Annotated in this window: 49 protein-coding genes and 1 tRNA gene (1 of these 50 running past the window's edge); 21 read left to right on the top strand and 29 right to left on the bottom strand. The window is 70.1% G+C overall.

Annotated elements, in window-relative coordinates; genetic code table 11:
* The 5 genes from H4N64_RS17750 to H4N64_RS17730 form a co-directional block, all read right to left on the bottom strand.
* Window positions 1–78: the 5' portion of a helix-turn-helix transcriptional regulator gene (locus H4N64_RS17750; protein WP_186283318.1), read on the bottom strand. It extends 876 nt beyond the left edge of the window; 78 of the gene's 954 nt are visible here — the first part of the coding sequence; it begins with the start codon at window positions 76–78; its stop codon lies off the left edge, out of view.
* 144 nt (window positions 79–222) lie between these two features.
* Complete coding sequence (locus H4N64_RS17745; RefSeq protein ID WP_186283317.1) at window positions 223–594, bottom strand: FKBP-type peptidyl-prolyl cis-trans isomerase; 372 nt, start codon at window positions 592–594, stop codon at window positions 223–225.
* A gap of 61 nt (window positions 595–655) precedes the next feature.
* Window positions 656–1657 carry an FKBP-type peptidyl-prolyl cis-trans isomerase gene (locus H4N64_RS17740; protein ID WP_186283316.1) on the bottom strand — a complete coding sequence of 334 codons (1002 nt, stop codon included), beginning with the start codon at window positions 1655–1657 and terminating at the stop codon, window positions 656–658.
* 128 nt (window positions 1658–1785) lie between these two features.
* A complete protein-coding gene (gene pafA / locus H4N64_RS17735; protein ID WP_186283315.1) occupies window positions 1786–3147 on the bottom strand; it encodes a Pup--protein ligase in 1362 nt (453 codons plus the stop codon).
* A gap of 9 nt (window positions 3148–3156) precedes the next feature.
* On the bottom strand, window positions 3157–4416 hold the full coding sequence (locus H4N64_RS17730; protein ID WP_186283314.1) for an MFS transporter: 1260 nt from the start codon (window positions 4414–4416) through the stop codon (window positions 3157–3159).
* Between the two features lie 106 nt (window positions 4417–4522).
* Here H4N64_RS17730 and H4N64_RS17725 point away from each other — a divergent pair, with 106 nt between their 5' ends.
* Window positions 4523–5539 (top strand): substrate-binding domain-containing protein, encoded by a 1017-nt coding sequence (locus H4N64_RS17725; protein WP_186283313.1) that lies wholly within the window; start codon window positions 4523–4525, stop codon window positions 5537–5539.
* Between the two features lie 58 nt (window positions 5540–5597).
* Here H4N64_RS17725 and prcA read toward each other — a convergent pair whose 3' ends face one another.
* The 6 genes from prcA to arc form a co-directional block, all read right to left on the bottom strand.
* Window positions 5598–6353 carry a proteasome subunit alpha gene (prcA, locus tag H4N64_RS17720; RefSeq protein WP_186283312.1) on the bottom strand — a complete coding sequence of 252 codons (756 nt, stop codon included), beginning with the start codon at window positions 6351–6353 and terminating at the stop codon, window positions 5598–5600.
* A gap of 59 nt (window positions 6354–6412) precedes the next feature.
* Entirely contained in the window at window positions 6413–7258 is an 846-nt protein-coding gene (gene prcB / locus H4N64_RS17715; RefSeq protein WP_186283311.1) for a proteasome subunit beta, read from the bottom strand.
* Entirely contained in the window at window positions 7210–7815 is a 606-nt protein-coding gene (locus H4N64_RS17710) for an endonuclease domain-containing protein (RefSeq protein ID WP_186283310.1), read from the bottom strand. The genes prcB and H4N64_RS17710 overlap by 49 nt, the downstream gene beginning before the upstream one ends.
* Window positions 7816–7864: 49 nt before the next feature.
* Window positions 7865–8083: a ubiquitin-like protein Pup gene (locus tag H4N64_RS17705; protein ID WP_019757212.1), complete on the bottom strand. Its 219-nt coding sequence runs from the start codon at window positions 8081–8083 to the stop codon at window positions 7865–7867.
* A 189-nt stretch (window positions 8084–8272) separates the two neighbouring features.
* Window positions 8273–9784 carry a depupylase/deamidase Dop gene (dop, locus tag H4N64_RS17700; protein WP_418896272.1) on the bottom strand — a complete coding sequence of 504 codons (1512 nt, stop codon included), beginning with the start codon at window positions 9782–9784 and terminating at the stop codon, window positions 8273–8275.
* 234 nt (window positions 9785–10018) lie between these two features.
* The gene (arc, locus tag H4N64_RS17695) at window positions 10019–11785 is read right to left on the bottom strand and encodes a proteasome ATPase (RefSeq protein WP_186283309.1); all 1767 of its coding nucleotides are present in this window, start codon (window positions 11783–11785) and stop codon (window positions 10019–10021) included.
* Between the two features lie 443 nt (window positions 11786–12228).
* Here arc and H4N64_RS17690 point away from each other — a divergent pair, with 443 nt between their 5' ends.
* Window positions 12229–12531, top strand: a complete 303-nt coding sequence (locus H4N64_RS17690) for a ferredoxin (RefSeq protein WP_186283308.1) — start codon at window positions 12229–12231, stop codon at window positions 12529–12531.
* Between the two features lie 21 nt (window positions 12532–12552).
* On the opposite strand, the gene H4N64_RS17685 is transcribed toward H4N64_RS17690, so the two are convergent.
* The 3 genes from H4N64_RS17685 to H4N64_RS17675 all read right to left on the bottom strand — a co-directional run bounded on the left by H4N64_RS17685 (window position 12553) and on the right by H4N64_RS17675 (window position 15746).
* On the bottom strand, window positions 12553–13131 hold the full coding sequence (locus H4N64_RS17685; protein ID WP_186283307.1) for a hypothetical protein: 579 nt from the start codon (window positions 13129–13131) through the stop codon (window positions 12553–12555).
* A 210-nt stretch (window positions 13132–13341) separates the two neighbouring features.
* On the bottom strand, window positions 13342–14244 hold the full coding sequence (locus H4N64_RS17680) for a tRNA (adenine-N1)-methyltransferase (protein ID WP_186283306.1): 903 nt from the start codon (window positions 14242–14244) through the stop codon (window positions 13342–13344).
* A 38-nt stretch (window positions 14245–14282) separates the two neighbouring features.
* Window positions 14283–15746 carry a site-2 protease family protein gene (locus H4N64_RS17675; protein ID WP_186283305.1) on the bottom strand — a complete coding sequence of 488 codons (1464 nt, stop codon included), beginning with the start codon at window positions 15744–15746 and terminating at the stop codon, window positions 14283–14285.
* Window positions 15747–15900: 154 nt separating this feature from the next.
* Here H4N64_RS17675 and H4N64_RS17670 point away from each other — a divergent pair, with 154 nt between their 5' ends.
* Together H4N64_RS17670 and H4N64_RS17665 are read left to right on the top strand one after the other, a co-directional pair.
* Complete coding sequence (locus H4N64_RS17670; RefSeq protein ID WP_186283304.1) at window positions 15901–16854, top strand: RecB family exonuclease; 954 nt, start codon at window positions 15901–15903, stop codon at window positions 16852–16854.
* Between the two features lie 14 nt (window positions 16855–16868).
* A complete protein-coding gene (locus tag H4N64_RS17665) occupies window positions 16869–17540 on the top strand; it encodes a response regulator (RefSeq protein ID WP_004002520.1) in 672 nt (223 codons plus the stop codon).
* Between the two features lie 62 nt (window positions 17541–17602).
* Here H4N64_RS17665 and H4N64_RS17660 read toward each other — a convergent pair whose 3' ends face one another.
* The 4 genes from H4N64_RS17660 to metH form a co-directional block, all read right to left on the bottom strand.
* On the bottom strand, window positions 17603–19189 hold the full coding sequence (locus H4N64_RS17660) for an ABC transporter substrate-binding protein (RefSeq protein WP_186283303.1): 1587 nt from the start codon (window positions 19187–19189) through the stop codon (window positions 17603–17605).
* A gap of 71 nt (window positions 19190–19260) precedes the next feature.
* Complete coding sequence (locus tag H4N64_RS17655) at window positions 19261–20865, bottom strand: ABC transporter substrate-binding protein (RefSeq protein WP_186283302.1); 1605 nt, start codon at window positions 20863–20865, stop codon at window positions 19261–19263.
* Between the two features lie 444 nt (window positions 20866–21309).
* On the bottom strand, window positions 21310–22011 hold the full coding sequence (locus H4N64_RS17650) for an HAD family hydrolase (protein WP_186283301.1): 702 nt from the start codon (window positions 22009–22011) through the stop codon (window positions 21310–21312).
* Between the two features lie 182 nt (window positions 22012–22193).
* On the bottom strand, window positions 22194–25733 hold the full coding sequence (metH, locus tag H4N64_RS17645; RefSeq protein ID WP_186283300.1) for a methionine synthase: 3540 nt from the start codon (window positions 25731–25733) through the stop codon (window positions 22194–22196).
* Between the two features lie 285 nt (window positions 25734–26018).
* On the opposite strand from metH, the gene H4N64_RS17640 reads away from it, so the two are divergent.
* The 6 genes from H4N64_RS17640 (at window position 26019) to H4N64_RS17615 (ending at window position 33138) form a co-directional block, all read left to right on the top strand.
* Window positions 26019–26783, top strand: coding sequence for an IclR family transcriptional regulator (locus H4N64_RS17640; protein WP_186283299.1), 765 nt, complete (start codon window positions 26019–26021; stop codon window positions 26781–26783).
* Between the two features lie 335 nt (window positions 26784–27118).
* Window positions 27119–27913 carry an aquaporin gene (locus tag H4N64_RS17635; RefSeq protein WP_186283298.1) on the top strand — a complete coding sequence of 265 codons (795 nt, stop codon included), beginning with the start codon at window positions 27119–27121 and terminating at the stop codon, window positions 27911–27913.
* Window positions 27914–27986: 73 nt separating this feature from the next.
* Window positions 27987–29528 (top strand): glycerol kinase GlpK, encoded by a 1542-nt coding sequence (gene glpK / locus H4N64_RS17630; RefSeq protein WP_186283297.1) that lies wholly within the window; start codon window positions 27987–27989, stop codon window positions 29526–29528.
* 80 nt (window positions 29529–29608) lie between these two features.
* The gene (locus H4N64_RS17625; protein WP_186283296.1) at window positions 29609–31225 is read left to right on the top strand and encodes a glycerol-3-phosphate dehydrogenase/oxidase; all 1617 of its coding nucleotides are present in this window, start codon (window positions 29609–29611) and stop codon (window positions 31223–31225) included.
* Between the two features lie 127 nt (window positions 31226–31352).
* Window positions 31353–32024, top strand: coding sequence for a FadR/GntR family transcriptional regulator (locus tag H4N64_RS17620; RefSeq protein WP_186283295.1), 672 nt, complete (start codon window positions 31353–31355; stop codon window positions 32022–32024).
* 142 nt (window positions 32025–32166) lie between these two features.
* Window positions 32167–33138, top strand: a complete 972-nt coding sequence (locus tag H4N64_RS17615) for a PAC2 family protein (RefSeq protein WP_186283294.1) — start codon at window positions 32167–32169, stop codon at window positions 33136–33138.
* 57 nt (window positions 33139–33195) lie between these two features.
* Here H4N64_RS17615 and H4N64_RS17610 read toward each other — a convergent pair whose 3' ends face one another.
* Window positions 33196–34155, bottom strand: a complete 960-nt coding sequence (locus H4N64_RS17610; RefSeq protein ID WP_186283293.1) for an SMP-30/gluconolactonase/LRE family protein — start codon at window positions 34153–34155, stop codon at window positions 33196–33198.
* A gap of 292 nt (window positions 34156–34447) precedes the next feature.
* Here H4N64_RS17610 and H4N64_RS17605 point away from each other — a divergent pair, with 292 nt between their 5' ends.
* Window positions 34448–36169, top strand: a complete 1722-nt coding sequence (locus H4N64_RS17605) for a S8 family peptidase (protein WP_186283292.1) — start codon at window positions 34448–34450, stop codon at window positions 36167–36169.
* A 50-nt stretch (window positions 36170–36219) separates the two neighbouring features.
* The gene (locus H4N64_RS17600; protein ID WP_186283291.1) at window positions 36220–36741 is read left to right on the top strand and encodes a hypothetical protein; all 522 of its coding nucleotides are present in this window, start codon (window positions 36220–36222) and stop codon (window positions 36739–36741) included.
* A 60-nt stretch (window positions 36742–36801) separates the two neighbouring features.
* Here the strand turns inward: H4N64_RS17600 and mshC are convergent, their stop codons facing one another.
* The 4 genes from mshC to H4N64_RS17580 form a co-directional block, all read right to left on the bottom strand.
* A complete protein-coding gene (gene mshC / locus H4N64_RS17595; RefSeq protein WP_186283290.1) occupies window positions 36802–38031 on the bottom strand; it encodes a cysteine--1-D-myo-inosityl 2-amino-2-deoxy-alpha-D-glucopyranoside ligase in 1230 nt (409 codons plus the stop codon).
* Window positions 38032–38125: 94 nt separating this feature from the next.
* The gene (locus tag H4N64_RS17590) at window positions 38126–38944 is read right to left on the bottom strand and encodes an SCO1664 family protein (protein ID WP_186283289.1); all 819 of its coding nucleotides are present in this window, start codon (window positions 38942–38944) and stop codon (window positions 38126–38128) included.
* A complete protein-coding gene (locus H4N64_RS17585) occupies window positions 38908–39498 on the bottom strand; it encodes a DUF3090 domain-containing protein (protein WP_186283288.1) in 591 nt (196 codons plus the stop codon). The genes H4N64_RS17590 and H4N64_RS17585 overlap by 37 nt, the downstream gene beginning before the upstream one ends.
* Window positions 39499–39578: 80 nt before the next feature.
* Window positions 39579–40265 (bottom strand): histidine phosphatase family protein, encoded by a 687-nt coding sequence (locus tag H4N64_RS17580; RefSeq protein WP_186283287.1) that lies wholly within the window; start codon window positions 40263–40265, stop codon window positions 39579–39581.
* Between the two features lie 62 nt (window positions 40266–40327).
* Here H4N64_RS17580 and corA point away from each other — a divergent pair, with 62 nt between their 5' ends.
* On the top strand, window positions 40328–41326 hold the full coding sequence (gene corA, locus H4N64_RS17575) for a magnesium/cobalt transporter CorA (protein WP_186283286.1): 999 nt from the start codon (window positions 40328–40330) through the stop codon (window positions 41324–41326).
* Here corA and H4N64_RS17570 read toward each other — a convergent pair whose 3' ends face one another.
* On the bottom strand, window positions 41327–42115 hold the full coding sequence (locus H4N64_RS17570; protein ID WP_186283285.1) for a ferritin-like domain-containing protein: 789 nt from the start codon (window positions 42113–42115) through the stop codon (window positions 41327–41329).
* A gap of 226 nt (window positions 42116–42341) precedes the next feature.
* Entirely contained in the window at window positions 42342–43397 is a 1056-nt protein-coding gene (locus H4N64_RS17565; protein ID WP_186283284.1) for an LLM class F420-dependent oxidoreductase, read from the bottom strand.
* Between the two features lie 168 nt (window positions 43398–43565).
* Between H4N64_RS17565 and H4N64_RS17560 the strand changes: the two genes are divergently transcribed.
* The gene (locus tag H4N64_RS17560) at window positions 43566–44549 is read left to right on the top strand and encodes an aldo/keto reductase (protein WP_186283283.1); all 984 of its coding nucleotides are present in this window, start codon (window positions 43566–43568) and stop codon (window positions 44547–44549) included.
* Window positions 44546–46696 (top strand): helix-hairpin-helix domain-containing protein, encoded by a 2151-nt coding sequence (locus H4N64_RS17555; protein ID WP_186283282.1) that lies wholly within the window; start codon window positions 44546–44548, stop codon window positions 46694–46696. Before H4N64_RS17560 ends, H4N64_RS17555 begins: the two co-directional genes overlap by 4 nt.
* Before the next feature lie 63 nt (window positions 46697–46759).
* Here the strand turns inward: H4N64_RS17555 and H4N64_RS17550 are convergent, their stop codons facing one another.
* Entirely contained in the window at window positions 46760–47461 is a 702-nt protein-coding gene (locus tag H4N64_RS17550; RefSeq protein WP_186283281.1) for a hypothetical protein, read from the bottom strand.
* A gap of 47 nt (window positions 47462–47508) precedes the next feature.
* On the opposite strand from H4N64_RS17550, the gene H4N64_RS17545 reads away from it, so the two are divergent.
* Entirely contained in the window at window positions 47509–47697 is a 189-nt protein-coding gene (locus tag H4N64_RS17545) for a DUF5703 family protein (RefSeq protein ID WP_030053310.1), read from the top strand.
* A gap of 64 nt (window positions 47698–47761) precedes the next feature.
* Here the strand turns inward: H4N64_RS17545 and H4N64_RS17540 are convergent, their stop codons facing one another.
* The 3 genes from H4N64_RS17540 to H4N64_RS17530 form a co-directional block, all read right to left on the bottom strand.
* Entirely contained in the window at window positions 47762–48577 is an 816-nt protein-coding gene (locus H4N64_RS17540) for a chaplin (protein ID WP_186283280.1), read from the bottom strand.
* A 116-nt stretch (window positions 48578–48693) separates the two neighbouring features.
* The gene (gene chpH / locus H4N64_RS17535) at window positions 48694–48927 is read right to left on the bottom strand and encodes a chaplin ChpH (RefSeq protein ID WP_186283279.1); all 234 of its coding nucleotides are present in this window, start codon (window positions 48925–48927) and stop codon (window positions 48694–48696) included.
* Window positions 48928–49095: 168 nt separating this feature from the next.
* Entirely contained in the window at window positions 49096–50421 is a 1326-nt protein-coding gene (locus H4N64_RS17530; protein ID WP_186283278.1) for a M20/M25/M40 family metallo-hydrolase, read from the bottom strand.
* Window positions 50422–50607: 186 nt separating this feature from the next.
* Between H4N64_RS17530 and H4N64_RS17525 the strand changes: the two genes are divergently transcribed.
* The 5 genes from H4N64_RS17525 to H4N64_RS17505 all read left to right on the top strand — a co-directional run.
* A tRNA-Leu gene (locus H4N64_RS17525) sits at window positions 50608–50695 on the top strand.
* Window positions 50696–50882: 187 nt separating this feature from the next.
* Window positions 50883–51746 (top strand): alpha/beta hydrolase, encoded by an 864-nt coding sequence (locus H4N64_RS17520; protein ID WP_186283277.1) that lies wholly within the window; start codon window positions 50883–50885, stop codon window positions 51744–51746.
* Between the two features lie 250 nt (window positions 51747–51996).
* Window positions 51997–55857, top strand: coding sequence for a Pls/PosA family non-ribosomal peptide synthetase (locus tag H4N64_RS17515; RefSeq protein ID WP_186283276.1), 3861 nt, complete (start codon window positions 51997–51999; stop codon window positions 55855–55857).
* 68 nt (window positions 55858–55925) lie between these two features.
* Complete coding sequence (locus H4N64_RS17510; protein ID WP_186283275.1) at window positions 55926–57305, top strand: M1 family aminopeptidase; 1380 nt, start codon at window positions 55926–55928, stop codon at window positions 57303–57305.
* Window positions 57302–57671 (top strand): YchJ family protein (locus H4N64_RS17505; RefSeq protein ID WP_186283274.1); only part of this gene is annotated, 370 nt, incomplete at its 3' end. The genes H4N64_RS17510 and H4N64_RS17505, both read left to right, overlap by 4 nt.

Genomic DNA, 57671 nt, shown 5'->3' with positions numbered 1-57671 from the left:
GCGCTTGCTCAGCGGCCGCCGCGTCCCGAGCAGACACAGCGCCAGATTCATGAGCCGCTCGGCCTTGGCAATGGCCATCGATGCCCTTCGCCTTCCCTATGGTCCTTAGACCGATGACCGTACCGCTCCCAGGTGGCGCGGCAAAAGCCGAGGACCCATGCCCGGACAGGCATGGGCCCCAGGTGATCGGGTCCGGTCGTACGACGATCAGACCCCGGGTGATCAGACCCCGAGGAGGTCGACCACGAAGATCAGGGTCTCGCCCGGCTTGATCGCCGGCGTCGGGCTCTGGTTGCCGTAGGCGAGGTGCGCCGGGATGGTCAGCTGACGGCGGCCGCCGACCTTCATGCCCTGCACGCCCTGGTCCCAGCCCTTGATGACGCGGCCGGCGCCCAGCGGGAAGCGGAACGGAGTACCGCGGTTCCAGCTGGCGTCGAACTCCTCGCCGGTGCTGAAGGCGACACCGACGTAGTGCACGGTGACCGTCTGGCCCGCCTGGGCCACCTCGCCGTCGCCCTCCCAGATGTCCTTGATCTCCAGGTCCGTCGGCGGCTCGCCACCCGGGAAGTCGATCTCCGGCTTGTCGATGCTCACGTGTTCAGCTCCATGCTTGTTGTGTAAAGGCAACGGTCACAGTCTTACATCCCCGACGGGGTCACATCTTCGCCAGGATGTCGACCGAGAAGACCAGCGTGGAGTCCTTCTTGATGCCGCTGCCCTGCGGCGGGTTGTCGCCGTAACCGAGGTCCGGCGGGATGACGATGAGGACGCGGCTTCCGACCTTCTTGCCGGTCAGACCCTGCGCCCAGCCCTTGACGACCTGCTGGAGCGAGAACGAGGCGAGCTGCTTGTTGGTGTAGGTGGCGTCGAACTCCTTGCCGCCGTCCCACAGCACGCCCTTGTACTGCACCAGCACGCTGTCCTCGGCGCCGACCTCGTCGCCGTCGCCCTCCAGGACGTAGTTCGCCACCAGCTTGGTCGGCGCGTCGGAGTCCGGGATCTCGATGGAGGGCGCCTTGCCGTCGGTGTTGGTGCCGACCTTGGGCAGGTCCACATTGTCCTGGGCGACCTCGGTGCCCTTGGCGGAGCTCTTGGTGTTGAAGGTGCCCTGCACATCCACCACGAACACCAGAGTGTCGGTGCCCTTGATGCCCGCCTGGCTGTTGCCCTGCTTGCCGTAGCCCCAGGTCGGGGGGACGGCCATCTGGACACGGCTGCCGACCTTCTTGCCGGCCAGGGCGTAGCGCCAGCCGTCGATGATGCTGCCCTGGGCGAGCTGGATGACCAGCGGGGTCTTACGGTCGTAGGAGTTGTCGAACACCTTCGCCGTGGCCCAGACCTGGCCGAGATAGTGGGCCTGGACGTAGTCGTTCTCCGCGACGGTCTGGCCGTTGCCCGCGATCACCGTCTTCACGGCGAGGTCCTTCGACGGGTCGCCGCTGCCCTTGGCGACGGTCGGCTTCTCGTCGAACTCGGTCCCCGCGGTGATCGCCGGCAGCGGGCCGTCCACGATCTTCGGAGACGGCGCGGCCGAAGTCTCAGGGGCCGAGGGCGACGCGCTGTCGGTCGCCTCGCTCGATCCGGAATCCTCGTCCCCGCACGCGGCGAGCGTGACGAGTCCTGCGGGTACGGCAATGAGTAGTGAGCGTCGGCGCACGGTGGGGGCCTCGTTATCGGTCGATCTTGTAGATGGCGTGCGCGCAACTCTACGGCGTGAGAAGGGCGCCGTACGGGAAACGTACGGCGCCCGTGTTGCGTTCCGGCGCCTCGGCCGAAGCGCGTTGCTCACATACCGGCGATCAGTTTCTCCACCCGGTCGTCCACGGAACGGAACGGGTCCTTGCACAACACCGTACGCTGGGCTTGGTCGTTGAGCTTGAGGTGGACCCAGTCGACGGTGAAGTCCCGGCGCTGTTCCTGGGCCCTGCGGATGAAGTCGCCGCGCAGCCGGGCCCGAGTGGTCTGCGGCGGAACGGACTTGCCTTCGAAGATCTTCAAGTCGTTGCAGATCCGGGCTGCTTGACCCTTCTTCTCCAGCAGGTAGTACAGGCCACGACGACGGTGGATGTCGTGGTAGGCGAGGTCTATCTGCGCGACCCGCGGATGCGACATGGTCATGTTGTTCTTGGCGCGGTAGCGCTCGATGAGCTTGTACTTCATGACCCAGTCGATCTCGGTGCCGATGCGGTCGAGGTCCTCGGACTCGATCGCGTCCAGCGTGCGGCCCCACAGCTCCAGCACCTGCTCGACGGTGCCGGTGCGGATCCCGCGACGCTCGCAGAAGTCCACCGCCTTCTCGTAGTACTCCCGCTGCACCTCCAGCGCGGAGGCCTCCCGGCCACTGGCCAGACGCACCTTGCGCCGGCCCGTGATGTCATGGCTGACCTCGCGGATCGCCCGGATCGGGTTCTCCAGGGTCAGATCCCGCATCACCGTGCCCGCCTCGATCATGCGCAGCACCAGGTCGGTGGCGCCGACCTTGAGCAGCATGGTCGTCTCGGACATGTTCGAGTCGCCCACGATGACATGCAGCCGGCGGTAGCGCTCGGCGTCCGCGTGCGGTTCGTCGCGGGTGTTGATGATGGGCCGGGAGCGGGTCGTCGCCGAGGAGACGCCCTCCCAGATGTGCTCGGCGCGCTGGCTCACGCAGTAGACGGCCCCGCGCGGGGTCTGCAGCACCTTGCCCGCACCGCACAGCAGCTGGCGCGTGACCAGGAACGGAATGAGGATGTCCGCGAGCCGGGAGAACTCCCCGTGCCGGGCGACGAGATAGTTCTCGTGGCAGCCGTAGGAGTTGCCCGCCGAGTCGGTGTTGTTCTTGAAGAGGTAGACGTCGCCCGCGATTCCTTCCTCGTGCAGGCGTCGTTCGGCGTCTACCAGTAGCCCTTCCAGAATGCGTTCGCCGGCCTTGTCGTGGGTGACCAGTTCGATCACGTTGTCACATTCGGGTGTCGCGTATTCCGGATGTGAGCCCACGTCGAGATAGAGGCGGGCACCGTTCCGCAGAAAGACATTGCTGCTGCGGCCCCATGACACGACACGGCGGAAGAGGTACCGCGCCACCTCGTCAGGCGACAGACGGCGCTGTCCCCTGAACGTGCACGTGACGCCGTACTCGTTCTCCAGCCCGAAAATGCGGCGGTCCATGACTGAACATTACGCCCGATCCCCTGTGCTGAAACGAGGTTCGACGGCACGGTTTGGATCATTTTCCGATGAAGCCGCAACGACCGCTGTCTGCCCGGACGCTGCGAGGACCCGCCTCGTGGCCAGCAGAACCAGCAGCGAGACGCCTCCCGCGGCGCCCGGAACGGCGAAGCCCCACAGGGCCCCACCGGCCTCGACGACCGGGCCGGTCAGCCCCGTTCCGACCGACGCGCCGACGGTGAACGTCGTCACAAGCCAGGAGAAAGCCTCGGTGACCGTCCCGCGGGGAGCATGCCGGTCGACGAGCACAAACGCACAAGCGATACAGGGCGCCAGGAACACACCCGACAGCACCGTCAGCAGCACCATGGCGACCGCGCCCGGCATCAGCATCAGCGGCAGGTAACACACCGCCAGAAGGGCCACCAGAACCGTCAGTCGCCGCCCGGGCTCGCCCGCCCACTGCCGCGCCCCGTACACGGTGCCGCCGAGCAGCGCACCCAGACCGAGCGCCGCCATCAGCCAGCCGTACACCGCGTCACCGCCGTGGTCGTCCGCGTACGGCACGGAAGCGACCGTGATGGAGCCCAGCGCGATACCCACGAACAGGAACGCACCCAGCAGCGCCAGCAGTCCGGGCGAGCGCAGCGCGCCCAACCAGTGCGCCTCACGCGGCGCCGAACGCCACGCGCGCGAGGGCGGCGAGACGACCACGGACAGCGCGCCGAGGACACCTATGACGTTCAGCACGAGCAGCGCCGCCTGCGCCGACCACAGCGCGGTGCACAGCGTCACCAGCAACGGCCCGACGGTGAACATGACTTCCTGCGCCACGGCGTCCATGGCGTACGCCGTGTGCACCTGTTCCTCCTTGCGCAGGACCGAGGGCCACAGCGCCCGCAGACCGCCCTCCAAAGGCGGCGTGAACAGACCGGCGGCGGCGACGGCCGCATAAGCGAGCGGCAGCGTCCCGGTCCCCGCGAAGGCGAACACGGCCATCGCGAGCGCGGACACGATCGCCGACGGCAACTGCACCCGCGGCTGCCCGTGCAGATCGACCAGCCGGCCCAGCAGCGGCTGTCCTACGGCGTTCGCGACGCCGTAGACCGCCGCCAACGCCCCGGCGAGGCTGTACGTGCCGCCCTCGGCGCGGACGAACAGCACGATCGCGATGGCGGCGGTGGCGTTCGGCAGCCGGCCCACCAGCGTGCCGACGAGCAGCCGCGCGGCGTGCCTCGCCCTGAGGATCTCCAGGTATCCCGCGGCCATGTTCGCCCACTCCTCGCCGTGACGCATGAGGTTTTACGTATAACGCCCTCCGTCATACGTACCATGTGCGCTGTTCACACGTCCAGACGAAAGCGCAGGGCCCACGGTGGCACGAGGCAGCACTCGCCCAACGAGCCGTGACGTCGCCCAGGCCGCGGGCGTCTCCCAGGCCGCGGTCTCCCTCGTGCTCGGCGACAAATGGCGCGGCCGGGTCTCCGAGGCCACCGCCGAGCGAGTACGCGAGGCCGCCCGCGAACTCGGCTACCGGCCCAACCTCACCGCCCGCAACCTCCGGCTCGGCCGCACCCGCACCGTCCTGCTCGTCGTCCCCGCCCTCACCACCGAGTTCTTCGCCGGCGTCTACACCGGCGCCGCCCGCGTCGCCGCCACCCACGGCTTCGGCGTCGTCCTCTACCCCTCCCCCGAGGGCATCGGACCCGCCCGCGACCCCTTCGCCTCCGCCCAGGCCGCCCTCGACGGCGTCATCGCCTCCTCCATGGCCGCCGACGCCCTCACCGCCATCCGCGGCGACCAGCTGCCCCTGGTGATGCTCGACAGCGACCCGACCGGCAGCCTCGGCGCGGCAACCGTCAACCTCGACATCGCCGACGGCGTACGGCAGATCGCCGAGCACCTGCTGACCCTCGGACACCGCCGCTTCCTCCACCTGGCCGCAGACGTGGCCTCCTGGACCTTCGAGGTCCGCGCCCGCGAACTGCACGCACGCGTGGCCGCCGTCCCCGGCACCACACTCACCACCGCACGCGCACCGATCTCCATCGAAGTCGCCCAGCACGCCGCCGAAGCCGCCCTCTCCGCACCCGGCCCCCGCCCCACCGCCCTGATCTGCGACGACGACAAACTCGCCGCCGGCGCCTACAAGGCCGCCCGCCGCCTCGGCCTGCGCATCCCCGAGGACCTCTCCGTCACCGGCCTCGACGACCTCGCCCTCGCCACCGCCATCGACCCGGAGCTGACCACCGTCCGCCTGGACGCCGAGCTCTTCGGAGAACGCGGCATGCAAGCCCTGCTGGCCGTCCTGGAGGGCCGAACACCCGAAGCAGGCGATATCCCCGTCGAACTGGTCGTACGGGGCTCCACGGCGCCACCCAGCGCCTCCTGAACGCCCTGTGCCCCGGCCGAAACATCGGCCGGGGCACAGCAGGGTGAGGTGGGTCGGACTACTCCTCGTCGGCGCCCTCGGCGCCCTCCGCGCTCTCGGCCTCGGTGGCCGCGCCATCGGCCTCCAGCAGCCGGGCGAGCTGACGGCCGACAATGCGCTTGAACTTGCGCTGCTGCGGACGCGTACGGTCCAGCACCGCGACCTCCAGACGCTCGGCGGGGATCTCCCGCTGCGAGCCGTTGGACTCACGGGACAGAGCCTGCACGGCCAGCTTCAGCGCCTCGGCCAGCGTCATGCCGTCCCGGTGGCGCTGATCCAGATAGTTGCTGATCAGCTCGGCGTTGCCGCCGACCGCCACCGAGCCGTGCTCATCGACGATCGAACCGTCGTGCGGCAACCGGTAGATCTGGTCGCCCTCCGGCGTCTCACCGACCTCGGCGACCACCAGCTCCACCTCGTACGGCTTCTCCGCCGCACTGGAGAAAATCGTGCCCAGCGTCTGGGCGTAGACGTTGGCCAGACCGCGAGCGGTCACATCGTCCCGGTCATAGGTGTAACCGCGCAGGTCGGCGTAGCGCACACCGCCGATACGGAGGTTCTCGTACTCGTTGTACTTACCGGCGGCCGCGAAACCGATCCGGTCATAGATCTCGCTGAACTTGTGCAGCGCGCGGGACGGGTTCTCGCCGACGAACACGATGCCGTCGGCGTACTGCAGCACGACCAGGCTGCGACCGCGGGCAATGCCCTTGCGGGCGTACTCCGCCCGGTCGGCCATGGCCTGCTGGGGGGAGACATAGAACGGCGTCGACACCGGTTATCCGTCCCTTTCTGTGGAAGTCACTGGATCACCTTGCAAGAGGGGGACGCCGACTACAGCAGCGCGGCCCGCGGGCCGTCGGGCTGCTCCAGCCGCCGCTCCAGGATCGAACGGGCGACCTCGGAGGACTCCTCCTCGGTGAGCCGGCGGAAGCCGTCCTCGGTGATCACGGTGACGATCGGGTAGATCCGGCGGGCGACATCGGGACCACCGGTCGCCGAGTCGTCGTCTGCCGCGTCGTACAGCGCCTGCACCACCAGCGTCGTGGCCTCGGCCTCGCTCAGGTCACCACGGAAAAGCTTCTTCATGGCACCGCGCGCGAAGATCGAACCGGAGCCGGTGGCGGCGTAGCCCTGCTCCTCGGAACGGCCGCCGGTGACGTCGTAGGAGAAGATGCGGCCCTTGTCGCGGTCCACGTCGAAGCCGGCGAAGAGCGGCACGACGGCCAAGCCCTGCATCGCCATGCCCAGGTTGGACCGGATCATGGTCGACAGCCGGTTCGCCTTGCCCTCCAGGGAGAGCTGAGCGCCCTCGACCTTCTCGAAATGCTCCAGCTCAAGCTGGAACAGCTTCACCATCTCCACGGCGAGACCAGCCGTACCGGCGATACCCACGGCCGAGTACTCGTCGGCGGGGAAGACCTTCTCGATGTCACGCTGCGCGATGACATTCCCCATGGTCGCCCGCCGGTCACCGGCCAGCACGACACCACCGGGAAACGTCACGGCGACGATCGTGGTCCCATGCGGAGCCTCGATCACCCCCTGCACGGGCGGCAGTTGACGCTTCCCGGGCAGCAGCTCCGGCTGATGCTCGGAGAGAAAGTCCATGAAGGAGGAGGACCCAGGCGTCAGGAAGGCAGCTGGTAGACGCCCGGTGCTACGAGTGTTGGCTTCCACGCGATTCCTTCCACGTAAGCAGCAGCCCGCCTTATGACGTCGGGCCGATCCTTGAACTGCCCCAGTGCGGCATTGCAGCTGAAGCACAGTACGCCACGGACCCTACCCGTCTCATGGCAGTGATCCACATGCTCGGGCACAGACGCCAAACATATGCAGCAGACGCCTCCTTGGGAGGCAACCAACTCGTCGCGCTCGGCTTCGGTGATGCCGTATTGGCGCTTCAGGTGGCCTTGCCGACCCTGGATCGCCCGGCACGCCTTGCAGCGTGTGGACAGACCGTCGGACGCGGTTGCATTGCGATGCCACTCGCTGTGCGGCTTGACCTCACCACATGTCCGACAGAGCTTGTGCCCGGCCGGGACCTCTGCTTTCTCCCGAACCGACTTGCCCATAGCCTCCCGGCGCCGCCGGTAGTGCGCAGCGCTGTACTCCGCCACGCACTCCCGGCAGTGCACCTGGAGGCCATCTCGCCGATTCTTGTCCCGCGCGAATGCAGCAAGCGGCAGATCTCGCTGACACTTTCTGCACTGCTTCGCGTTCGCTTCGTCAACCACCTCGAACCCCCGCCACTTTCAATTCGAAGGCAAAGTGGCCAAACGACCTCTACTGTCCGCCTTTTTGCACGAAGCTCCGCACGAAATCCTCGGCATTTTCCTCTAGTACGTCATCGATCTCATCCAGCACCGAGTCCACGTCGTCGCTCAGCTTCTCCTGTCGCTCCTTGAGGTCCTCGGAAGCCTGCGTCTCCGCCGCCTGCTCCTCGACCTCCTCGGTGGAGCGTGTGGCCTTCTGCTGTCCGCCGCCGGTGTCCTTGGTTGCCATAACCCTCACCCCGCTCAGTTCGCCCGACATGGTCGCCAGGTCGGCATTCCTGCCGATCGGTGATGATCAGACCCTACAAGCCCGGTCTGACATCGGCCCCGCACTTTCCTCAACGTGCGGGGGCCACCTCGATGATTCCCGGACAGTGGGTTTTCCACCCTGTCCGGCCCCCTGGTCCCGGGTACCCGCTCAGCCGCCGGACAGGACCCTGACCAGGTCCTCCGCCGTGCGACAGCGGTCCAGGAGCTCCTTGACGTGATTACGCGTTCCGCGAAGCGGTTCGAGGGTTGGAACGCGCTGGAGGGAGTCCCGGCCCGGCAGATCGAAGATCACCGAGTCCCAGGAGGCCGCCGCGACATCGTCGGCGTACTGCTCCAGGCACCGGCCGCGGAAGTACGCGCGTGTGTCCTCCGGCGGCTTCGTACGCGCCCTGTCGACGTCGGCCTCGTCCAGAAGCCGCCTGATCCGCCCGCGGGCCACGAGACGGTTGTACAGGCCCTTCTCGGCGCGTACGTCGGCGTACTGGAGGTCGAGGAGGTGGAGCTTCGCGGCGTCCCATTCGAGGCTGTCGCGGCGCCGGTAGCCCTCCATGAGCTCGCGCTTGGCGACCCAGTCCAGTTCGCCGGCCAGGCTCATGGGGTCGTTCTCCAGGCGGTTGAGGGTGTCCTCCCACCTGGTCAGGATGTCCTTGGTCTGTTCGTCGGCGTCGGCGCCGAAGCGTTCCTCGACGTACTTGCGGGACAGCTCGTAGTACTCCATCTGGAGCTGGACCGCGGTGAGTGTCCGGCCGCTGCGGAGCGTGACCAGGCGCTTGAGGGTCGGGTCGTGGGAGACCTGGTGCAAGGTCCGTACGGGCTGGTCGACTGCCAGGTCCACCGCGATGAAGCCGTCCTCGATCATGGACAGCACCAGGGCTGTGGTGCCGAGCTTCAGATAGGTGGAGATCTCGGAGAGGTTCGCGTCCCCGATGATCACGTGGAGTCGGCGGTACTTCTCGGCGTCGGCGTGCGGCTCGTCGCGGGTGTTGATGATGGGGCGCTTGAGGGTGGTCTCCAGGCCTACCTCGACCTCGAAGTAGTCCGCGCGCTGGCTGAGCTGGAAGCCGTGTTCGTGTCCGTCCTGGCCGATGCCGACGCGGCCCGCTCCGGCGAAGACCTGGCGGGAGACGAAGAAGGGCGTGAGGTGGCGCACGATGTCCGAGAAGGGGGTCTCCCGCTTCATCAGGTAGTTCTCGTGCGTGCCGTAGGAGGCGCCCTTGTTGTCGGTGTTGTTCTTGTAGAGGTGGATCGGCTGGGCGCCGGGGAGCTGGGCGGCGCGTTCGGCGGCCTCGGCCATGATCCGCTCGCCGGCCTTGTCCCAGAGCACGGCGTCGCGCGGGTTGGTGACCTCGGGGGCGCTGTATTCGGGGTGGGCGTGGTCGACGTAGAGTCGCGCGCCGTTGGTGAGGATGACGTTGGCCAGGCCGATGTCCTCGTCGGTGAGCTGGCTGGCGTCGGCGGCCTCGCGTGCGAGGTCGAAGCCTCGCGCGTCGCGCAGCGGGTTCTCCTCCTCGAAGTCCCAGCGGGCCCGGCGGGCCCGGTGCATCGCCGCCGCGTAGGCGTTGACGATCTGGGATGAGGTGAGCATGGCATTGGCGTTGGGGTGACCGGGGACGGAGATCCCGTACTCCGTCTCGATGCCCATTACTCGCCGTACGGTCATGCGGCCCTCCTTGCCCGGCGGCGCCCTCGGTCGGGGGCGCTGCTCAAGTACCGCTGGCGCTCCGGTGCGTGTGCGGTGCCCGTCCCCGCACTGCGCGACTCGGCGGTACGGAAGAGCCTAGAACGCCTTTGCGCTGGTGGGGAGATCATTTGCGTCATTGCCTCGCTCCGGTCATCGCCGCAAAAACAGTCGGCTGCGGGTACCCGCCGAAGGCACCCGCAGCCGCCCTGTCTTTTACAGGTACTGACCGGTGTTCGCCACGGTGTCGATGGAGCGTCCGGTGTCCGCGCCCTGCTTTCCGGTGATCAGGGTGCGGATGTAGACGATCCGCTCGCCCTTCTTTCCGGAGATCCGGGCCCAGTCGTCCGGGTTGGTGGTGTTGGGCAGGTCCTCGTTCTCCTTGAACTCGTCCACGCATGCCTGGAGGAGGTGGGAGACGCGCAGGCCCTTCTGGTTGTGCTCCAGGAAGTCCTTGATCGCCATTTTCTTGGCGCGCCCGACGATGTTCTCGATCATGGCGCCTGAGTTGAAGTCCTTGAAATAGAGGACTTCCTTGTCTCCGTTGGCGTAGGTGACTTCCAGGAAGCGGTTTTCCTCGGATTCGGCGTACATCTGTTCCACGGCGGTCTGGATCATGCCCTGGACCGTGGAGCCCTTGTCGCCGCCGTGTTCCCCGACGTCCTCGGGGTGCAGCGGCAGGCGCTCGGTGAGGTACTTGCCGAAGATGTCCTTGGCGGCCTCGGCGTCGGGACGCTCGATCTTGATCTTCACGTCGAGACGGCCGGGGCGCAGGATGGCGGGGTCGATCATGTCCTCGCGGTTGGAGGCGCCGATCACGACCACGTTCTGCAGGCCTTCCACGCCGTCGATCTCGGCGAGGAGCTGGGGGACGATGGTGTTCTCCACGTCCGAGCTGACGCCGGAGCCGCGGGTGCGGAAGAGGGATTCCATCTCGTCGAAGAAGACGATGACGGGGGTGCCCTCGCTGGCCTTCTCACGGGCACGCTGGAAGACGAGGCGGATCTGCCGCTCGGTCTCGCCGACGTACTTGTTGAGCAGCTCGGGGCCCTTGATGTTGAGGAAGAAGCTCTTGCCGGCGGCTTGGCCGGTGACTTCGGCGACCTTTTTGGCCAGCGAGTTGGCGACGGCCTTGGCGATGAGCGTCTTGCCGCATCCGGGAGGTCCGTAGAGCAGGACGCCCTTGGGCGGGCGCAGTTCGTGCTCCTTGAACAGGTCCGGGTAGAGGTACGGCAGCTCGACCGCGTCGCGGATCATCTCGATCTGGTTGCCCAGACCGCCGATCTGCTCGTAGCCGATGTCGGGGACCTCTTCGAGGACGAGTTCCTCTACTTCGCTCTTGGGGACGATCTCGTAGACGTAGCCGGAGCGGGGTTCGAGCAGGAGGGCGTCGCCGGGGCGGATGGTGACGTCCAGCAGCGGCTCGGCGAGCCGCACCACCCGCTCCTCGTCGGTGTGCCCGAGCACCAGGGCGCGCTCGCCGTCCTCAAGGATCTCCTTGAGGGTGACGATGTCCCCGACGCGCTCGAACTCCATGGCCTCGACCACGTTGAGCGCTTCGTTGAGCATGACTTCCTGGCCGCGGCGCAGGTCGTCGAGTTCGACGCTTGGGCTGACGTTCACCCGGAGTTTGCGTCCTCCGGTGAAGATGTCGGCGGTGCCGTCCTCGTTCGCCTGCAGGAAGACACCGAAGCCGGCCGGTGGCTGTGCGAGCCGGTCGACCTCTTCCTTGAGGGCCACGATCTGGTCGCGGGCCTCACGGAGCGTGTTGGCGAGTCGCTCGTTCTGGGCGGACACGCCGGCCAGGTTGGTCTGCAGCTCGACGATCCGCTCTTCGAGAATCCTCGTGTGTCGCGGAGAGTCGGCGAGCTTACGTCGCAGGACGGCGATCTCCTGCTCAAGGTAGGCGATCTGCCCGGCAGGGTCTTCGGACCCTCGTCCCGGGCGGATGCCGCGGTTCATGTCGTCGTCGTGGGCTGCCACGGTCCTCACCTCCTCCAAGGGGAGCTGGACGCTTCCAGACCCTACCTGGGTGGGTGTCGATTGAAACCCCTAGATCACAAAGACTGTCAAGGTGTGTCGTCGGCCACACCCGGACCCGTTCTTACGCCGTGTTGGTACCCACTCAACGTCTCTCGGAAGCGGCCTGTTCCAGGCCGGAGTGGTCAAACACCGTCATGTTTGGCCGGAGTTGCGGCCTGCGGGGCACGGCGGAGTGGCTGCCGAACCAGTCGCAGCAGCATATGCCGGGGTCGAATCCGGGTGATGTGTGCCGTGACACACCGTGTCCGTGCGGGCGGGCTGGGTCACCGTCGGGCCGGAGTCGCCGGGGGCGGGCCGGAGGTAGGGTCGAGGCGTTCAACAGCCGTCGGGGCAGGCCCGTCTCGTAGGAGGCCGGGACGGTCGGCGCGGAAACGGTAGGAGAGATGGACGTGGAGCAGGAGGCCGGGGTCGGTGGGGCGCTGGAGGTCTGGATCGATCAGGATCTCTGTACCGGCGACGGCATCTGTGCCCAGTACGCGCCCGAGGTGTTCGAGTTGGACATCGACGGGCTCGCCTATGTGAAGAGCCCGGACGACGAGCTTCTCCAGGACAAGGGCGCCACGACACCCGTACCGCTGACGCTGCTCACGGATGTCGTGGACTCGGCCAAGGAGTGTCCCGGTGAGTGCATCCATGTGCGCCGGGTCGCGGACCGGGTCGAGGTGTACGGGCCCGACGCGCAGTGACGCCCCGCGCGCGGAGCGTCGTCAGACGCTCTGGGCGCCGGCGGGTGTGGAGCGCAGGAATGCTCCGTCCTTCCACTGCCACTTCGCGTGGTCGGTGACGTCGGGGCAGCAACTGGGTACGTCGGCCTTCGAGTAGCCGAGCAGGGTCGCCACGACCGCTCCGTCCTGTACGGCGAACTCGCTGACGGTCTGGCGGTCCTTGGGGTCGACGAGGGTCGCCACGACGCGGGGTTGTTCGGTGTCGGCGCCGCGGGTGAGGACGTACACGCCGTCCGGTGGGGTGCCCATGGGGGCGTCGCAGTGCACGACGGCGACCGTCTCGGGGCGGCCGTCGCCGTCGAGGTCCCCTGACGCCTTCTTGACCACGATCGCCTTCACCGGGCCGCATTCGAGCGGGAAGTCGACGCCTTCGGGCTCGGGTGCCGCGACGACTGCCGGTGCGGTCTTGGATTCGGGTCCCGAGCCCTGGGCGGCGTTGGCCGCGTCCGGCTGGAGGACCGAGGAGAGCGCCACGACGCCGGCCACGGCGGTGGCGGTCGCGACCCAGTGGATGGGACGGGTGTGCGTGTGTGCCAGTTCCGGGACGGCGGAGTGCTGCACTAGGAGTGTCTCCCGTGAGGGCTGTGCCGGTGGGGGTGCCAGGCATGGTGCCACACGTCACACCCTGGGGGAACGGCGGGGTGTGCAGTTCCGGTGTCGAAGTGATTGTCAGGTGGCGTGCCGTCAGCACAACGGCGTCGCGGTCGAGTTCCCGGTGGTCCAGGGGAACTCGACCGCGACGCCGTTACGTTGTACGCGGCAGGGGCCGCCTCAGCGGGCGGAGCCTCCGTCGGCGTTGGGTCCCGCGTAGTCCTCGCCGTAGGCGCCCTTGGCGGGGCGGCGGCGGCGCATGGGCGGCTCGACGCCGTCCGCGAGGCGGCGGGCGGTGAGGAGGAAGCCGGTGTGGCCGATCATCCGGTGGTCCGGGCGGACTGCGAGGCCCTCGATGTGCCAGTTCCGGATCATCGTCTCCCAGGCGGTCGGCTCGTTGAAGCAGCCGATCTCGCGGATGGACTCGACGGTCCGGGCGAGCTGGGTGGTGGTGGCGACGTAGCAGCACAGGATGCCGCCGGGGACGAGCGCCTTGGAGACGGCCTCCAGGCACTCCCAGGGGGCGAGCATGTCGAGGATGACGCGGTCGACGTCGGTGTCGGACAGGTTGTCCTGGAGGTCGCCGACGGTGAGCTGCCAGGCGGGGTGGGGGCCGCCGAAGTAGCGCTCGACGTTCTGCTGGGCGATCTCCGCGAAGTCCTCGCGGCGCTCGTAGGAGTGCAGCATGCCCTGGTCGCCGATGGCGCGCAGCAGGAAGCTGCTGAGCGAGCCGGAGCCGACGCCGGCCTCGACGACGCGGGCGCCGGGGAAGATGTCGGCGAAGGCGAGGATCTGCCCCGCGTCCTTCGGGTAGACGACGGCTGCCCCGCGGGGCATGGACAGGACGTAGTCGGGGAGCAGGGGGCGCAGCGCGAGGTAGGCGACGTTCCCGGTGGTGCGGACAACGCTGCCCTCGGGAGCGCCGATCAGTTCGTCGTGCGGGAAGGAACCCTTGTGGGTGTGGAAGTTCTTCCCCGCTTCGAGCGTGAACGTGTAGTGGCGGCCCTTGGGGTCGGTCAGCTGAACCTGGTCCCCGACCTTGAAGGGCCCGCGCCTGCGGGCGGCACCGGTCGGTTCGGACATGTGAACAGACTACCGGGGATTACGGGGGCCGCCGACCACTAGGAGGGCCTGGCCATGGCCTTCACGAAGGCGCGTTCCACGTCCGCGGCGGACAGGACGCCGTAGATCTCGCCGGTCTCCTCGACCACCAGGTACTCGGTGGCCGGGGTGGCGCGCAGGGCGTCCAGGAGGTCCTCTCCGGCCAGTTCCGCCGAGACGCGCATGCCGTCGGTGAGTTCCTGGGCGAGGCCGCTGACGGCGACCCAGGGGCGGCGGTGTTCGGGTACGCCGACGATGGCGGCCTCGCGGACGAGGGAGAGGGGGGTGCCGTCGGCGTCGACGACGACCAGGGCGCGGGCGCCGGCGGCGTTGGCGCGGCGCAGGGCCTCCGAGAGCGGGGTGTCCGTCTCGACCGGGACCGCGCGGCGGGTGAGGGTGCGGGCGCGCAGCTCGGGCAGGTGTTCGCGCAGGCGGGCCATGCGGAGGCTGTTTCCGGCGCCGGTCCAGATGATCGCGGCGAGGATCGCGGCCAGCAGGGCGTCCATGACGGTGTCCATGCCGACGTTGTCCTCGGCGTTGGAACCGAGGGCTCCGGACTGGGTGAGCAGCGGGAGCCCGATGAGCACGGAGACGGCGAGCGCGCGGCCGACCCAGGCGGCGGCGATGGTGCCGCTCATCGGCTTGCCGGTGATCTTCCAGACGACGGCGCGGAGCATCCGGCCGCCGTCGAGGGGGAGGCCGGGCAGGAGGTTGAAGGCGGCGACGATGAGGTTGGAGATCATCAGGCCCGCGAGCAGGACGCCGGGGACGGTGCCGGGCTCGACGGCCTGCATGGCGCCGTAGAACACGCCCGCGAGGATGAGGGAGAGCAGGGGGCCGACGAAGGCCAGGACGAACTCGCGGCCCGGGGTGTCGGATTCCTTCTCGATCTCGGAGACGCCGCCGAAGAACTGGAGCTGGATGCGGCGGACGGGGAGTTTGAAGCGGAGTGCGGCGACGGTGTGGGCGAGTTCGTGCACGAGCACGGAGGCGTAGAAGGCGACCGCGAAGAAGAGGGAGACGAGGTAGCGGGCGGCGCCGAGTTCGGGCAGGACGCGGTCGAGCTGGCCGCCGAACACCCAGGTGATCAGGGCAGCGACGAGGAACCAGCTGGGCGCGACGTACACGGGCACGCCGAAGGGGCGGCCCATGAGGAGTCCGCCGCGGGGCTCGGGGGGCTTCGGGGGTTTGCCGACTCCGGAGTGGGCGAGGGTGCGGTCGCCCGAGGTGGGGCTGTCGGCGTCCGGGTAGGTGGGGGTGGGGCGGGTGGAGTCGTCGGGGCCGGGTGCCGGGGTGTCGGAGGCGGTTTCGTCCGCGCGGTCCTGCTCGTCCTCGGTGGCCGCGCTCTCGTCCGTGCCCTGAGCGGCCTTCTTCGAGGGCTCAGGGGGTGTCGGGTCCGCGGGCGGGGTCGGTCGTGCTGCGTGGTGGGTGGTCGGCTCCTCGGTGCCGGACCGCGGCTGCCCGCTCCCGCCGCTCTCGTCCACGGTGTCCCCTCGTTCGAAGCGTCTTCCGCGCCTGCCGGGCGGAAGGGTCTCGGGTCGATGGTATGCGTCCGTCGCGATGCGTTCCGCCTCGGCACCCCTGTGTTTGCCCGACGTGGCGGGGTGACTGTCAGTGGCGGGCCGTAAGGTCTGGGGCATGGAGACGAGCACGGAGGACGTGGAGCCGTCGGTGGCGGACGAGGTCGTGGCGACGGCGCGGGCGCAGGGCGTGGCGGATGCGGAGCGGGCCGTGCTCACCGCCATACCGCCCGCCTCGCTGTCGCCGTCGCGTGCCGGGGACTTCATGCAGTGCCCGTTGTTGTACCGGTTCCGGGTGATCGACCGGCTGCCGGAGAAGCCCAGCGAGGCGGCGACCCGGGGCACTTTGGTGCACGCCGTGCTGGAGCGGCTCTTCGACGCCCCGGCCGCCGAGCGGACCGCGCCGCGCGCCAAGTCGCTGATCCCGGGCCAGTGGGACCGGCTGCGCGAGTCCCGGCCGGAGATCGAGGAGCTGTTCGCGGAGGATCCGGAGGGCGAGCGGCTCGCGCGATGGCTCGGTGAGGCCGAGCAACTGGTCGAGCGGTGGTTCACGCTGGAGGATCCGACCCGTCTGGAGCCGGCCGAGCGTGAGCTGTTCGTCGAGGCCGAGCTGGAGTCCGGGCTGCGGCTGCGCGGGATCATCGACCGGGTGGATGTCGCGCCGACCGGGGAGGTGCGGATCGTCGACTACAAGACGGGCAAGGCGCCCCGGCCCGAGTACGCCGAGGGCGCGCTGTTCCAGATGAAGTTCTACGCCCTGGTGGTGTGGCGGCTGAAGAACGTCGTGCCGCGCCGGCTGCAGCTCGTGTATCTCGGCAGTGGCGACGTCCTGACGTACGACCCCGTGCTCGCCGATCTGGAGCGGGTCGAGCGCAAGTTGCTGGCGCTGTGGGAGGCGATCCGCACGGCGACCGAGACGGGCGACTGGCGGCCGAGGCCGACCAAGCTGTGCGGCTGGTGCGACCACCAGGAGCACTGCCCGGAATTCGGCGGCACTCCCCCGCCCTATCCGCTGCCGGTCAGGGCGGCCGAGTCGGTCGAGGGTGCGCAGGGCAGAATGGGGCCGGACTAGCGAAGGAGACTTACGTGGCCATCCGCGTCCTACTGGTCGACGACCAGCCGCTGCTGCGTACCGGCTTCCGGATGATCCTGGAGGCGGAGCAGGACATCGCGGTCGTGGGCGAGGCCGGAGACGGCCTCCAGGCACTCGACCAGGTGCGGGCCCTGCAGCCCGATGTGGTTCTGATGGACATCCGCATGCCGCGGATGGACGGGGTGGAGGCGACCCGGCAGATCACCGGGCCCGGGCGGGACGGCCCGGCGAAGGTGCTCGTGCTGACCACCTTCGACCTCGACGAGTATGTGGTGGAGGCGCTGAAGGCGGGTGCCAGCGGCTTCCTGCTGAAGGACGCCCCCGCCAATGAGCTGGTTCAGGCCATTCGTGTGGTGGCCGCGGGCGAGGCGATGCTGGCGCCGAGCATCACGCGTCGGCTGCTCGACAAGTACGCCACGCATCTGCCGTCCGGCGAGGAGCCCGTCCCGGACACCCTGCACACCCTCACCGACCGCGAGGTGGAGGTGCTGAAGCTGGTGGCGCGCGGGCTGTCCAACGCCGAGATCGCCGCCGACCTGTTCGTCAGCGAGACCACGGTCAAGACGCACGTGGGGCACGTTCTCACCAAGCTGGGGCTGCGCGACCGGGTGCAGGCCGCGGTGTACGCGTACGAGAGCGGGCTGGTGCGCCCCGGAGCACAGTAGGGACAAGCGAGAGGGCGCCCGCTTCCACCGAAGGAAGCGGGCGCCCTTTCGTGTGCGCGGGCTCAGCCCTTGCTGAGCTCCCAGAACCGGAACACCGTGGAGGCGTCGAGGCAGTACTCCAGGCCGTAGACGTCGTCCCGGACGACCGCGTACTGCTTGGCCTGCCAGATCGGCAGGACGGGGAGTTCCTCGGCCACGATGTCCTGGAGCCGGCCGTAGTCGTCGTCCGTCGCGGTGCGGTCGCTCTGGGCGGCCGTGCGCGGGATCAGCGTGCCGGTGATGGAGTCGTTGCCGTAGTTGTTGTCCAGCACGTTGCCCTCGCCGAAGAACGGCGAGGTGAAGTTGTCGGCGTCCGGGTAGTCCGGGATCCAGCCCTTGACGTAGACGCCGTACTTGCCGGCGGCGATGTCCTTCTCGTACTGGTCGTACTCGACGGACTTCACGTCGGCGTCGAACAGGCCGCTGGCGTTGAGCTGCCCGGCGATCGCCTTCAGCTCCTGGTCGGTGGCGGGGCCGTAGCGCGACGGGGTCGACCAGAGCGTCAGCTTCACCTTGCCGGTGATGCCGTCGGCCTGCAGGGCCGCCTCGGCCTCGGCCTTGGAGGGGCGGGCGCCGTAGGTGTCGAAGAAGGCGGTGTTGTGGCCGCCGATGCCGGCCGGGATGATCGAGTAGAGCGGGGTCGCGGTGCCCTGGTAGACGTCCTCGATGAGGGCCTCGCGGTCGAGCAGATAGGCCATGGCCTTGCGGACGCCGAGCTTTCCGGCCACCGGGTCGTCCATGTTGAAGACCAGGTGCTGGACCTCCGCGCCGGTGCCGTCGACGATCTCGACGCCGGTGCTGGAGCTGTCGTCGGCCTTCTCGATCTCGGCGATGTCGGCGGCGCTGAGACCTCGGTAGGCGATGTCGATCTGCTCGTCGGTCAGCGCGCCCTTCAGGGCGGTCCGGTCGCCGTGGAAGAACTTCATGGTCACGCCGGAGTTCTTGGCCTCGGCGTTGCCCTCGTAGTGCTCGTTGACGGAGAAGACGGCCTCGTCGTCGCCGAAGGAGTCCAGCTTGTAGGGGCCGGAGCCGACGGCCTCGCCGTCCTCGCGCAGTCCGTCCGCGTCGTACTGGCGGTGGTCGACGATGGAACCGGCACCCGAGGCGATCTTGCTCGGGAAGGTGGCGTCCGGGGTGTTCAGCCGGAAGACGACCGTCTTCTCGTCCGGGGTCTCGACCTTGTCGAGCATCGGGAACATGATCGCCGGACCGGCGTCGTCGTTGATCTTCAGCATCCGGTCGAAGGAGAACTTGACGTCCTCCGCGGTGAGCGAGTCACCGTTGCTGAACTTCAGACCGTCCTTCAGCGTGCACTTGTAGACCTTGGTCTGCGTGTCGGTGAAGGCGCAGGACTCGGCGGCGTCCGGCTCGGGGTCGGTGCCGCCCTTGGGGAAACTGAGCAGGGACTGGAAGACGTTGTTGAACAGCAGCCACGAGCCGGGGTCGTAGCCGGACGCCGGGTCGGTGGCGAGGACGTCGTCGGACATCCCTATCACCACGGAGGAGCTGCCGCTCGCGGAGTCACCGGCCTCCGCGCCGCAGCCGGTCAGCAGGCCGGAGGCCAGCCCCGCCATCACAGGCAGGACCGGCCACTGGTTGCGCATGTTCACGTGCAGGTGCCTTGTCGTCGGTTTCGGAAAATCGCGGGGCCGCCGTCCCGGCGCCCCGGGCACGGGAGACGTCAGCCGCTCACGCCGCGGCCGAGCTCCCACAACTGAAGGGTGGAGGACGAGTTGAGCGCGTACGCGGTGCCCGTGACGTCGTCGCGCGCGGCGACGTACTGCTTGCCCTGCCACAGCGGGATCACTGGGACGTCCTCGGCGACGATATCCTGAATGTCCGTCAGGCTGCCGACCGCGGACTGCCGGTCGGCCTCGCGACGGGACTCCGGGATCAGGGAGTTGCGGATCTCGCTGTTGGTGTACGGCGAGCCGAGGAAGTTGTCCTTGTCGAGGAACGGCGCGATGTAGTTGTCGGCGTCGGGGAAGTCCGGGAACCAGCCCATGCCGTAGACCTCGTACTCGCCCTTCTGCTCGGCGGGGCGGAAGGTCTCCCAGGGGGTGCCCTTGATCTTGACGTCGAACAGGCCGCTGGAGTTGAGCTGCTCCTTCAGCAGCTCGAACTCCTTCTCGGTGGCCGTGCCGTAGTGGTCGGTGGTGTAGTGCAGGGTCAGCGACACCGGGGTGCTGACGTTCGCCTTGGCCAGCAGGGCCTTGGCCTTGGTGACGCTGGGCTCGCCGTACTTGTTGAAGAACGCGTTGGAGTGGCCGGTGAGGCTGGCCGGGACCAGCGAGTACAGCGGCTCGGCCTGGGTGCCGTAGACCTTGCTGACCAGTTCGCCGCGGTTGATGACCTGGGCCATCGCCTGGCGGACGGCCTTGCTCTCGACGGCCGGGGCGTCGGTGTTGAAGGCGAGGTAGCGGATCTCGAGGCCGGACATCTCGACCAGGTCGACGGCGCTGTCGGATGCCGTGGACAGCCGCTGGATCTGCTCGGGCGACATGGTGCGCGACATCAGGTCGATGTCGCCCTTCTCGACTGCGCTGCTCATGGCGTCGGCGTCGGCGAAGGAGCGCAGCTCGACTTCGTCGTTGTTCACCTTCAGGGAGCCCTTGTACGAGGGGTTCTTGGTGAACACGGCCTTGACCAGCTTGCCGTCCTGCTCCTCGGCCTCGAAGGTGTACGGGCCGGAGCCGTCGACCTGGAAGCCGTCGCGCAGCTTGCCCTCGGCGTAGTCGTCCGGGTCGACGATGCCCGCGACCGGCGTGGACAACTTGTACGGGAAGGTGGCGTCGGCGGTCTTCAGATGGAAGATGACCTCACGGTCGCCCTGGGTCTCGACGGTGTCGACGGTGGACAGCAGGCCGAACACACCGCTGTCCGCCTTGAGCTTGAGGGCCCGGTCGATGGAGTACTTCACATCGGCCGCGGTGATCGTGTCGCCGCCCGCGAACTTCAGGCCCTCGCGCAGGGTGCAGGCGTAGCGCTCGTTGCCGGTGTCGGTGAATCCGCAGCGCTCGGCCGCCTCGGGCACCGGCTCGCCCTCGCCGCGCGGCTGGATCATCAGCGTCTGCACGGTCTGGCGAAGGATGTTCCAGGTGCCGACGTCGTAGGCGTACGCCGGGTCAAGCGGCGCGGGAGCCTCACTCGTGGCGGTGAACTCGTCCGTGGTACCGACGACGATCGCGTCCCCACCGTCGCTGCCGCTGTCCGATCCGCCGCAGGCGGCAAGGACCGGGGCGAGCAGACCTATGACGGCCGGCAGCACCAAAGTCTTGCGGTTCATGCTCGAGTTTCTCCAGAGCTGTCACGTCCGTGTACCCGGCATGCAGGGGTGTCGCGGCGGATCACGGCGATAAGGGGTGATGTTCTCGCGATGAGATTAGTCGGCGTCCCGAGGAGGCCCCGCGGCCACCGGAGTTGAGCCCCCATCACGCAGCGAAACCGGGTGCGGACGCACCGAAAACCCGACAGCGGAAGGATTGGTGCAGCGTCCCCCCAATCGGGACACAAGGGCACGCAGATGATGCCCGAAAGGGGGTGAACAGCACATGGCGTGCGGCCTGTCGAGGCCACCCTGGGTGGGGAACGTCACACCCGTAAGGAGGTAGGGCGTTGACGCAATTCGGCCATCCGGCGGGTTCGAATTCCTTGATCCGCAGGGCTGTTCTCGCTGCGCGCCGAGCCCATTGGAATTTCCTTGTATCGCGGTTGCACGCTCGGTGAACGGCTAGCGCATTTCCGTCATCAAACCCCGCAGAAATGCCAGGTCCACCTCTTCGAGCGAGCCGACGACGGTACGCCGCCGGTCCGGGGTGATGGGGGCGACCGAGGGCACCGCCACCACGTGGCAGCCGGCCGCCTCCGCCGCCGCGACACCGGTCGCGGTGTCCTCGACGACCGCGCATCTGGCCGGATCCACACCGAGACCGGCCGCGGCGGCCAGATACGGGTCGGGGTGCGGCTTGGTGCGCGGCACCTCGTCACCGGCCACCGTCAGCGCGAAGTACTGGGGGCCGAGCGAGGTGAGGACGCGGTCGATGATGCGCCGGTGCGAGGCCGAGACCAGGGCCGTGGGGATCTCGTGCGCGGCCAGTTCGGCCAGCAGCCGGCCGGCACCCGGCATCAGCGGCAAGGCGCGTGCGATGCGCTCCTCGAAGCCCTGGTTGAGGAGCACCGTGAGTTCGGCGAGGGTGATGTCGGCACCGGTGGCCTCGATCAGGAACCCCGCGCTGCGGCTCATGGGACCGCCGACCACGACATGGCGCCAGGAGTCGTCGAGGACATGGCCGAGGCCCGCGAAGATCTCGACCTCGACGTCCCACCAGAACCCCTCGGTGTCCACGAGGGTGCCGTCCATGTCGAGGAGTACGGCCTGGAGTGCTGAGCCTTCCGCCGTACGGGTTACTGGCGCGGGGACCGTGCTGGTCATCCGGGCGCACCTCCTTGAGGGACGATCAGGCCGGTTCCCACATGGGGAACCGGCCTGCAGTGGACCGACCAGTGTACGTCGTGCGTCGCTGTGATGCCTTGTTTAACCGACGTGGCCCGGGGCACACCGGAGTCACGGTCGAGGGGCGCTTCGGCGTGCCTCAAGGGGCGTGCCTCAAAGCCTCATCGTGCGTTGAAGTACTTCGCCTCCGGGTGGTGGATCACGATGGCGTCCGTGGACTGCTCGGGGTGCAGTTGGAACTCCTCGGACAGCTGGACGCCGATGCGCTCCGGCCGGAGCAGTTCGGCGATCTTGGCGCGGTCCTCCAGGTCGGGGCAGGCGCCGTAGCCGAGCGAGAAGCGGGCGCCCCGGTACTTCAGGGCGAACATGTCCTCGATGTCGCTGGGGTCCTCACCGGCGAAGCCCAGCTCCGAACGGACGCGCGCGTGCCAGTACTCGGCGAGCGCCTCGGCCAACTGCACGGACAGGCCGTGCAGTTCGAGGTAGTCGCGGTAGGAGTTGGACGCGAAGAGCTTGGCCGTCTCCTCGCCGATGCGGGAGCCGACGGTGACGACCTGGAGGCCGACGACGTCGGTCTCCCCCGACTCCTCCGGGCGGAAGAAGTCGGCCAGGCACAACCGGCGGCCGCGGCGCTGGCGGGGGAAGGTGAAGCGGGTGCGCTCGTTGCCCTGGTCGTCAAGGATGATCAGGTCGTCGTCCTTGGACACACAAGGGAAGTAGCCGTAGACGACGGCCGCTTCGAGGAGGTTCTCGGTCTGGAGCCTGTCCAGCAGGCCGCGCAGCCGGGGGCGGCCCTCGGTGTCGACGAGCTCCTCGTAGGTCGGACCCTCGCCGGTGCGGGCCTGCTTGAGGCCCCACTGGCCCTTGAACAGGGCGCCCTCGTCCAGCCAGGACGCGTACTCCTTGAGCTGGATGCCCTTGATGACGCGGGTGTCCCAGAAGGGCGGGGTGGGCACGGGGTTGTCGGTGGCGACGTCGGAGCGGACGTGCCCCTCCGAGCCCGCGGCGCCGGCCGCTGATGCCAGAGCCTCCTCGACCGCCGCCTGGGCGGTGGCCCTGACCCTGCGCTGCTTGAGCTCGGGCAGCTGCGCGCCCGGCACGCCCCGCTTGACGCCGATGAGGGCGTCCATGAGGCGCAGGCCCTCGAACGCGTCGCGGGCGTAACGGACTTCGCCCTCGTACAGCTCGTGCAGGTCCTGCTCGACGTACGCCCTTGTGAGGGCGGCGCCGCCGAGGATGACGGGGTAATCCGCCGCCATGCCGCGCTGGTTGAGCTCCTCCAGGTTCTCCTTCATGATCACCGTGGACTTGACCAGGAGCCCGGACATGCCGATGACATCGGCCTTGTGCTCCTCGGCGGCGTCCAGGATCGCGGAGACCGGCTGCTTGATGCCGAGGTTGACGACGTGGTAGCCGTTGTTGGACAGGATGATGTCGACGAGGTTCTTGCCGATGTCGTGCACGTCGCCGCGGACGGTGGCCAGCACGATGGTGCCCTTGCCCTCGGCGTCGGACTTCTCCATGTGCGGTTCGAGATGGGCGACGGCGGCCTTCATGACCTCGGCGGACTGGAGCACGAACGGCAGCTGCATCTGACCGGAGCCGAAGAGCTCACCGACGACCTTCATGCCGTCGAGCAGGGTCTCGTTGACGATGTCGAGGGCCTTGCGGGTCTGCAGGGCCTCGTCGAGGTCGGCCTCCAGGCCGTTGCGCTCGCCGTCGATGATGCGGCGCTTGAGGCGCTCCTCCAGCGGCAGCGCGGCCAGTTCCTCGGCCTTGCCGGCCTTCAGGGACTTGGCGGTGGCGCCCTCGAACAGGGCCATCAGCTTCTGGAGCGGGTCGTAGCCCTCGGCGCGACGGTCGTAGATGAGGTCGAGAGCCGTCTGCACCTCCTCCTCGGTGAAGCGGGCGATCGGCAGGATCTTCGAGGCGTGCACGATCGCCGAGTCCAGGCCCGCCTTGACGCACTCGTCGAGGAAGACGGAGTTGAGCAGGATGCGGGCGGCCGGGTTCAGGCCGAAGGAGATGTTCGACAGGCCGAGGGTGGTCTGTACGTCCGGGTGGCGGCGCTTGAGCTCGCGGATCGCCTCGATGGTGGCGATGCCGTCCTTGCGGGACTCCTCCTGCCCCGTACAGATGGTGAAGGTCAGGGCGTCGATGAGGATGTCCGACTCGTGGACGCCCCAGTTGGTCGTCAGGTCCTCGATCAGCCGCTCGGCGATCTCGACCTTCTTCTCGGGGGTGCGGGCCTGGCCCTCTTCGTCGATGGTCAGCGCGATCAGCGCGGCGCCGTGCTCGCGGGCGAGCTGGGTGACCTTCGCGAAGCGGGACTCGGGGCCGTCGCCGTCCTCGTAGTTGACGGAGTTGATGACCGCGCGGCCGCCCAGCTTCTCCAGGCCTGCCTTGATGACGTCGACCTCGGTGGAGTCCAGGACGATCGGCAGGGTGGAGGCGGTGGCGAAGCGGCCGGCCAGTTCCTCCATGTCGGCGACGCCGTCCCGGCCGACGTAGTCGACGCACAGGTCGAGCATGTGCGCGCCCTCGCGGATCTGCTCGCGGACCATCTCCACACAGTCGTCCCAGCGGGCCTCCAGCATGGCCTCGCGGAACTTCTTGGAGCCGTTGGCGTTCGTCCGCTCGCCGATCGCGAGGTAGGAGGTGTCCTGACGGAACGGGACCGTCTGGTAGAGCGAGGCGGCGCCCGGCTCGGGGCGCGGATCGCGCTCGCCGGGGGTGAGGGCGCGGGCTCGCTCGACGACCTGGCGCAGATGCTCGGGCGTGGTGCCGCAGCAGCCGCCGATGAGGCTGAGGCCGTAGTCCAGGACAAAGTTCTCCTGGGCGTCGGCCAGGCCCTCGGGGCCGAGCGGGAAGTGGGCGCCGTCCTTGGTGAGGATCGGCAGTCCCGCGTTCGGCATGCACAGCAGCGGGATGCGGGAGTGCCGGGTGAGGTAGCGCAGGTGCTCGCTCATCTCGGCGGGGCCGGTGGAGCAGTTCAGGCCGATCATGTCGATGCCGAGCGGCTCAAGCGCGGTGAGCGCGGCGCCGATCTCGGAGCCGAGCAGCATGGTGCCGGTGGTCTCGAAGGCCATGGAGACCAGCAGGGGCACCTCGACGCCGGACGCCTCCATGGCGCGGCGGGCGCCCAGCACGGAGGCCTTGGTCTGCAGGAGGTCCTGGGTGGTCTCGACGATCAGGGCGTCGGCGCCGCCGGCCAGCAGGCCCTCAGCGTTGGCCTGGTAGCCGTCGCGGATCGTGGTGTAGCCGACGTGGCCGAGGGTGGGCAGCTTGGTGCCGGGGCCGACCGAGCCGAGCACCCAGCGGGTACGGCCGTCCCGGGCGGCGTACTCGTCGGCGACCTCGCGGGCGAGCCGGGCGCCGGCCTCGGACAGCTCGTGCACGCGGTCGGCGATCTCGTACTCCGCCGCGGCCGTGTGGTTGGCTCCGAAGGTGTTGGTCTCGACGCAGTCGACGCCCACCGCGAAGTACGCGTCGTGGACGGAGCGGACGATGTCGGGCCGGGTCAGGTTCAGGATCTCGTTGCAGCCCTCGAGGTTCTCGAAGTCCTCAAGGGTGGGGTCCTGGGCCTGGAGCATGGTGCCCATGGCTCCGTCGGCCACCACCACCCGGGTGGCGAGTGCCTCGCGGAGCGCGGACACACGGGTCCGGCTGTCGGCGGAAGGGGTCTGTGGCAACGAGGCCATGTAAGGGCTCCCTGAGGTGCGACGGCTGTCGGCTTTGCGCCCTTGCGGTCTGCTCCGCGGTGGGCGCACGCCGCCAGCGTAGCCGGGACCGGGACCTGATGGTCAGAGCGTCCACGGGACGGACGAGGATGACGGGCAGGTCACCTACGGGAGACGAGTGACGCAACAGATCGCTGCCGACCATTGGCTATTGGTCGGCATGGACCGGTAGTGTTCGACATTGCCGAACAACGGCAGCGACATCGTCGAGTTCGACGGTCGATGGGGACGGAGGGCAGGACGGCGATGGCACGGAACATCCAGTCGCTCGAACGGGCGGCCGCGATGCTGCGGCTTCTCGCGGGGGGCGAGCGTCGGCTCGGCCTGTCGGACATCGCCTCCTCGCTGGGGCTCGCCAAGGGCACCGCGCACGGCATCCTGCGCACTCTCCAACAGGAGGGGTTCGTCGAGCAGGACGACGCCTCCGGTCGCTACCAGCTGGGCGCGGAGCTGCTGCGCCTGGGCACGACCTATCTGGACGTGCACGAGCTGCGGGCGCGCGCCCTGGTATGGACCGACGATCTGGCCCGCTCCAGCGGCGAGAGCGTCTATCTGGGCGTCCTGCACCAGCAGGGCGTGCTGATCGTCCACCACGTCTTCCGGCCCGACGACAGCCGGCAGGTGCTGGAGATCGGGGCCATGCAGCCGCTGCACTCCACGGCCCTGGGCAAGGTGCTGTCGGCGTACGACCCGGTGGCGCACAGCGAGGCCATGGAGGCCGACCGCAAGGCCTTCACCGACCGGACCGTGTCCGAGCTGGAGAGCTTCGAGCACATCCTCGACATCACGCGCGCGCGTGGCTACGCGGCCGACGTGGAGGAGACCTGGGAAGGCGTCGCCTCGCTCGCCGCCCCCATCCATGACCGACGGCGGATGCCGGTCGGCGCGGTAGGGGTCGCGGGCGCCGTGGAACGGCTGTGCCAGGACGGCGAGGTACGCCCCGAAGTCATCGCGGCGGTACGGGACTGTGCCCGCGCGGTGTCGCGGGATCTGGGCGCCGGGCGCTTCTGACAAGCAGCGGATGATCACCGGAACGCCGGACGGCGTTCCGGGCTTCGCCATACCCTGATACGGACAAACAGGGATGATCCGGTACGCATCTCTGCCGCAGATCTATAACACACGTCGATCAATAACGATCGCGCTTTCGATAACAGAACCCTTGACGCACACGTAACGCGGAAGCAAGACTCCCGTCCATCGGTCGGCATTGTCGAACACCTACCGGCAATACGCGCTAGAGTGTGGCAACGCCAAGGGCCGGTACAGCTCTCACCCCGAGGGCGCGAACCACCGGTGGGACCCGGGGTTCGGCTTCCCCTGGACGAAGGACAAAGGAGTCGCGGGTGTCCAGCTCCGACATCTTCATCGGCGAGACCATCGGTACCGCCATACTCATCCTGCTCGGCGGCGGCGTGGTCGCGGCCGTCGTACTCAAGGCCTCCAAGGCCCGCAACGCCGGATGGCTCGCCATCACGTTCGGATGGGGCTTCGCCGTTCTCACGGCGGTCTACACCTCGGCCCCTCTCTCGGGCGCCCATCTGAACCCGGCCGTGACCCTTTCGCTCGCCCTCAAGAAGAACGGCATCGACTGGAGCGATGTCCCGATCTACTGGGGCGGACAGGTGCTCGGCGCCATGATCGGTGCCGCACTGGTCTGGGTCGCCTACTACGGCCAGTTCCACGCCCACCTCACCGACAAGGAGATTGTCGGCGGTCCGGGTGCGGAGGCCACCAAGGCCGTGGAGGCCCGTGAGGCCGCCGCCGGCCCCGTGCTCGGCGTCTTCTCCACCGGCCCCGAGATCAGAAACGCCGTCCAGAACCTGGCCACGGAGATCATCGGCACCTTCGTGCTGGTCATCGCGGTGCTCACCCAGGGCCTGAACGACGGCGGCAAGGGGCTCGGCACCCTCGGCGCCATGATCACCGCGCTCGTCGTCGTCGGCATCGGCCTCTCGCTCGGCGGCCCGACGGGCTACGCGATCAACCCGGCCCGTGACCTCGGTCCGCGTATCGTGCACGCCCTTCTCCCCCTGCCCAACAAGGGCGGCTCCGACTGGGGCTACGCCTGGGTCCCGGTGGTCGGTCCGCTGATCGGCGCGGCCATCGCCGCCGGCGTCTACAACGTCGCTTTCGTTTAGTCAGCACCGTGTCGAGCCGCATGGCGCGCGCCGTACGTACAGCCCCATAACCACGGACCTCCAGGAGCACACAGTGACCGACGCCCACACCGCCGGCCCCTTCATCGCCGCGATCGACCAGGGCACCACCTCGTCCCGCTGCATCGTCTTCGACCGCGACGGCCGTATCGTCTCCGTCGACCAGAAGGAGCACGAGCAGATCTTCCCCAAGCCGGGCTGGGTCGAGCACAACGCCACCGAGATCTGGACCAACGTCCAGGAGGTCGTCGCCGGAGCCATCCAGAAGGCCGGCATCACCCGTGACGACATCAAGGCCATCGGCATCACCAACCAGCGCGAGACCACCGTGCTGTGGGACAAGAACACCGGTGAGCCCGTCCACAACGCCCTTGTCTGGCAGGACACCCGCACCGACTCGCTCTGCAAGGAGCTCGGCCGCAACGTCGGCCAGGACCGCTTCCGCCGCGAGACGGGCCTGCCGCTCGCGTCCTACTTCTCCGGTCCGAAGGCCCGCTGGCTGCTCGACAACGTCGAGGGCCTGCGGGAGCGCGCCGAGGCCGGCGACATCCTCTTCGGCACCATGGACACCTGGGTCATCTGGAACCTGACCGGCGGTGTCAACGGCGGCAAGCACGTCACCGATGTCACCAACGCCTCCCGCACCATGCTGATGAACCTCCACACCATGGAGTGGGACGAGAAGATCGCCGAGTCCATCGGCGTCCCGCTGACGATCCTGCCGGAGATCCGCTCCTCCGCCGAGGTCTACGGCGAGGTCACCGGCGGCAAGCTGGGCGACCTGCTCGGCGGCATCCCGGTCGCCTCCGCGCTCGGTGACCAGCAGGCGGCCCTGTTCGGCCAGACCTGCTTCTCCGAGGGCGAGACCAAGTCCACCTACGGCACCGGCACCTTCATGGTGATGAACACCGGTGACAAGATCATCAACTCCTACGCGGGCCTGCTGACCACGGTCGGCTACAAGATCGGCGACCAGCCGACGGTCTACGCGCTGGAGGGCTCGATCGCCGTCACCGGCTCCCTGGTGCAGTGGATGCGCGACCAGATGGGCCTGATCTCCACCGCGGCCGAGATCGAGACGCTCGCGCTCTCGGTCGAGGACAACGGCGGCGCCTACTTCGTGCCGGCCTTCTCCGGCCTGTTCGCCCCGCACTGGCGCTCCGACGCCCGTGGTGTGATCGCCGGCCTGACCCGGTACGTCACCAAGGCGCACCTCGCGCGCGCCGTCCTGGAGGCGACCGCCTGGCAGACCCGGGAGATCGCCGACGCCATGGTGAAGGACTCCGGCGACGAGCTGGTGGCCCTGAAGGTCGACGGCGGCATGACCTCCAACAACCTGCTGATGCAGACGCTCTCGGACGTCCTGGACGCACCGGTGGTGCGCCCGATGGTCGCCGAGACCACCTGCCTCGGCGCCGCCTACGCCGCCGGCCTCGCCGTCGGCTTCTGGTCCAGCACCGACGAACTGCGCGCCAACTGGCGCCGGGCCGCCGAGTGGACCCCCCACATGGACGCGGACACCCGCGACCGCGAGTACAAGAACTGGCTCAAGGCCGTCGACCGGACCATGGGCTGGATCGACGACGACGAAAGCTGACCAGAGCGCGCGGGGGAGTTCGGCAGCGAGCTCCCCGGCGAGCTCAGCCACATCGCTCTGATGAGGAGTAACAACCCGAAATGACCAGTCAGTCCACCCTGCAGTCCGTGCCTGCCCTCGGGACGCGCCCGGCCTCCGGCTCCAACCCGAGCCGCGCCGAGACCCGGGAGCAGCTCTCCAAGGCGTCGTTCGACCTTCTCGTGATCGGCGGCGGCATCCTGGGCATCTCCACCGCCTGGCACGCCGCGCAGTCCGGCCTCAGGGTGGCACTGGTCGACGCCGGCGACTTCGCCGGCGCCACCTCCTCCGCCTCCTCCAAGCTGCTCCACGGCGGTCTGCGCTACCTGCAGACCGGCGCGGTGAAGCTGGTGGCGGAGAACCACTTCGAGCGCCGTGCGGTCTCCCGCCAGGTGGCCCCCCACCTGGCGAACCCGCTCACCTTCTACCTCCCCGTGTACAAGGGCGGGCCGCACGGCGCGGCGAAGCTCGGCGCGGGTGTCTTCGCCTACTCCGCGCTCTCCGCGTTCGGTGACGGCGTCGGCCACCTGCTGTCCCCCGCCAAGGCGGCGCAGGACGTGCCCGAGCTGCGCACCGAGAACCTCAAGGCCGTGGCCGTGTACGGCGACGACCAGATGAACGACGCCCGGATGGCGCTGATGACGGTCCGCGCGGCCGTCGAGGCGGGCGCGGCCGTCCTCAACCACGCCGAGGTCACCGGGCTGCGCTTCACCAAGGGCCGGGTCACCGGCGCCGAGCTGCGCGACCGTGTGTCGGGCGACGAGTTCGGCGTCACCGCCCGCCTGGTGCTGAACGCGACCGGCCCCTGGGTGGACCACCTGCGCAAGATGGAGGACCCCAATGCCGCGCCGTCGATCCGGCTGTCGAAGGGCGCGCATCTGGTCCTGAAGCGGACCTCGCCCTGGAAGGCGGCGCTCGCCACCCCGATCGACAAGTACCGCATCACCTTCGCCCTGCCGTGGGAGGACATGCTCCTGCTCGGCACCACGGACGAGGAGTTCGAGGGCGACCCGGCGGATGTGTCCGTCAACGACAAGGACATAACCCAGATCCTGGACGAGGCCGCGTTCTCCATCCGCGACCAGCAGCTGTCCCGGGATCTGATCACGTACTCCTTCGCCGGTCTGCGCGTGCTGCCGGGCGGTCCCGGCGACACCGCGAAGGCCAAGCGCGAGACGGTCGTCACCGAAGGCAGCGGCGGCATGCTGTCGGTCGCGGGCGGCAAGTGGACGACCTTCCGGCACATCGGCCGTACGATCATGAAGAAGCTCGAGGCCCTGCCGGGCCACCCGCTGGGCGAGGACTTCGAGCCGATCAGCTCGCTGCCGAAGAAGCTCCCGCTGCCGGGTGTCGCCAACCCGCGCGCGGTCGCCCACCGCCTCCTGGTGGACCGTCCGGCGCCGGGCCCGCGCATGGGCGCCGACACCGCCAGGCACCTGGCCACGCACTACGGTTCGCTGGCCTTCGACATCGCCCGGCTGGCCAACGACAACCCCGAGCTCGCCGAGCGCGTCCACCCCGACGCCCCGGAGATCTGGGCCCAGGTCGTCTACGCCCGCGACAACGAGTGGGCTGAGACGGCGGACGACGTCCTGCGCCGCCGTACGACGCTGACGATCCGCGGCCTGGCCACGGACGACGTGCGGGCCAAGGTCCAGGACCTGCTCGACAAGAAGTAGGTCCCGGTCCCGACAGGAAGGGGCGGCTCCCCGCCGACGGAGCCGCCCCTTTCCGTGCGTGCCCCCGTCCTGCGTGCCCCCATAATGTGGCTGAGACATCGGATGTCTGAGCGCACTGGAGGCCGGTATGGCAGTCACCGACGAGGCGATCGAGAAGATCAAGGGCATGATCGTCTCCGGTGCGCTGCGCCCCGGCGACCGGCTCCCCAAGGAGAGCGAACTCGCCGCCGAACTGGGCCTTTCCCGCAACTCCCTGCGCGAGGCGGTCCGCGCCCTGTCGCTGATCCGGATCCTGGACGTACGGCAGGGCGACGGCACCTATGTGACCAGCCTCGATCCCCAACTGCTGCTGGAGGCCATGAGCTTCGTGGTCGACTTCCACCGCGACGACACCGTGCTGGAGTTCCTGGCCGTACGGCGCATCCTGGAGCCGGCCGCGACCGCGATGGCGACGGCCCACATCAGCGGGCGGCAACTGGACGAGCTGGCCGGACAGTTGGACAAGCTCGGCGCGTCACCCTCGGTGGAGGAACTCGTCGCCTGCGATCTGGAGTTCCATCGGGCCATCGTGCGCGCCTCCGGCAACTCGGTGCTGTGCTCCCTGCTCGACGGCCTGTCGGGGCCCACCACCCGGGCCCGGATCTGGCGCGGTCTCACCCAGGAGGACGCGGTCAGCCGCACCCTGCACGAGCACCGCGCGATCCTCGGCGCCCTGCGCGACCGGGACGCGGAGGCGGCCCGCTCCTGGGCGACGGTGCACATCGCGAGCGTGGAGCAGTGGCTGCGCTCCACGCTGTGAGGACCACCGAACCGGGGGTGTTCCGAGGTGGCGATCGGGGCAGTGATCCGTTCACTCCCCCGTGCAAGGGGGCTGCGGGCGCCCCCGCCGCACGCCGTAAGGTTGGTTCGTCAGGCGAGGGCACGTCGGAAGGAGGCGCTGGGTGATCGAGCTGGAGGGAGTTCCCGAGCTGATCGACCCAGTCATGGTGGCCGCGTTCGAGGGCTGGAACGATGCCGGCGACGCCGCCTCCACCGCGGTCGCGCATCTGGACAGGGAGTGGAAGGGCGAGGTGTTCGCGGCGCTGGACGCCGAGGACTACTACGACTTCCAGGTCAACCGCCCCACGGTGTGGATGGACGCGGGAGTGCGGAAGATCACCTGGCCGACGACCAGGCTTTCCGTGGTCCGGGTCGGCGGCGAGAAGCCGCGTGATCTCGTGCTCGTCCGGGGTATCGAGCCGTCCATGCGCTGGCGCTCGTTCTGCAACGAGCTGCTGGGCTTCGCGCACGAACTGGGCGTGGAGCTGGTGGTCGTCCTGGGCGCCCTGCTCGGTGACACCCCGCACACGCGTCCGGTCCCGATCAGCGGGACCACGTCGGACCCGGATCTGGCCCGCCGGATGGACCTGGAGGAGACCAAGTACGAGGGCCCCACGGGCATCGTCGGCGTCCTTCAGGAGGCGTGCACGCACGCGGGCGTGCCGGCCGTCAGCCTCTGGGCGGCCGTACCGCACTATGTGTCGCAGCCGCCCAACCCGAAGGCGACGCTGGCGCTGCTGAACCGTCTTGAGGACCTGATCGACGTGCGCATCCCGCTGGGCGAGCTGCCCGAGGACGCGCGCGCCTGGCAGGTGGGGGTGGACCAGCTGGCCGCCGAGGACAGCGAGGTCGCCGAGTACGTGCAGACGCTGGAGGAGGCCCGGGACACCGCGGAGCTGCCGGAGGCGTCGGGCGAGGCCATCGCCCGCGAGTTCGAACGGTATCTGCGGCGCCGCGACGGCGGCCCGTCGGCCGGCGGGCATGCGACGGACGGCGGCGACGGCACCTATCTGCGGGACAACCCCAGCGGTCGTACCCGCCCGCCGAAGCCGCCCAAGGCGGGTCCCGAGGACGACGAGTCGTCGGAGGACTGAGGTCGTGAGCAAGGGGCGGTGCGCGGTCGCGCACCGCCCCTTGCCGTCACTTCTGCGTCAGTTCGGCACGGAGACGACGGCGTACGTCGTCTCGGGCGTCGGCGTGGTGGTGAACCGCGCGTTGGGCAGGTAGAGCCTGCCCTGGTACGCGGCCACCGTCGTCGGCACATCGAAGGCGGGGTCGGTGATCCGGCGCCTGAGGACTCCGCTGCGGCCGTCGGCGGCCAGCGAGAAGACGTCGATGGCGTTCTGCCGGTTCTGTACGACGTACAGCGTCCGCCCGCTCAGCAGCAGACCGTCGCCGTTGGTGAGGGGTGCCGCGTCGCCGAGGTCGACGAGTTCGGTGACGCCGGTGCGCGGATTCACCCGGTGCAGGGCGCCGACCCCGGACTGCACGACGAGCAGGGCCGAGCCGTCGGGGGTGCGGGTGATGCCGTTGGCGTTCACGACCTCGCCGGGCACCTGGCTCCAGGCGCCGCCGAGGGGGATCCGTACGACCTCGTCCGCTCCCGGCAGTCGGCCGTGCCGGCCGAGCGGGAGGACGTAGAGGACCGGCTGGTAGGAGTCGGTGAACCAGGCCGCGCGCGGGGTCAGGAACACATCGTTGGCGAAGGTGGGGGTGGTGGTGCTGAGGACGTACGAGGCGAGGATCTCGCCGCTGTGGGCGTCCACGACCCGGGCGCCCTGGCCGCGCCCGGCGACGAACAGCCGTCCCCGGTCGTCGAGTTTGAGCCCGACCGAGGGCGTGCCGGGTCCGGCCGAGACGATGGAGCCCGATCCGGTGCGCAGGTCGACGCGGTAGATGGAGCCGTCACCGAGGGAGCCGAGGTAGGCGTACGGGCCGCCGCCGATCGTGATGCCCTCCGGACGGAAGCCGTTCGGCAGGGGGATGACGGTGAGCCCGGCGGCGGCCTGTGCGGGCGCGCCGACGAGCGCGGCACCGGTCGCCACCGCGCCGACGGTCAGCAGTCCGCGGCGGGTGAGATGAGGTGCGAAGGAACCGTGAGTGGGAGCCACGGGGAGCCCTTCCGCGAGGGGGACCGGCAGTTGGCCGGTCCAGCGGTCAACTACCGCTCCACCCCATCACAAGGGCTGCGCGCATCACAGCACCCAACAGTCGTTCGACAGCGTCTCGACAGTATCTGGCCGGTTTATGACGTGACATCGGTTTCAAGACGGATTGCACAGGTTTCCCAATTCAACTTGTTTTCAAACCAAGTTGACGAAAACAGTCTGGACGGGCCGCCGCCCGAGTGCTTGGTTGTCCCCCGAAGGCGACACCCGCGCGGACCGAAGGGAGCGGTACCCGATGACCGAGCAGGTACAGCCGGCGCAGGGCCCGGGGGCGTCCGGACCGGGACCCGACGGAGCGGGATTCACCTATCGGGGAGCGGAGCAGGAACTCATCGTCGTCGCCCGGCCGGAGGCCCGGCTGCGGGCGCGGGCGGACGGCGTACGGTCGGCGGCGGGCGCCGATGTGTCGGCGCTGAACATGTTCCTCGACGACGAACAGCTCGCCCTGGAACCGCTGTTCGGCGGCGAGGAGCGTCTGCAGCAGTCCCCGTCCGCGGGCACGGAGAACGACCTCGCGCTGTTCTACCGGGTGCGCGGCGGGGAGAGCCGCGCGGCGGAGCTGCGCTCGCGGATTGCCGCGCTGCCGGGCATCGACACGGCGTATGTGAAACCGGGCGCCGTGCCCGCCACCCTCCAGGAGAGCGAGGAGAACCGCCGTCTCAAGGAAGGCGCGACCGTCACCCCCGACTTCAGCAGCCGCCAGGGCTATCTGCGGCCGGCGCCCGAGGGCATCGACGCCCACTGGGCCTGGCAGCGGCCCGGCGGGACGGGACAGGGCGTGACGGTGATCGATGTAGAGGGCGCCTGGCAGCTCGGCCACGAGGATCTGGCCGCCAGGCTCGCCGGGGTGGTCGTCAGCACCCCGGTCGACGAACTCGCCTGGCGCAACCACGGCACCGCCGTGATCGGCGTGATCGGCGGCGACCGGGGCCAGTACGGCGTCCAGGGCGCCGTGCCCGACGCGGTGACCGCCGCCGCGTCCTTCCAGGGGGTCGGCACCGCGGCCGCGATCCACGCGGCGGCGGAGCGGCTCGGTCCCGGTGACATCGTGCTGGTCGAACTCCAGCGGCCGGGGCCGCGGTTCGAGTACGCCGAGCGCGACGACCAGCGCGGCTACATCGCCCTGGAGTGGTGGCCGGACGACTTCGCGGCCGTCCGCCACGCCACCGCCAAGGGCGTGCTCGTGGTGGCCGCCGCGGGCAACGGCGCGGAGTCGCTCGACGACGCGGTCTACGAGCGCCGCCCGGACGAGTTCCCGCAGGGGTGGCGCAACCCGTTCAATCCGTCCAACCAGTCCTCCGGTGCCGTCCTGGTCGGCGCGGGCGCTCCGCCGCCCGGCACGCACGGCCGGGATCACGGCCCGGACCGGTCGAGGCTGGCGTTCTCCAACTACGGCTCGCGCGTGGACGCGCAGGGCTGGGGGCGCGAGGTCACGACCACCGGCGGCTTCTGGGACCGGCCCGGCGATCTGCAGGGCGGGCCCGAGGAGATCGCCTGGTACACCGACACGTTCTCGGGGACGTCCGCCGCCGCTCCGGTGGTGGTGGGGGCGCTGGCCGCGCTGCAGGGCATACTCAAGGCGGCCGACCAGAGCCCGATGTCCCCCGAGCGTGCCCGCGCGGTGCTGCGGGCGAGCGGTTCGCCGCAGCAGGACGCGCCGGGCCGGCCGGCCTCGCAGCGGATCGGCGGCCGGCCCGACATCAAGGCGGCGGTCACACATCTGCTGCCTCACGCGGTCGGCTCGGGCCAGGCCGAGAGGTACTGGGACGAACTGCTGCCGTACCCGCGTGAACTCCCGCCGAGGCTCCGGCTCTTCGTGGCCGGCGGCTGGCGGAACCTGAACAACCCGTCCACCGAGATCCGCCAGGCGGTGCACACCGCCTTCGCAGGGGGACGGCCCGACGTCCGGGTGTGGTTCTCGGACGACGAGATCGTCGGCCTGGTGATCACCGGCTGACGAACAGCCCACGAGTGAAACCCATGACAGCAAGGGAAGGTGGCACCCGCATGAGCACCACCCCGCAGATGGGTCAACCGGCACAGCAGTACCCGAGCACCTCGCCGTATCAGCAGCAGTCGTTCGGCGGCATGGGCGGCGGCATGGGCGGCGGCATGGGCGGCGGCTCCCTGGAGCAGCTCCAGCAGCTCGGCCAGCAGCAGCCGTACCAGCAGCTGTTGCAGCAGATGACGCCTCAGCAGGACCAACAGGCTCAGCAGGCCGAGCAGCAGGTGCAGCAGCAGTTGCAGCAGGTCGCGCTTGCCGCCGTACAGCAGCTGGTCCAGCAGGTGCAGGCGCAGGCCCTGGCGTCCGGTGTGGCGAACGGCTTCATCGACATCGTCCACCCGCTCCAGGGGCAGCCGCACCAGATCTTCCTGCGCATCAACAACCAGTTCCGGGTCCTCAACAACCCGAACCCGCAAGTCCACCAGCAGATCCAGCAGGCCTTCGCGTTCGGCCACCAGGTCGTCGGCATCTGGGACACGCAGTCGCCGAACGTCCTGCGCAGCGTGCGGATCCAGCGCCTGTGACAGGCACCTGAAATGACCGAGGGCGCTTCCCCGGTGCGGGGAAGCGCCCTCTTCCTTGTCCTACAGCGCGACGCCGAGCAGCGCGTCCACGGCACGCGACACGACGCCGGGGGCGCCCTCGTCCGTGCCGCCCCGCTCCTCCTGGAGCGCCGCCCAGCGGTCGACCGCGGCGAGCGCGGCCGGGGCGTCGAGGTCGTTCGCGAGGGCCTCGCGGATCTCCTCCACGAGCGCCTCGGCGGGCGGGCCGTCGGGCCGGGACACGGCCGCGCGCCAGCGGCCGACGCGGGCCACGGCGTCCTGGAGCACCTGGTCGGTCCACTCCCAGTCGGCCCGGTAGTGGTGGGCGAGGAGCGCGAGCCGGATGGCTGCCGGGTCGACGCCGTCGCGGCGCAGCGCGGAGACGAAGACCAGGTTGCCCTTGGACTTGGACATCTTCTCGCCGTGCAGGGCGACCATGCCGGCGTGGACGTAGGCCTTGGCCATCGGGAACTCGCCGGTCAGCACCTGGGCGTGCGAGGCGCCCATCTCGTGGTGCGGGAAGGCGAGGTCGGAGCCGCCGCCCTGGACGTCGAAGCCCATGCCGAGGTGGTCGAGGGCGATGGCCACGCACTCGATGTGCCAGCCGGGGCGGCCCCGGCCGAGGGAGGCGCCGTCCCAGCTCGGCTCGCCCGCGCGGGCGGCCATCCACAGCATCGGGTCGAGCGGGTTCTTCTTGCCGGGGCGGTCCGGGTCGCCGCCGCGCTCGGCGGACAGCAGCCGCATGGCGGCCGCGTCGAGGTTCGAGACCTGGCCGAAGTGGGGGTCGGCCTCGACGGAGAAGTAGATGTCGCCTTCGAGTTCGTAGGCGGCGCCCGCGTCCCGCAGCCGTTCGACGAGCGGCACGATGCCGGGTATCGCCTCGACCGCGCCGATGTAGTGCTTCGGGGGCAGCATGCGCAGGGCGGTCATGTCCTCGCGGAAGAGGGAGGTCTCCTTCTCGGCGAGGGCCACCCAGTCGATGCCGTCGCGCTCGGCCCGCTCCAGCAGCGGATCGTCGACGTCGGTGACGTTCTGGACGTAGTGGACCTGCCGCTTGGTGTCGAGCCACACGCGCTGCACGAGGTCGAACGCGTTGTAGGTCGCCGCGTGTCCCAGGTGGGTCGCGTCGTACGGGGTGATGCCGCAGACGTAGAGACGGGCGACGGGACCGGGCTCAAGGGTGATGAGTCCACCGGTCGCGGTGTCGTGGATCCGGAGGTCGCGGCCCTTGCCGGGCAGGGCGGGGACCTCAGAAGCGGGCCAGGCATACATGTCATGAGCGTAACCGGACCGCGGTTCCATATACGAACCGGACCGAGCCGGATGGCCGGGAAGGCGCTCTTGCGCGTCTGCGGCCCTTGTGCCGTCAGACGGGTGGCCAGGGGATCGCGGGCCACTCCCCGCTCGGTTCGGGGTGGATGCCGGAGGTGAGCATCGCCTCGACACGCGCGCGTGTGGCGTCGATCTCCGCCGCGGTGATCAGGGAGGTGAGGGTGGCCGTCAGCGTCCCGTCCGGCCCCAGTGCCTCCTTCAGGCCCTTGAGCGCCTCGACCGCCTCTCCGGTCAGGGCCTCGCCCGCCCAGCCCCACAGCAGGGTGCGCAGTTTGTTCTCGACGTTGAAGGTGACCCCGTGGTCGATGCCGTAGAGCCGCTCCTCGGCGGCGGGCAGCAGATGGCCGCCCTTGCGGTCGGCGTTGTTGATCACGGCGTCCAGGACGGCGAGCCGTCGCAGCCGTTCGTCGTCGGCGTGCACCAGCAGGGCGGTGCGTCCCTCGCCGACCTCGGCGAAACCGATGGCCTTCCAGCCCGCCTCCGGCTCCTCCCGGTCCACCAGCGAGAGCAGCTCGGCGCCGGGCACGACGTCGATCCACAGTTGGCACATGCCCTCGCCGTAGGGCCCGTCGCGCAGCACAGTGGGCGGTACGAGCCCCCAGCCGGTCGTCTCCGACACCGCGTACGCGGCGACCTCGCGCTCGGCGAGGGTGCCGTCGGGGAAGTCCCACAGCGGGCGCTCACCGGCGATCGGCTTGTAGACGCAGGACGCCTCCTGGCCCTCGTGCACGACGGTGCAGAACAGGGCCGCGTTGGAGGCCTCGCGGATACGGCCGCGGACGGTCAGCTCGCCCTCGGTGAGCAGGTCCAGCGGGGTCACGCTCCGCGGCGGTATCCGTTCTGGCGCGGACATACGTGTCCCTCCGGGTCCAGGGGCAGGCTGCACAGCGGGCACGGCGGCCGCCCGGCGTTGACGACGTCCAGGGCGCGCTTGGCGAAGGCCCGGGCCTGCGCGCCGGTGAGCCGGACCCGCAGCATCGGGGGGCCGTTCTCCTCGTCCTGGAGCAGTCGCTCCTCGGCCTCGGCGAGGTCCTCCTCCGAGTCCGCCTCCAGCTCGACCAGCGCCTGCGCCTCGACGATCATGCGCTGTTCCTCGCCGTCCCAGGCGAGCGCCATGGTGCCGACCCGGAACTCCTCCTCGATCGGGGTGTCGAGGGGGGCGGTGTCGGCGACCTCGGTGGGCGCCATGGCCGGCACGGCGGCGCTGCCGCCACTGCGCCGTACGACCTCGTCCAGCAGTTCGTCCATGCGCTCGGCGAGCGCCGCCACCTGTGTCTTCTCCAGGGCCACGCTGGTCACCCGGGAGCCGGCGGAGGCCTGGAGGAAGAACGTACGGCGTCCGGGCAGTCCGACCGTGCCGGCCACGAAACGCTCCGGCGGGTCGTAGAGGAACACCTGACGGGACACGTCCTGTCTCCATGGGAATCGTGATCGGACTCGTGATCGGGGCCGCTACCGCGACCGCTTCACCCTACTGCGCCGGACGATCACGGTGCGCCCGCACCGCCCCCGACCGGGGCGTCGCCGGCCGGCGGTTCCTCGCGCGGCGCCAGCGACGCGAAGTCACCGGTGTCACCGAGGCGGAGGAGAAACGGCCTGAGCCGTGTGTAGCGGATCGCGGTGATGGAACACGGTTCGACGGCGATCCGCTGGAAGAGGTCGAGATGAAGTCCGAGTGCGTCCGCGACAAGGGACTTGATGATGTCGCCGTGCGAGCACATGAGATACACGGCGTCGGCGCCGTGGTCGCGCTCCACGCGCGCGTTCCACTCGCGTACGGCCTCGGCGGCGCGCGTCTGCATCGCCCGCATCGACTCGCCGCCCGGGAAGGCGGCCGCCGACGGATGCGCCTGGACGACCTCCATCAGAGGCTCGTCCTTGAGCTCGGCGAGCTTGCGGCCGGACCAGTCGCCGTAGTGGCACTCCCCGATCCGTTCGTCGGTGTGTGCGTGCAGGCCGGGCCGGGCGTCGAGGAGCGGCCGGATCGTCTCCTCGCAGCGCTGGAGGGGGCTGGTGACGACCTCGGAGATCGGCAGTTCGGCGAGGCGTCCGGGCAGGGCGGCGGCCTGCGCGGCGCCGCGTTCGTCGAGGGCGACGCCGGGCGTCCAGCCGGCGAGCAGCCCCTCGGTGTTGGCGGTGGAACGTCCGTGCCGGACCAGGATCAGCGTGGGCATGGGCCCCAGCGTAGGCGCACGCCGGGGTGCTTCCGGGCGCCTACGGCGGGACAATACGTTCCGTGATCGTCGACTGCGCCATCTACCGCGACGGACGCCGTACGGAGGGGCCCGCCGATCTCTCCGACGCCCTGGACGACTGCCGCAGGTCGGGCAACGCCTTCGTCTGGATCGGCCTGTACGAGCCCACCGAGAAGGAGTTCAACCAGGTCACGGAGGAGTTTGCGCTGCATCCCCTGGCCGTCGAGGACGCCCTCAACGCGCATCAGCGGCCCAAACTGGAGGTCTACGACGACTCGTTGTTCATGGTGCTCAAGCCGGTGGGCTACGAGCCGAGGAGCGACACCGTCTCGGCCGGCGAGGTCATGATCTTCCTCGGGGACTCCTTCGTGGTCACCGTGCGGCACGGCGAGGAGTCTCCCCTCGCAGCCGTGCGGCACCGGCTGGAGGAGGAGCCCGAGATGCTCCGGCACGGTCCCACGGCGGTGCTGTACTCGATCACCGACGCGGCGGTCGACCACTATCTGGAGGTGGCGGGCGAGCTGGGGACCGACCTGGAGGAGCTGGAGGCGGAGGTGTTCTCGCCGACCAGCGGGGGCTCGCGGCACACGGCGTCCCGGATCTACAACTTCAAGCGCCAGATCCTGGAGTTCCGCAGGGCCACCGGTCCGCTCGCCCAGCCCCTGACCCGGCTCGCGGGCGACGGCCTCTTCGGCGTCCGGGTGCCCTTCGTGCACGAGAAGGCGCAGCCCTTCTTCCGGGACGTCAACGACCACCTCACGCGCGTGAACGAGTCGGTGGAGGGGCTGGACCGGCTGGTGTCGGACATCCTCTCGGCGCATCTGGCGCAGATGAGCGTGCGGCAGAACGACGACGTGCGGAAGATCTCCGCGTGGGCGGCCATGGCCGCGGTCCCCACGATGATCGCGGGGGTCTACGGCATGAACTTCGACCACATGCCCGAGCTGCACTGGGTGTGGTCGTATCCGATGCTGATCGCCGGCATGGCCGCCCTGGAGGTCTTGCTGTTCAGGCTGTTCAAGAGCCGGGGTTGGTTGTAGTTACGCGAATTCGGGGGCCGAGGTCGCGGGACCGCCCAGCGCGTCGCGCCGTTCCGGCATCTTCAGGGACACCATCCGCCGCCAGCCCGCGGCCCGCTCCCAGGCGTACACGCCATGGATGCCCGCGGCCAGCACCGCCGACTTCGCGCGCGGCCAGCCGAGGATGCGTCCCATGTGGGCCATGACGGCGAGGCTGACGTCCCGGTAGATCCGGATCTCCGCCAGCGCGCACTCCCGGAGCGTCTGCTGGATCGCGTGGCCGTGCCCGGCGTACGCGAAGCGCAGCAGCTCCTCGTGGCAGTAGGCGAGGTGGTTGTCCTCGTCGTTGGAGATCATCTTCACCGCGCGCCCGATGTCGGGGTGGTCGGCGAAGTGCTTGCGCAGCAGCTCCATCTCCTCCGAGGCGCGCTGCTCGGTGACCCTGCTGTGGGCGAGGTAGGTGACGATGTCCTGCACCGTGAGCCGCTCCTCGCCCTTGAGTTTCTCGTGGGCCAGGCCGATGCCGTGCCGCTCCAGAAGCATCGTGTAGTCGGTCTCGGGCGGGACGGGGACGGGTTCGAGGCCGCGCTTCTTCATCAGGGCGTTGAAGATCCGCCCGTGCTTGTCCTCGTCGGCGCCGTGGCGGGTGATCTTGGGGGCCAGTTCGCGCTCGCCGTCCGGGACGAGCGCGGCGATGCGGGCGTTCTCCCAGCCGCCCTGGGACTCCCCGCTCGCGGCGATGGAGCAGAACAGGGCGAAGGACTCGTCGTTGTCGAGGATCTCCTGGAACAGACTCTTGGCCGAAAGCATCGTGAGCACCTCTCTGCGGGACTCCGCGGGACTCCGCAAAGAACGAGTCAAATGCGGCGCGAGGGGTGCTGCAACAGTTGTGTCGGACAACTCCGCCAAAAGGAGGACGGCCGGGGTCACGACGGGGGCGTAACCACGCGGCCCCGGGCGCGTTGTTCTGCGTGACGGCCGTGGCGGGGAAGACCCCCGAGCCCCCACCACGGCCGCAGAAACTTCCGGCAGGCTCTTATGCGAGTCCGGCGCGCTCCAGGGCCTCGGTGCCGGCGCGCAGCGAGGCGAGGCGCTCGTCCAGGGTGAAGCCCGCGGGGGCGAGGGTGAGGGTGGTGACTCCGGCCGCCGCGTAGGCCTTCATCCGGTCCGCGATCCGGTCGACCGAGCCCAGCAGGGTCGTGGAGTCGATCAGGTCGTGCGGTACGGCGGCCGCGGCGCCCTGCTTGTCGCCGGAGAGGTACTTGTCCTGGATCTCGGCGGCTTCCTTCTCGTAGCCCATGCGCTGGGCGAGCTGGTTGTAGAAGTTCTGCTTGCGGCTGCCCATGCCGCCGACGTACAGGGCGGTGTAGGGGCGGAAGGTGTCGGCGAGGGCCGTCACGTCCTTGTCGTCGCCGAGGGCGAGCGGCACGGTCGGGCAGACGTCGAAGCCGTCGAGCGTCTTGCCGGCCTTCTCGCGGCCCGCGCGCAGGTACTTGATCGCGGTGTCCTCCAGGTGCTCGGCGGAGGGGAAGATCAGCAGCGCGCCGTCGGCGATCTCACCGGTCTGTTCGAGGTTCTTCGGGCCGATGGCGGCGATGTACAGCGGGATGTGCTCGCGGGTGGGGTGCACGGTGAGCTTGATGGGCTTGCCCGGGCCGCCGGGCAGCGGCAGCGTCCAGTGCTCGCCGTCGTGGCTGAGGCGCTCGCGGCTCATCGCCTTGCGGACGATCTCGACGTACTCGCGGGTGCGGGAGAGCGGCTTGTCGAACTTGACGCCGTACCAGCCCTCGGAGACCTGCGGTCCCGAGACGCCGAGGCCGAGGCGGAAGCGGCCGCCGGAGAGCGAGTCGAGGGTGGCGGCGGTCATGGCGGTCATCGCCGGCTGGCGGGCCGGGATCTGGAAGATCGCCGAACCGACGTCGATACGCTCGGTCTTGGCGGCGACCCAGCTGAGCACGGTGGCGGCATCCGAGCCGTAGGCCTCGGCGGCCCAGCAGACGGCGTAGCCGAGGCGGTCGGCCTCCTGGGCGACGGCGAGGTTGTCCCCGTCCATTCCGGCACCCCAGTAGCCGAGGTTGATCCCGAGCTGCATGGCCGATTCCCCTTACTGATCAGTAACGTCCCTGTTGCCGAGACCTTAGCGCGGTGAAGGGCGTGGCGGGGAGGGTGGAGTGCGGCACGGACACTCAAGTCGTTGACGGGAGAACTGGTTATCCACAGGCCCCCACGGGGCAGGTTCTGGCCAGTAATCTCGGCGTCCATGGAGCAGAGGCATCTCGGCCGCACCGGCCTTCGTGTGTCCCGTATCGGACTCGGCACCCTCACCTGGGGCAGGGACACCGACGACCATGACGCCGCGGACCTCTTGAAGACGTTCTGGGAGGCCGGCGGCACCCTCGTCGACACGGCGGACGTGTACGGCGACGGGGAGGCCGAGTATCTGCTCGGACAGCTCATAGAAGGGCTGGTGCCGCGCCGGGACCTGGTCATCTCGACCAAGGCGGGCAGTGTGCCGGACCCGGACCGGCGGTTCGACGGCTCCCGCGGGCATCTGCTCTCCGCCCTGGACGCCTCGCTCGCCCGGCTCGGCACGGACTACGTCGACCTGTGGCACATCCACGCCTTCGACCCGGACACCCCGCTGGAGGAGACCCTCCACGCCCTCGACATCGCGGTCAGCAGCGGCCGCGCGCGGTACGCCGGAGTCTCCAACTTCTGCGGCTGGCAGCTCGCCAAGGCCGCGACCTGGCAGCTGGCCGCGCCGGGCACGCGGACCCGCCTCGCCAGTACGCAGATGGAGTACTCGCTGCTGCAGCGGGGCGTCGAGCGCGAGGTGCTGCCCGCGGCGCTGGACCTCGGCATCGGGCTCCTGCCCTCCTCGCCGCTCGGCCGCGGGGTGCTCACCGCCAAGTACCGGGACGCCACACCGCCCGACTCCCGGGGCGCCTCGGAGCACTTGGCGCCGTTCGTCGCGCCGTACCTCGACGACACGGCGAGCCGGATCGTGGACGCCGTGCGGACCGCGGCGGACGGGCTCGCGGTGACCCCGCTCCAGGTCGCCCTCGCCTGGGTCAGGGACCGGCCGGGCGTCGCCGCGCCCATCGTCGGCGCGCGCAACGCGCAGCAGCTCACGGCGGCATTGTCAGTGGAGGCCCTTAGTCTTCCTGACGAGATCTGCCGGGCGCTCGACGATGTGTCGGCGCCCGTGCACCGCTATCCCGATCACGACTGGAGCACGCTGTGAGCACGGAGCCCGAGACCACCGGGGACGCCGGACCGGGGACGCCTGAGGGCGCGGAGCCCGCGGTGGAAGGTGCCGAGCCCACGTCCGAGGCCGGCGGCGAGGACACGGGCAAGCTGTCCGAGGCCGAGGCCGAGTTGGCGGCGCAGCGGGTCGAGCGGGAGCGGATCGAGCGGCGCAAGGCCGAGAAGGCGGGGCCCGTCGAGGCCGGGGCCAAGCTCAGCGGGACGGCCGCGGATCTGCTGGCGGCCGTACGGGCCGTGGAGAGCGGGGCCAAGCCCGCGGCCACCGTGTTCGCCGAGCCCGAGCCCGCACCCCGGCGGCCGGCCCCGGAGCCGGTGCGGCGGGCGCAGCCCGTGGTGGCCGAGGCCGCTCCGGTGGCGGCCGCGCCCGAGGCCGTGGAGGGCGTACGACTGGTGCTGGCCGAGGGAGGCGCCCCGGCGCCGCTCGCGGCGCAGGTCACGGCCGTGCTCGGGGAGGGCGCGGACGACCGGTTGCGGGCGGATCCCTGGCTGTTGCTGCGGGTCGGCGGGGTACGGCCCGAGCAGGCCGACGGGTTCGCGCGGGCGCTGCTGGGCGCCGAGTGCGGTCCGGACGACGAGCGGCGGGGGCGGGCGCTGACCGTCTGGCTGCTGGAGCAGGCGGCCGTGGCGGGGCATACGGCCCTGGAGATGCCGACGCTCACCGCCGCGCTGGCCCGGCAGGGGGTGCCGGATCCCGATGCCGCCGTGCAGGGCTCCCTGGCGGAGGGGGAGGCGCTGGCCTTCCAGGACGCCCTCGACGAAGAGGCGACGGCCCAGGAGGGCGACGAGGAGGAGCGGCCTGTTCGTGTCCTCGTCGGTCTTGAGCGGTACGCCCTCGCGGAGGAGAGCCTCGCCGACGGTCTGGGCCGGCTGATCAACTCCGTGCCCAAGCAGGACGGTTCGGCGCAGGCGTGGGACGAGGCCGCCGCCGCTGCCGGTGGCTCCGCGGGCGAGCTGATCCGCGCGGTCGCCGGGCACACGCTGGTGCTGCACACCGGCGGCGCGGCCTCGCTCGCCGAGCCGGCGGCACTGCTGCGCGCGGCGCGGGGCTTGGGGCTGCGCGCCTGGGCCGCGGCCCACAGTCCGCTGGGCCGGGGCCGGTTCGCGGCGCTGCTGGAGGAGGGAACAGGCGACGCCACGCCGGCCGAGCGCTCCCCCGCCGAAGGTTCCGGCATCGCCACCGTGGCCGGGCTGCTCTCCGGCGTCGAGGGCCCGGGGCGGGACGCGGACGGGGCGCTGGATCTCGACCTGCTCGTCGTGCTGGACGCGCCCCAGCTGGACATCGAGGCGGGCGCGCTGCTCGCGGAGTCGTTGCCGGACGGTGCTCGGCTGGTGCTGGCCGGTGATCCGGGGGTGCTGTGGTCCGTGGGGCCCGGGCGGGTGTTCGCGGATCTGCTGGCCGCTCGGATCTGTCCGCAGGTCGCCTCCCGGCGGCCGGACCCGGGGCCGCTCGGCGAGCTGGTCTCGGGCATCGGCGTCGGCGAGCTGACCCAGGTCGAGGCGCCCGGCAAGGAGGTCGTGATCGTGCCCGTGCGGGACGCCGGGGAGGCCGTGCACCGGACCGTGCAGCTGGTCGCCGACTCGGTTCCGCGGGCGATCGGCGTCCCGGCCGAGGACACCCAGGTGATCACCCCGGGCCACGGCGGCGCGGCCGGCACCCGCGCGCTGAACGCCGCGCTCAAGGAGCGCCTCAACCCCGGCCCCGGCCGCTTCGGCGGCTTCGACCCCGGTGACCGGATCGCCTACTCCCCCGCGCCCGGACGTACGCTGCCGGGCCGCGTGGTCAAGGCCGACGCCGACGGGCTTCACCTGTCCTGCGCGGGCGAGGACGTCGTCGTACCGAAGGAGCGGGTGGAGCAGTCCGTGCGGCACGGCTGGGCGCTCACCGCGCATCAGGCGGTGGGCGGCCGGTGGCCCGCGGTCGTGGTCGTGCTGCCCGGTGATGCGGCCGGGGCACTCAGCAGACCCTGGGTGTACACGGCGTTCGGCCGGGCCGAGCGGCATCTGTCCGTCGTGCACGGCGTGGAGCAGGCCCTGCCCCGGGCCGTGGCGGAGGTCCCGGCGAAGCCCCGGACGACCCGGCTGCCGGCGCTCCTGGCGCCGCAGGTGCCGGCGGAGGGCCAGTAGCGGCACGCACAGAGGGCGGCAACCCGCTCCGGGGCGCCGCCCTCCCTGCCGTACGGACTCGGCTCAGCGTTCCGCGTCCAGCGGCTCCAGGTCCTCGTCGTCCTCCAGCTCCGCGTCGAGGTCGTCGTCCGGCCCGTCGTCGGCATCCTCGACGTCGAGCTCGTCGTCGAACACCGCGCTGACGTCGAAGCGGCAGACCACCCGCTGCGGATCGATCTGCTCGAACGGCGCCTCCAGCCAGTCGCCGGGGTCGGCCGGCTCGTCGGCGGCGGTCACCCACAGCGTGGAGTCGCCCTCCTCCAGGCCGAACTCCTTGTGCCGGGAGGCGATCTCGTCCGGTTCGAACTCGCCGAACAGAATGCCCAGCGCCCCGTGGACGGAGCCGGAGGCCTCCCCGTCCGTGCCCTCGTCGTAGTCCGCCGCCTCGACCCGCTGCGCCTGCGCCAGCAGCCGCTGCGGCTCCACCACGGCGTAGTCGCGGCGGATCAGCACGCTCAGCGCGTTCGGCTCCTCGGGGCCGGTGTACGGCGGCAGGCCGTCCTCGGTACCGGGGATCTCGAAGGGCGTGACCTCGTCGTAGCGGTCGTAGAGCAGCTCGTCGTACGCCTCGGCGGCCGTGGCCAGCTGGTTGAACGCCTCGTAGACGGCCGGGTCGTCCTCACCCGACCTGCGTTCGACCGCGGCGAGATGGCGGTCGAGCGCGGTCTTGACCGCCTCGGCGGCGGCGCGTACCTCGGCAGCGGTGGGCTGCGCAGCATCAGACATAGTGCAGACGCTATCCGTACCGGGCCCCAGCCCGCACAATAGATGCGATGCCGGAATACGAATTTGTCGACGTGTACGTACCGCGCGGGGTCTCCCGCAAGGACGCCACCCGACTGCTGACGGACCATGCCGAGTACGGACACTGGGAGTTGGACCGCCTGAGCCTGCTGCGCGACGGAAGCCGCAAGGTGCGGCTGCGCCGGAGGATCATCCGCCAGGTGCGCGCCACGTGGTGAGAGCGGACGGAGACGGAGCGGGCCCCGCCGAGACGGCGGGGCCCGCTCCGTTGTGCGCGGCATCTCAGGCCGAGGCCCGCGCCTTGCGGTAGAGCAGCGCGCCCGCCAGCAGCGCGCCCGCGCCCATGGGGAGGGCGAGGCCCAGCGGCAGCTCACTGCCGGTGGCGGCGAGCTGGGCGAGGCCCTCGGGCTCGGTGACCGACCGGCCTCCCGGCCGGTCGGCCCGCGCGGTGCCGTCGGGCGTCACCTCACCCGGGGTGGACGGGGTTGCGGAGCGGGGCGGTCCATCCGGATCGTCGCGATCACCTGGGTTGTTCGGATTGCCGGGTTGGTTCCCGGGGTTGCCGGGGTTCTCCGGGCCCCCTGGATTCCCCGGATTCCCCGGATTGCCCGGGTTCTCCGGCCCTCCCGGATTCCCCGGCTGCTCCGGCGATCCCGGAGGGTTCTCGTACCCACCGCCGCCGGATCCGCCGTTCTCACAGTCATTGCCCGTGGTGCCGTTGCCGACCCCGATGACATTGACGCTGTTGCCGCAGACGTTGACCGGCGCGTGGACCGGCACCTCGACATGGTTGCCGGATGCCACGCCGGGCGAATGGGAGGCGTGACCGCCGGAGTGCGCGCCCCCGGATTCGCCCCCCTCATTGACGCAGGTGTTGCCGACCGCCGGGTTCAGGATCCCGACGACGTTGACCGTGTTTCCGCAGGCGTTGACCGGTGCGTGCACCGGCGCCTGGACCGTGTTGCCCGACAGCACTCCGGGCGAGTGCGAGGCGGAGCCGCTCGCGCCCGAATCGGCCTGGGCGGTCCCTCCCGCGGCGGCGAGCACACCGGTCGCGGCCGCCACGGTCATCAGGCCCTTGCGGGTGACCTGTCGCATTGCTGAATTCCCTGCCTTCCCCCTCAAGACCGAACACGAAAAGACCGGTCGGTCCCGGAGCGCATGGCACGCACTCCGGGACCGACGGCGTCGTACGAAACCTCAGAAAGGCAACGTCACTTGTTCACGCAGGTGTTGCCGAAGGCGGGGTTCAGCAGCCCGATCACGGAGATCGTGTTGCCGCACACGTTCACCGGGGCGTGCACGGGAACCTGGACCACGTTGCCGGACAGGACACCCGGGGAGTGCACGGCGGCACCCTGGGCACCGGCATCGGCGACGGCCATACCCGCACCCGCGAGAACGAGACCACCGGTGGCAGCCGCAGCGGCGACGACCTTCTTGATCATTATTCCTCCTTGTTGGCAATGCGATCCCAAGTAGCGGATCGCATGATCTGTAACGAGGAGGAAGTAATGGAGCTACGAGCTTATGGTCGCATTCACTCTTCTCAGTCAATTCCGCACGGGCGCACGATTGTTGAAGTTTCGTTTCAGTGGGCCAATTCGGGGCGGGTCCTACGACGCGTCGAGGAACCGGTCGAGCACCCGCACGCCGAACTTGAGTCCCTCCACGGGCACCCGCTCGTCGACCCCGTGGAACATCCCCGCGAAGTCCAGCTCCGGCGGCAGCTGGAGCGGCGCGAAGCCGAAGCAGCGGATGCCGAGATCGTCGAAGGACTTGGCGTCGGTGCCGCCGGAGAGCATGTACGGCACGGCCCGCGCGATGGGGTCCTCGGCGCTCAGGGCGCCCTGCATGGCGTCGACGAGCCGGCCGTCGAAGTCGGTCTCCAGGGCCTTGTCGGCGTGCACGTCCTCCCGCTTCACCCGCGGGCCGAGGATGCGGTCGAGGTCGGCCAGGAACTCCTCCTCGTGACCCGGCAGGAAGCGCCCGTCGACGTGCGCGGTGGCCTGGCCGGGGATGACGTTGACCTTGTAGCCGGCGCCGAGCATGGTGGGCGCCGCCGAGTTCTTGAGGGTCGCGCCGACCATCTTGGCGATGCCGCCGAGCTTGGCGAGGGTCTCGTCCATGTTCTCGGGGTCGAGTTCGGTGCCGAGCGCGTCGGACAGCTCGTCGAGGAAGGACCGTACGGTCTTGGTGATCCGGACCGGCCACTTGTGCCGCCCGAGCCGCCCGACCGCCTCGCACAGCTCGGTGATGGCGTTGTCGTCGTTGGTCATCGAGCCGTGGCCCGCCGTGCCGTCGACGGTGAGCCGCATCCAGTGCATGCCCTTCTGGGCGGTCTCCACCAGGTACAGCCGCAGCTTCTCGTTGACGGTGAAGGAGAACCCGCCGACCTCGCCGATCGCCTCGGTGACCCCCTCGAAGAGGTCCGGGTGCTTCTGGACCAGGTACTTGGCGCCGTAGGTGCCGCCCGCCTCCTCGTCGGCGAGGAACGCGAGCACGATGTCGCGCGGCGGCTTTCGGCCGCTGCGCAGCCGGTCGCGCACGACGGCCAGCGTCATCGCGTCCATGTCCTTCATGTCGACGGCGCCGCGGCCCCACACGCAGCCGTCCGCGATCTCGCCGGAGAAGGGGTGGTGGGTCCAGTCGGCGGCGTTGGCCGGTACGACGTCGGTGTGGCCGTGGATGAGGAGCGCGGGCCGCGAGGGGTCCTCGCCCTCGATCCGGGCGACCGTGGAGGCGCGTCCCTTGTGCGACTCGATGATCCGCGGTTCCAGGCCCACCTCGGCGAGCTTCTCGGCCACGTACTCGGCGGCCTTGCGCTCGCCCGGGCCCGAGTGGTCGCCGTAGTTGCTGGTGTCGATCTGGATCAGCTCGCGGCAGAGGTCCACAACCTCGTCCTCGCCGGTGACGCTCCTGGCCGTGTCCGTCCCGCTCACGCTGGTTCCTCCCGCTGTCACTGCTGGTGGTCCTCTTCATCCTCCTCCTGTGACGGGCCGTGGCCCAAGAGCGCCCCCGCCCGTCACACGCCGTTCACGCCGGGACGGGGGGTGATCGGCCACCCTCGGAAGCCTGGTAATGTTTCCTTCGTCGCCGCGGGGGAAACCCCGCACGACAGACACCTTGTCCGGGTGGCGGAATGGCAGACGCGCTAGCTTGAGGTGCTAGTGCCCTTTATCGGGCGTGGGGGTTCAAGTCCCCCCTCGGACACCAGCTGATACAGCAGTCGAGTGCCGGCCGGGAGCGATCCCGACCGGCACTTCGCGTTTCCCACGGACTCCTCCCGGTCGTGCGCACCGGGGCACGCGCGCGTGCACGGCGAGTCAACTCGGCCCCGGCAGACGGGCCTACGGTGCCGGAGCCCGGCACACCGCCGCCCTCGCCTCCAAGGAGTACGACCATGTCATCGCCCGACTCCGCGGCCTCCTACGCCCGCGATCTGGCCCAGATCGAGCGGGCCAACGCCTCCGGCCGCACCCCCGCCGTGTTCGTGCACGGCCTGTGGCTGCTGCCCACCAGTTGGGACCGGTGGGCAGCCGTCTTCGAGGAGGCCGGGTTCGCGCCGGTCACGCCCGGCTGGCCCGACGACCCGGCGACCGTCGAGGAGGCGCAGGCGCATCCCGAGGTGTTCGCCGGCAAGAGCGTCGGGCAGGTGGCACAGCACTTCTGCGATCTGATCGGGAAGCTGGAGCGCAAGCCGGTCGTCGTCGGACACTCCTTCGGCGGTCTGATCACCCAGATCATCGCCGGGCGTGCGCTGTCCCAGGCGTCGGTGGCCATCGACCCGGCGCCGTTCCGCGGAGTGCTGCCGCTGCCGCTGTCCTCGCTGCGCGCGGCGCGGCCGGTGCTCGGCAACCCCGCCAACTTCCACCGTGCGGTGCCGCTGACGTTCGAGCAGTTCCGCTACTCCTTCGCCAACGCGGTGAGCGAGGAGGAGGCGCGCGAGCTGTACGACACCTTCGCGGTGCCGACGCCGGGCGAGCCGCTGTTCCAGGCGGCCGCTGCCAACCTCAACCCGTGGACCGAGGTGAAGGTCGACACCACCGCGGAGGGCCGGGGGCCGCTGCTGATCATCTCGGGCGAGAAGGACAACACCGTCCCGTGGGCCATCGCCAACGCCTCGTACAAGAAGCAGTTGCACAACGAGCACGCGGTGACGGAGATCGTCGAGATGCCGGGCCGCGGTCATGCGCTGACCATCGATCACGGCTGGCGTGAAGTCGCGGACACCGCGCTGACGTTCATCAAGCGTTCTGCCCGGTAGACACGCACCGGAGTCGACCTGGCGCTCTGTGTGGGGCATCTCTCCCGCCTCCGCAAAACGCCAGGTCACCGCCGTGCCCATGTCACCCGGACGGTCCGGAAGATCGGTCCCGGGTGGCAGTCCGAAGGGGTCGGACCTAGCGTCGTACTAAAATTTCCGGCTTGTTACGGAGCTGGACCGGACAACCCCAGGCAACCCTGCGGGCCCGCCGGCGCCCCGGAGGCTTCCGGGATCGAGACGCGAGGACCCGATGGCAGCCATACACGAGAGCAGCGCTCTCGGTCTGCTCGACGACGAGATCCGCGAGCGGTTCGGTGACAAGGCACGATTCTCCGGAGGCCCGGCGGCCTCTCCACGCACCCTCGTCGACATCCTCGACGCCTCCGTCCGGTCGTACCCGGACGAGCTCGCTCTGGACGACGGGACGACCCGGCTGACCTACCGTGCGCTGGCCGTCGAGGTGGCGCGGGTACGGCGGCTGCTCGCCGACGCCGGGGTGGGCCTCGGCGACCGGGTGGGCGTGCGGGTGCCGTCCGGGACCAATGATCTGTACGTCGCCATCCTGGCCGTCCTCGCGGCCGGTGCCGCCTATGTGCCGGTCGACGCGGAGGACCCGGACGAGCGGGCCGAGTTGGTGTTCGGCGAGGCGGATGTCCGGGCCGTGATCGGGGCCGGTCACGAGATCACCGCCCACGGGAGGTCCGAGGCCCCCGCGGGGCGGCCGGGTGTCGAGCACGACGCCTGGATCATCTTCACCTCCGGTTCGACCGGCAAGCCCAAGGGCGTGGCCGTCACGCACGAGAACGCCGCCGCGTTCGTGGACGCCGAGGCCGCGCTGTTCCTCACCGAGGACCCGATCGGGCCGGGTGACCGGGTCATGGCGGGTCTGTCGGTCGCCTTCGACGCGTCCTGCGAGGAGATGTGGCTGGCCTGGCGCTACGGGGCCTGTCTGGTGCCCGTGCCCCGGTCGCAGGTCAGGAGCGGCGCCGATCTCGGGCCGTGGCTGGTCGAGCAGGAGATCACCGTCGTCTCCACGGTGCCCACGCTGGCCTCGCTCTGGGAGCCGGACACCCTCAACGAGGTACGGCTGCTGATCTTCGGTGGTGAGGCCTGCCCGCCCGAGCTGGCGCAGCGTCTTGTGACCGAGGGGCGCGAGGTCTGGAACACCTACGGGCCGACGGAGGCGACCGTCGTGGCCTGTGCGTCGCTGATGTCCGGCGAGGAGCCGATCCGGATCGGGCTGCCGTTGAACGGCTGGGAGCTGGCCGTCGTCGACGACGCCGGGGAGCCGGTGCCGATGGGCGGCAGCGGTCAGCTGGTGATCGGCGGGGTCGGGCTCGCCCGGTATCTGGACGCCGAGAAGGATGCGGAGAAGTACGCGCCGCTTCAGTCCCTGGGCTGGGACCGGGCGTACCGCAGTGGTGACCTGGTCAAGGCGGAGCGGGAGGGGCTGATCTTCCTCGGGCGGGCCGATGAGCAGATCAAGCTGGGCGGGCGGCGGATCGAGCTGGGCGAGGTGGACGCGGCGCTCCAGGCGCTGCCCGGGGCCGCCGGCGCCGCTGCCGCCGTACGCACCGCCCGCAGTGGCAACCAGCTCCTCGTCGGGTACGTCGTCACGCAGGACGGCTGGGACCACGCCGCCGCCGTCGAGAAGCTGCGCGCCGAGCTGCCCGCCGCGCTGGTGCCCCTGCTGGCACCGGTCGGGGACCTGCCGACGCGGACGAGCGGCAAGGTGGACCGCAATGCCCTGCCGTGGCCGCTGCAGAACCTCGAAACGCCCGAGGCGGAGCAGCTCTACGGCACCGAGGCGTGGCTCGCCGAGCAGTGGACGGAAGTCCTCGGCATCCCGGTGACGAGCGCGCGCGACGACTTCTTCGCGATCGGCGGCAGCAGCCTGGCCGCCGCCCAGCTCACCACCAAGCTGCGCACCCGCTACCCGAGCGCGGCCGTCCTCGACATCTACCAGCAGCCGACACTGCGGAAGCTGGCCCGGCACCTGGAGGAGTCCGCGCAGGACGACGGCTCCCGGCGGACGATCACCCCGGTGCCGAAGCGTGCGCAGGCGGTCCAGCTCCTTGTGCTGCTGCCCCTCTTCACGCTGCTCGGGCTGCGCTGGATGGTGCCGCTGGCCGCGCTGGGCAATGTCCTGACCGCGTACTCCTGGCTGCCGACCGCCCCCTGGTGGCTGGTCGTGGCCGGTGGGCTGGTGCTCTTCAGCCCGCCGGGGCGGCTCGGGATCGCCGCGGGCGGGGCCCGGCTGCTGCTGCGGGGCGTGCAGCCAGGGCGGTACCGGCGCGGTGGCAGCGTCCATCTGCGGCTGTGGACCGCCGAGCGGCTCGCGGAGTTCAGCGGGGCGACCTCGCTGACCGGGTCCTGGCTGGAGCGGTACGCCCGTGCGCTGGGCGCCAAGGTCGGCCAGGACGTCGATCTGCACTCGCTGCCGCCGGTCACCGGCATGCTGAAGCTCGGCCGGGGCGCGGCCGTCGAGTCCGAGGTGGATCTGTCCGGGTACTGGCTGGACGGCGACCGGCTGGAGATCGGCCCGGTCAAGGTGGGCGCCCATGCCGTCGTCGGCACGCGCAGCCTGCTCTTCCCGGGCGCTCGGGTCGGCAAGCGGGCCGAGGTGGCGCCGGGCTCCGCGGTGACCGGGCAGATCCCGACCGGTCAGCGCTGGGCGGGCGCGCCCGCGGTGAAGCTGGGCAAGGCCAAGCGGAACTGGCCCAAGGACCGGCCGCGCCGGGGCGCCTTCTGGCGGGGCCTGTACGGCGTGAGCGGTCTGGCGCTGAGCGCGCTTCCGGTGGTGTCCGGCGCCGCGGCGCTGGCCGTGGCGTACCCGTTCGTCGACGCGGACGCGCCCCTCACGGGTGCCGCGCTCGCGCTGGTCCCGGCGACGCTGGCCTTCGGGCTGATGTACGCGCTGCTGATCCTGGTCCCCGTACGGCTGCTGGGCCTGGGGCTGAGCGAGGGCACGTACGCCACGCACAGCCGGGTCGGCTGGCAGGCCTGGACGGTCACGCAGCTCATGGACCGCTCTCGGGAGACGCTGTTCCCGCTGTACGCCGGTCTGGTCACGCCGGTGTGGCTGCGGCTGCTCGGGATGCGGATCGGCAAGGGCGCCGAGGTGTCCACCGTGCTGGCGCTGCCGAGCCTCACCACGGTCGGCGAGGGCGCCTTCCTGGCCGACGACACGCTGACCGCTCCGTACGAGCTGGGCGGCGGCTGGGTGCGGATCGGGCGGGCGGAGATCGGGCGGCGGGCGTTCCTCGGCAACTCGGGGATGACGGCGCCGGGGCGGAGCGTGCCGGACGACGGTCTGGTCGGGGTGCTGTCGGCGACGCCGAAGAAGGCCAAGAAGGGCACCTCGTACCTGGGGCTGCCGCCGGTGAAGCTGCCGCGCAGCGCGAGCGACGGCGACCAGAGCCGGACGTACGACCCGCCGGCGCGGCTGCTGTGGGCGCGCGGTGTGGTGGAGCTGTGCCGGATCGTGCCGGTGTTCTGCTCGGCGGCGCTGGCCGTGCTGACGGTGGCGGCGCTGTGCGCGCTGTGCGCGCTGGGCGGCTGGGCCTGGCTGCTGGGCGGCGTCGTGCTGCTGGCGGCGGGCGGGGTCGCGGGGCTGGTCTCGATCCTCGCCAAGTGGGCACTCGTCGGGCGGCACCGCAGCGGGGAGCATCCGCTGTGGAGCGGCTTCGTGTGGCGCAACGAGCTGGCCGACACCTTCGTGGAGGTGCTGGCCGTGCCGTGGCTGGCCGGTTCCGTGCCGGGTACGCCGTTGATGACGGCGTGGCTGCGCGGGCTCGGCGCGCGGATCGGCAAGGGCGTGTGGGTGGAGAGCTACTGGCTTCCGGAGACGGATCTGGTGACCCTTGAGGACGCGGCGACGGTGAACCGGGGCTGTGTGCTCCAGACGCACCTCTTCCACGACCGGATCTTGCGGACGGATACTGTGGTCCTCCGTGAGGGCGCGACGCTGGGTCCTGGCGGAATCGTCCTGCCCGGCAGCACGGTCGGGGCCCGCACCACGCTGGGTCCCGCGTCGCTGGTGATGGCCGCGGAGTCCGTTCCCGACGACACGCGCTGGCTGGGCAACCCGATCGAGGCATGGCGGCGGTAGGCGCGGCCCGTGCGACGTCGGGGGGCGAGGCACGTCGTACGAGCACAGCGCAGGGAGCAGACGCAGCAGTGGCAGTTCAGCAGTCCGTGGGTGCGGATCCGTACTTCCCCGACCACGGCGATCCCCGGTACCGGGTGCACCGGTACGAACTCGCGCTGGACTACCGCCCGGGCCCCAACCGGCTGTCGGGGACGGCCCGGATCAACGCCATCGCGGGCCGCTCCCCGCTCGCCGAGTTCCAGCTGAACCTGGCCGACTTCAAGGTCGGCCGGGTCCGTCTGGACGGACGGCAGCCGCACTACACGCACCGCGGCGGGCGGCTGCGGGTGAAGCCGGCCAAGGCGATCCGGCCCGGTGCCGCCTTCACCGTCGAGGTGCACTGGTCGGGCAACCCCAAGCCGGTGAACAGCCCCTGGGGCGGGCTCGGCTGGGAGGAGCTGGAGGACGGGGCGCTGGTGGCGAGCCAGCCGATCGGGGCGCCGTCCTGGTACCCGTGCAACGACCGCCCGGCCGACAAGGCGTCGTACCAGATCTCCATCACGACGCCCTCGGCGTACTCGGTGGTCGCGGGCGGTCGGCTGCTCACGCGTACGACGAAGGCGTCGACGACGACCTGGGTGTACGAGCAGTCCGCGCCCACGTCCAGCTATCTGGTCGGTCTGTCGATCGGCAAGTACCAGACGCTGCTGCTGGGTGACCCGGGACCGGGGGGTGTGCCGCAGCACGGGCACATCCCGGCGCATCTACTGCCCCAGTTCTCAAGGGACTTCGCGCGCCAGCCGCAGATGATGGAGCTGTTCCAGGAGCTGTTCGGGCCCTACCCGTTCGACGAGTACGCGGTCGTGGTGACCGAGGAGGAACTCGATGTGCCCGTCGAGGCACAGGGGTTGTCGCTGTTCGGCGCCAACCATGTGGACGGCGCGCGGGGTTCGGAGCGGCTGGTCGCGCACGAGCTGGCCCACCAGTGGTTCGGCAACAGTGTCTCGATCGCCGACTGGCGGCACATCTGGCTGAACGAGGGGCTCGCGAAGTACGCCGAGTGGCTGTGGTCGGAGCGCTCGGGCGGGCGTACGGCGCAGCAACTCGCCGCAGCCGCACACCGGTTGCTCGCCTCGCAGCCGCAGGATCTGAAGCTGGCCGACCCCGGCCGCAAGCTGATGTTCGACGACCGTCTCTACGAGCGCGGCGGACTGACCGTGCACGCGCTGCGCTGCGCGATGGGCGACGACGCCTTCTTCCGTATGCTGCGCGGCTGGACTGCGCTGCACCGGGGCGGTGCGGTGAGCACGACGACGTTCACGGCACACGCGGCCCGGTACGCGAGCGAGCCGCTGGAGGAGCTGTTCGACGCATGGGTGTACGGCACGGCGCTGCCGCCGCTGCCGAGCCCGGTGACGGCGTTGCCGGTGAAGCCGCCGTATCCGCCGAGCACGGGAGCGTCGGCATGAGTGCCTGCCCTTGTGGCCTGTCCGAGCCGTACGAGAAGTGCTGCGGCCGCTATAACTCGGGTGCCGCCGCGGCCCCGACCGCCGAGGCGCTGATGCGGTCCCGGTACAGCGCCTTCGTGAAGGGCAACGTGCCGTATCTGCTGCGTACTTGGCATCCGCGGACCAGGCCCGAGCGGCTCGATCTCGATCCGGGGATGAAGTGGACGGGTCTGGACATCCTCGCCGCGACCGACGGATCGGCTTTCCACTCCACCGGAACCGTGACCTTCAGGGCGTCCTTCCGGGGCGGTTCGCTGCATGAGCGGAGCCGGTTCGAGCGGGTGGAGGGGGCCTGGGTGTACGTGGACGGGGAGTTCCTCGACTACC

This window comes from Streptomyces cupreus (genome assembly GCF_014257025.1).
Lineage (GTDB): Bacteria > Actinomycetota > Actinomycetes > Streptomycetales > Streptomycetaceae > Streptomyces > Streptomyces cupreus.
The sequence above is the reverse complement of the archived record's forward strand: the minus strand, read 5'-3'. Positions and strand labels throughout refer to the sequence as shown.

Excerpts from the sequence above, each read along its gene's own strand:
- chpH (WP_186283279.1), bottom strand. The coding sequence starts at position 48,927 with ATGATCAAGAAGGTCGTCGCCGCTGCGGCTGCCACCGGTGGTCTCGTT.
- H4N64_RS17565 (WP_186283284.1), bottom strand. The coding sequence starts at position 43,397 with ATGCAGCTCGGGATCAACCTCGGCTACTGGGGTGCCGGAATGGACGGG.
- H4N64_RS17545 (WP_030053310.1), top strand. The coding sequence starts at position 47,509 with ATGCCGGAATACGAATTTGTCGACGTGTACGTACCGCGCGGGGTCTCC.
- H4N64_RS17605 (WP_186283292.1), top strand. The coding sequence starts at position 34,448 with ATGACCGAGCAGGTACAGCCGGCGCAGGGCCCGGGGGCGTCCGGACCG.
- H4N64_RS17540 (WP_186283280.1), bottom strand. The coding sequence starts at position 48,577 with ATGCGACAGGTCACCCGCAAGGGCCTGATGACCGTGGCGGCCGCGACC.
- H4N64_RS17590 (WP_186283289.1), bottom strand. The coding sequence starts at position 38,944 with ATGTCCGCGCCAGAACGGATACCGCCGCGGAGCGTGACCCCGCTGGAC.
- H4N64_RS17580 (WP_186283287.1), bottom strand. The coding sequence starts at position 40,265 with ATGCCCACGCTGATCCTGGTCCGGCACGGACGTTCCACCGCCAACACC.
- H4N64_RS17560 (WP_186283283.1), top strand. The coding sequence starts at position 43,566 with ATGGAGCAGAGGCATCTCGGCCGCACCGGCCTTCGTGTGTCCCGTATC.
- H4N64_RS17655 (WP_186283302.1), bottom strand. The coding sequence starts at position 20,865 with ATGAACCGCAAGACTTTGGTGCTGCCGGCCGTCATAGGTCTGCTCGCC.
- H4N64_RS17515 (WP_186283276.1), top strand. The coding sequence starts at position 51,997 with ATGGCAGCCATACACGAGAGCAGCGCTCTCGGTCTGCTCGACGACGAG.
- H4N64_RS17600 (WP_186283291.1), top strand. The coding sequence starts at position 36,220 with ATGAGCACCACCCCGCAGATGGGTCAACCGGCACAGCAGTACCCGAGC.
- mshC (WP_186283290.1), bottom strand. The coding sequence starts at position 38,031 with ATGTATGCCTGGCCCGCTTCTGAGGTCCCCGCCCTGCCCGGCAAGGGC.
- H4N64_RS17640 (WP_186283299.1), top strand. The coding sequence starts at position 26,019 with ATGGCACGGAACATCCAGTCGCTCGAACGGGCGGCCGCGATGCTGCGG.
- H4N64_RS17620 (WP_186283295.1), top strand. The coding sequence starts at position 31,353 with ATGGCAGTCACCGACGAGGCGATCGAGAAGATCAAGGGCATGATCGTC.
- H4N64_RS17650 (WP_186283301.1), bottom strand. The coding sequence starts at position 22,011 with ATGACCAGCACGGTCCCCGCGCCAGTAACCCGTACGGCGGAAGGCTCA.
- pafA (WP_186283315.1), bottom strand. The coding sequence starts at position 3,147 with ATGGACCGCCGCATTTTCGGGCTGGAGAACGAGTACGGCGTCACGTGC.
- metH (WP_186283300.1), bottom strand. The coding sequence starts at position 25,733 with ATGGCCTCGTTGCCACAGACCCCTTCCGCCGACAGCCGGACCCGTGTG.
- H4N64_RS17730 (WP_186283314.1), bottom strand. The coding sequence starts at position 4,416 with ATGGCCGCGGGATACCTGGAGATCCTCAGGGCGAGGCACGCCGCGCGG.
- H4N64_RS17690 (WP_186283308.1), top strand. The coding sequence starts at position 12,229 with ATGGACGTGGAGCAGGAGGCCGGGGTCGGTGGGGCGCTGGAGGTCTGG.
- H4N64_RS17550 (WP_186283281.1), bottom strand. The coding sequence starts at position 47,461 with ATGTCTGATGCTGCGCAGCCCACCGCTGCCGAGGTACGCGCCGCCGCC.
- H4N64_RS17520 (WP_186283277.1), top strand. The coding sequence starts at position 50,883 with ATGTCATCGCCCGACTCCGCGGCCTCCTACGCCCGCGATCTGGCCCAG.
- H4N64_RS17570 (WP_186283285.1), bottom strand. The coding sequence starts at position 42,115 with ATGCTTTCGGCCAAGAGTCTGTTCCAGGAGATCCTCGACAACGACGAG.
- H4N64_RS17680 (WP_186283306.1), bottom strand. The coding sequence starts at position 14,244 with ATGTCCGAACCGACCGGTGCCGCCCGCAGGCGCGGGCCCTTCAAGGTC.
- dop (WP_418896272.1), bottom strand. The coding sequence starts at position 9,784 with ATGACCGTACGGCGAGTAATGGGCATCGAGACGGAGTACGGGATCTCC.
- H4N64_RS17625 (WP_186283296.1), top strand. The coding sequence starts at position 29,609 with ATGACCAGTCAGTCCACCCTGCAGTCCGTGCCTGCCCTCGGGACGCGC.
- H4N64_RS17705 (WP_019757212.1), bottom strand. The coding sequence starts at position 8,083 with ATGGCAACCAAGGACACCGGCGGCGGACAGCAGAAGGCCACACGCTCC.
- H4N64_RS17670 (WP_186283304.1), top strand. The coding sequence starts at position 15,901 with ATGGAGACGAGCACGGAGGACGTGGAGCCGTCGGTGGCGGACGAGGTC.